Origin of the sequence: Nocardia arthritidis NBRC 100137 (assembly GCF_001612765.1) — a bacterium.
GTDB lineage: Bacteria > Actinomycetota > Actinomycetes > Mycobacteriales > Mycobacteriaceae > Nocardia > Nocardia arthritidis.
Genome location: NZ_BDBB01000006.1, coordinates 56,866 through 111,838 on the forward strand (window position 1 = coordinate 56,866; position 54,973 = coordinate 111,838).

Genomic DNA, 54,973 nt, shown 5'->3' on the forward strand with positions numbered 1-54,973 from the left:
TTCGCGGCTGGTCCGCCTGGAGGGCGCCAACGGCTTGCCCGCCTTCGGCCACTACAAGCCGGGCACGGAGCCGGGCGTATGGGTGCCGTGGTCGATCACCGTGCTGGAACTCGACGGCGACACCATCGCCGGACTGAACTTCTTCCTCGACACCGAGAAGTTGTTCCCGCTCTTCGGCCTCGCGCCCGAACTGCGCGAAGGTATCTGACCCCGAACGCGCGAATGCGCCCTTCGTGAAGGGCGCATTCGCTTTGGGCGTCGTCGCGCGGCCGGGCCGCAGCCCCAGCGGACCGGCTACACGGCCGCCACGTCTCGCCGGACTCGGGACAGACTTTTCTGCCCGAACTTGTCCGACGGCACCCCCTCAGGACGCGGGGATGTACCGTTCGCGCAGCTTGCGCTTGTAAAGCTTCCCGTTCGGGTCGCGCGGCAGTTCGGGCAGATAGTCGATCGACTTGGGCATCTTGTACTTCGCCAATTGCGTGGCGGCGAAGGCCAGCAGTTCCTCGGTGAGCGCGTCGTCTCCGTCGATACCGTCGGCGGGCTGGACGACGGCCTTCACCTCCTGACCCCAATCCGGATGCGGCACACCGAAAACCGCCACGTCGGCGACCTTCGGGTGGGTGATCAGGACGTTCTCCACCTCCGCCGGGTAGATGTTCACACCGCCGGACAGGATCAGATCCGAACGCCGGTCGTGCAGGTAGAGATAGCCGTCCTCGTCGAGGTGCCCGATATCCCCGACGGTGAACAGGTCACCGACGCGCGAGTCGTCGGTCTTGGCCTTGTCGTGGTGATACTCGAAACTCGAAGCGCCCATCCGCATGTACACCAGGCCGGTCTCGCCGGCAGGCACCTCGGAGCCGTCTTCCTCGCTGAGCACCTTGATCACCGACCACGGCCACGCCTTGCCGACCGAGCCCGGCTTGCGCAGCCACTCGGAGCCGTTGATCACCGTGCCGCCGCCTTCGGTGGCCGCGTAGTACTCGGTGACCGTCGGACCCCACCACTCGAGCATCTGCCGCTTGGTCTCCTGCGGGCAGGGCGCGGCGCCGTGCACCATGCTGCGCAGCGAGGACACGTCGTATTTGGCGCGCACCTCCTCCGGCAGCGCGAGCAGGCGGTGGAACTGGGTGGGCACCATGTGGCTGTGCGTCACCCGGTGCTTGTCGATCAGCCGCAGCATGTCCTCCGCGTCCCAGCGATCCATCAGAACGAGCTTGTGGCCCAGCTGGATCGAGATGGTGGCGAAGTTCAGCACCGCCGTGTGGTACAGCGGCGAGCCGCAGATATGCACGTGGTCGTCGTAGGGCGCGAGCTCGAACAGGCCGAAGAACGCGGTGGTGTGCGGCGGGACGACATCGGGGTCCGCGCCGGTGAGCGGCCGCCGTACTCCCTTGGGCCGCCCGGTGGTTCCGGAGGTGTAGAGCATGGGTGCGCCCGTGCTGCGGTCGGACGGACGCCCGGTGTCCGCGGCGCCGAGCCAGGCCACCGACTTGAAACCCTCGATCTCGCCCACCGCGAAGCGCGCCGTCGCGGGCAGCCCCGCCTCGTCGGCGGCGGCCTGGGCGGCGGCGGCGAAGCGATCGCTGGCGATGAACGCCTTCGCCTCGCTGTCGGACAGGATGTAGGCGACCTCCGGACCGGTGAGATGCCAGTTCACCGCGACGATGTACAACCCGGATTGGTAGGCCGCGAAATACGCCGCGATCGCCTCCACGCAGTTGTGCACCATGCTCACCAGCACGTCACCGGTTTGCAGGCCGAGCCCGCGCAGGCCGGTGGCGTAGCGATTGGCGAGCGTGGCCAATTCGCGATACGTCACCTCCCGGCCCCAGGGATCGACCATCGCGATCCGATCGGGCTCGGCTTCGGCGATGTTCCACAGACCGAGAATTTTCACTGACTCCTGCGTGGGGGAATGGTGAGGAGGCGGAGCCGACGGGGCGGGTGAGGCAGTCACCCCATTGAATTTAGAACGTGTTCTACTGTTCGACAAGGGGGGCGAGCCGATGCAATTGCGCGACATCGGGAACCGACACCAGCATCATCGTGACGCCCGCGGCCTCCCAGACCCGCAGCTGCTTGCGGACATGCTCCTCGTCGCCGATGATCGCGGTGTCCAGAATCAGCTCATCCGGCACCACCGCTGCCGCCTCGGCCTTCTTGCCGGACTGGAACAGCCGGCCGATCTCGTCGACCTCGCGCTCGTATCCCATCCGCCGGTACACCTGGGCGTGGAAATTCAGCTCGGGCGCGCCCATGCCGCCGATGTAGAGCGCCATGATCCAGCGCATCCGCTCCAGCTCGCTCGCGGGGTCGTCGGTGATCACCACCTGGCAACTGGCGGCGATCTCGAAATCGTCCCGGCTACGCCGCGCCCCGGCCCGTGCGAAGCCCTCGTCGAGCCACTCGTCGTACATCCCGGCCAGCCGTGGCGCGTAGTAGATGGCCAGCCAGCCGTCGGCGATCTCGGCGGTGAGCGCGACGTTCTTCGGTCCCTCAGCGCCCAGCCAGATCGGCAGATCCGCACGTAGCGGATGCACGATCGGCTTCAGCGGCTTACCGAGCCCGATCGAGCCCGGGCCCGTGTAGGGCAATGGGTAGTGCGGACCGTCGCTGGTGACCGGAGCCTGCCGGGCCAGCACCTGACGCACGATCCCGACGTACTCGCGGGTGCGCTGCAACGGCTTGGCGAACGGCTGGCCGTACCAGCCTTCCACCACCTGCGGACCCGAGACACCCAGACCCAGAATCGCACGGCCACCGCTGAGGTGATCGAGGGTGAGCGCGTGCATGGCCGTCGCGGCGGGCGTGCGCGCCGACATCTGCACCACCGACGTGCCGAGGCGCACCCGCCGCGTCGACGAGCCCCACCAGGTGAGGGGACCGAAGGCGTCCGACCCCCACGACTCGGCGGCGAAGACGGCGTCGAACCCGGCCTCCTCGGCCGCCGCCACCAACTCCCCCGCGTTCGCGGGCGGCTGGGCCATCCAGTACCCGAGTTGCAATCCGAACTTCACGCCGGACCCCTTTCCAGTCAACTGCTTGCCACCAGAGTTAGAACCTGTTCTACTCGATATCGTGACTCAGGGGAATACTGCATCCACGGCAATCGCTGGTGGTAGCGGCACGGCATTGAACACAGCGGCCGTGCCCGATGTACTCAGCGCGCCCCTACGGGTGCGTTTCGACTACACCCGCTCCGTCGGCTCCACCATCGGGACGTTTCTGACCCGGTTACGCGATCACAAGATCGTCGGCGCGCGCGGCTCGGACGGGCGGGTGATCGTGCCGCCGCCGGAATACGATCCGATCACCGCCGAACCGCTGACCGACTTCGTCGACGTCGCCGACACCGGCACCGTCGAATCCTGGACCTGGGTGCGCGAACCGCTGCCCGGCCAGCCGTTCGACCGCCCCTTCGCCTGGGCGTTGATCCGATTGGACGGCGCGGACACGACGCTGCTGCACGCGGTCGACGTGGCCGCGCCCGAGGACATTCGGAAAGGCTTGCGGGTGACCGCCCGATGGGCCGAGCAGACCGAGGGCAGCATTCGCGACATCGTCTGCTTCGAGCCGGGCGAGAAGTCCGCCGCGCCGGTGGCGTCCGCCGCGGCCGAGCCGGTCACCATGCTCATCACGCCGGTCGATCTGTCCTACAAGCACACCGCCTCGCCGCAGGAGACCGTCTACCTGCGCGGACTCGCCGAAGGCAAGTTGATCGGCGCGCGCACCGACGCCGAGGGCAAGGTCTACTTCCCGCCGCGCGGCGCGAACCCGACCGACGGCAGGCCGACCGACGAGTACATCGAGTTGTCCGACCGCGGCACGGTGACCACCTTCTGCATCGTCAACGTGCCGTTCCTCGGGCAGCGGATCAAGCCGCCGTACGTCGCGGCCTACGTGCTGCTGGACGGCGCGGACATCCCCGTGCTGCACCTGGTGCTCGGCTGCGACGCGAGCGAGGTGCGCATGGGTATGCGGGTGGAGGCGGTGTGGAAGCCGCGCGAGGAGTGGGGCTACGGCCTGGAGAACGTGGACCACTTCCGTCCCACCGGCGAGCCGGACGCCGATTACGAGACCTACTCCCATCACCTCTGAGAGAGGCGCACGTTGACTGACAACGCCACCGACATCGCGGTCGTGGGTTTCGCCCACGCGCCGCACGTGCCGGAGACCTTCGGCACCACCAATGGTGTCGAGATGCTGGTGCCCTGCTTCCAGCAGCTCTACGACCGGCTCGGCATCACCAAGTCCGATATCGACTTCTGGTGCTCGGGCTCGTCCGATTACCTCGCCGGGCGGGCCTTCTCGTTCATCTCCGCGATCGACGCCATCGGCGCGGTGCCGCCGATCAACGAATCGCACGTGGAGATGGACGCGGCCTGGGCGCTGTACGAGGCGTGGGTGAAACTGCGCTCGGGACAGGCGAAGACGGCGCTGGTGTACGGCTTCGGCAAGTCCTCGGCGGGCACGCTGCGCCAAGTGCTCACCATGCAGCTGGACCCGTACGTCGTCGCGCCGCTGTGGCCGGACGCCTGGTCCATCGCGGGCCTGCAGGCGCGCGCCGGCCTCGACGCCGGACGCTGGACCGAACGGGACATGGCGGCCGTGGCGGCCGGCGAGTCCGGCGACGCCGACAGCCTGCTCGACCAGCCCTATGTCGCCGATCCGCTGCGCGCGCACGACATCGCGCCGATCACCGACGGCGCGGCCGCGATCGTGCTCGCCGTCGGCGACCGCGCTCGCGAACTGTGCGAGCGCCCCGCGTGGATCACCGGCATGGCGCATCGAATCGATACTCCTGTGCTCGGTGCGCGCGACCTCACCGTCTCGCCATCGACGGCGGCCGCGGCCAAGGCGGTCACCGGCGGCGACGTCAGCGGTTTCGACATCGCCGAGTTGCACGCGCCGTTCAGTCATCAGCAGCTGATCCTCGCCGAGGCGATCGGGCTGAAGAACGGCACGAAGGTGAACCCGTCCGGCGGCGCGCTCGCAGCCCACCCGATGTTCGCCGCGGGCCTGGAGCGCATCGGCTTCGCGGCCGAGGCGATCATCGCGGGCTCGGCGAACCGCGCGTTGGCCCATGCCACCAGCGGCCCCGCGCTTCAGCAGAACCTTGTGACCGTCTTGGAATCGGAGAACCGATGAGCTTGCCAGCTGCGGTGCTCGGCACCGGACAAACCCATCACGTGACGAAACGGACCGACGTGTCCATGGCGGGGATGTGCCGCGAGGCCATCGATCGTGCGCTCGCCGACGCAGGTCTCACCATCGCCGATATCGACGCGGTCGTGGTCGGCAAAGCGCCGGACGGATTCGAGGGCGTCATGATGCCCGAGCTGTTCATGGCGGACGCGCTCGGCGCCACCGGAAAGCCGCTGCTGCGGGTGCACACCGCCGGTTCGGTGGGCGGCTCCACCGGCATCGTCGCGACCAATCTGGTACAGGCGGGCGTGCACAAGCGCGTGCTCGCGGTGGCGTGGGAAAAGCAGTCGGAATCGAATGCCATGTGGGCGTTGTCGATTCCGGTGCCGTTCACCATGCCGGTCGGCGCGGGTGCGGGCGGTTACTTCGCTCCGCACGTGCGCTCCTACATCCGGCGCTCCAACGCACCGGGCCATATCGGCGCCATGGTCGCGGCGAAGGATCGCCGCAACGGGGCCAAGAATCCGCTCGCGCATCTGAAGCAGCCCGACATCACGATGGAATCGGTGCTCGCCTCGCAGATGCTGTGGGATCCGATTCGCTTCGACGAGACCTGCCCCTCCTCCGACGGCGCATGCGCGATCGTGCTCGGCGACGCGGAGGCCGCCGAGGCGGTCGAGGCCACCGGCCGCAAGGTCGCCTGGGTGCACGCCACCGCGATGCGCACCGAGCCGACCACCTTCGCCGGGCGCGACCAGGTCAATCCCCAGGCGGGCCGGGACGCGGCCGCCGCACTGTGGGAGGCCGCGGGTATCACCAACCCGCTCGAAGAGATCGACGTGGCCGAGATCTACGTCCCGTTCTCCTGGTTCGAGCCGATGTGGCTGGAGAACCTCGGCTTCGCGCCGCAGGGCGACGGGTGGAAGCTCACCGACAAGGGCGAGACCGAGATCGGCGGCGCTCTTCCGGTCAATCCGTCCGGCGGCGTGCTCTCGTCCAACCCGATCGGCGCCTCCGGGCTGATCCGGTTCGCCGAGGCAGCCAAGCAGGTTATGCAGCGGGCCGGGGACTATCAGGTCGAGGGCGCGCGTAAAGCGCTCGGTCACGCCTACGGCGGCGGGTCGCAGTACTTCTCGATGTGGGTGGTCGGATCGGAGCGGCGGTGACGCCGCTGAAGTTCACCGTCGGCATCGCGCTGAGTCCGCTGGACCAGCTGACCGAACTCGCGAAGACCGCCGAGGAGTGCGGGTTCTCGTCGATCGCACTGCCGGACTCGCTGTTCTACATGAAATCGGCGGCGGCGAAGTATCCCTACACCGCCGACGGCAGCAGGTTCTGGGGCCCGGAGACGCCGTGGGTCGATCCGCTCATCGGCGCGACCGCCATGGCGGCCGTCACCAGCCGCATCCGCTTCTACACCAACGTGCTCAAGCTGGGTTCCCGCAATCCGCTGCTGCTGGCCCGGCAGGTCGGCTCGGTGGCCAACCTGTCGGGTAACCGCTTCGGCTTCGGTGTCGGAATCGGCTGGGCGCCGGAGGAATTCGAGTGGTGCGGGGTGCCCTTCGCGCGGCGCGGCGCCCGGGTGGACGAGATGATCGAGGTCATCAAACTGGTACTGGCCGGCGGCATGGTCGAGTACCACGGCGAGTTCTTCGACTTCGATCCGCTGCAGATCAGCCCGGCGCCGAGCGAGCCGGTGCCGTTCTACATCGGCGGGCACACCGACGCGGCCCTGCGGCGCGCGGCCCGGGTGGGCGACGGCTGGACCTCGGCGATGATGACCTACGACGAACTGCGCGGCACCATCGGCAAGCTCGACGCGCTGCGCGTCGAGTTCGGCCGATCCGGCCAGCCGTTCGAGATCCAGGCGGTGTGCGTCGACCGGTTCGGCCGGTCCGGCTATCAGGACCTCGCCGACGCGGGCGTCACCGACGCGATCGTGGTGCCCTGGCTGGCCGACGGCATCGGATTCGACGGCGAACTGTCCGCCAAGCAGGACTCGCTGCGCAAATTCGCCGAGCAGTACATCGCCGAACCCGTCCTCGCCGAACGATGACGACTCGCTGGCCAAGGGAGGCCGTATGACCACCGCAACCGAGCATCCGGCCAGGGCTGCCGGCCTGGCCTCGCAGGCCGCCGTGCGAGCACGGGACAAGCAGGCCTGGGTCGCGCTGTTCGCCGAGGACGGCATCGTGGAGGACCCGATCGGCCCGTCCGGCTTCGATCCGGAGGGCAAGGGCCACCGCGGCACGGACGCCATCGCCGCGTTCTGGGACATGGCGATCGCGAAGACCGAGCTGATCGAGTTCCTGTTCGGCGACTCGTTCGCCTGCGGCAACGAAGTCGCCTTCACCGGCACCATCCGCAGCACCATCGGCGGTCACCGGATCGACGCCGACGGCGTATTCACCTACCGGGTGGACGACGACGGCAAGATCACCGCGCTGCGCGCGTTCTGGGAGGTCGATCGCGCCATGAAGACCGCGCGTCCGGTCGACTGAGATCATCCGAAAGGGCCCTCGCACCGTGCTGGTGCGAGGGCCCTTTCTCGTGTCTCAGTGCGCGACCGGGCAGGTCTTGTAGTCGACCGGGAACTCCTTGATGCCGTTGAGCCAGCCCGAACGCAGCCGCTTCGCGTCGGCGATCTTGCTGATGTCGGGCAGGTGATCGGCGATGGCGTTGAAGATCAGGTCGATCTCCAGCCGGGCCAGGTTCGCCCCGATGCAGAAGTGCGCGCCGGTTCCGCCGAAGGCCAGGTGCGGGTTGTCCGTGCGCATGATGTCGAACTTCTCCGGGTGATCGAAGACGTCCTCGTCGAAGTTGGCCGAGCGGTACAGCATGACCACCCGCTGGCCCTTCTTGATCTGCACGCCGCCGAGCTCGGTGTCCTCCAGCGCGGTCCGCTGGAACGAGGTGACCGGCGTGGCCCACCGGATGATCTCGTCGGCGGCCGTGGCCGGGCGCTCCTTCTTGAACAGCTCCCACTGGTCCGGGTTCTCCAGGAACGCCATCATGCCGTGCGAGATGGCGTTGCGGGTGGTCTCGTTGCCCGCGACCGCGAGCATGATCACGAAGAAGCCGAACTCCTCCTCGCTGAGCTTGTCACCGTCGACATCGGCCTCGATCAGCGTGGTGACGAGGTCGTCGGCCGGGCACTGCTTGCGGGAGGCCGCCATCTGGTAGGCGTAACCCAGGATCTCGGCGGAAGCCGCGACCGGGTCGGCGGTGCTCTCCGGGTCGTCGTAGCCGGTCATGTCGTTGGACCAGGTGAAGACCTTCATCCGGTCTTCCTGCGGGACGCCGATCAGCTCGGCGATGGCTTGCAGGGGCAGTTCGCACGCGATCTGGGTGACGAAGTCACCGGAGCCCGCCTCGGCGGCCGCCTTCACGATGGATTCCGCGCGGGCCGACAACTCCGCGCGCAGGCCGTTGATGGCACGCGGGGTGAAGCCGCGCGAGATGATCTTGCGCAGCTTGGTGTGCTCGGGCGCGTCCATGTTCAGCAGGACGATCCGCTGTAGTTCGATCTGCTCCCGGGCGATGTCGTCGTTGAACCGCGGGATGGCGGTGTTCTCGTAGCTGGAGAACACGTCGCTGCGCCGCGAGACCTCCTTGACGTCGGCGTGCTTGCTCACCACCCAGAAGCCGTCGTCGTGGAAGCCGCTGACGTCCGGCGACTGCGGGTTCCACCAGATCGGCGCCGTCCGGCGCAGCTCGGCGAACTCTTGGACCGGAACACGCTCGGCGTAGATGTCCGGGTCCGTGACGTCGAACCCGTCCGGGAGATTCGGCCGGGCATTCCGAGTGTCTACCACCAGATGTCTCCTTCGACAAACTGAAACACGTTCTATAATCATTGAAGCACAGGCGCGGGAATGAGGAAAGAAACCGGACAGATCCGCCCCTGACAAGTGCTATGAACGCGTTTCAGTTTTCTGTCCCGAAAAGAGAGGTTGGACATGGGCACACCCGTGATCGTCGAGGCCGCACGCACCCCGATCGGCAAGCGCGGCGGCTGGCTGTCAGGGCTGCACGCGGCCGAACTGCTGGGCGCGGCCCAGCGCGGGCTGCTCGAGCGCGCGCATCTGGACCCGGCACAGGTCGAACAGGTCATCGGCGGCTGCGTCACCCAGGCGGGCGAGCAGTCCAACAACGTCACCCGGGTCGCCTGGCTGCACGCCGGCCTGCCGTGGCAGGTCGGCGCCACCACGATCGACACCCAGTGCGGATCGGCCCAGCAGGCCAACCATCTGATCGCGGGCCTGATCGCGGCCGACGCCATCGAGATCGGCATGGCCTGCGGCGTGGAGGCGATGAGCCGGGTTCCGCTGGGCGCCAACGTCGGCGAGAACGCCGGACCGCGCAGGCCCGCCTCGTGGAGCATCGACCTGCCCAACCAGTTCGAGGCGGCGGAACGAATCGCCAAGCGGCGCGGTATCACTCGCGCGGATGTGGACGCGTTCGGCGCGCGCTCGCAGCGCCTGGCCGGGCAGGCGTGGGCGGAAGGCCGGTTCGATCGCGAGGTACTCACCGTCACCGCGCCCGCCGTCGACAAGGAAGGCAACCCCACCGGCGAAAAGCTCGATGTGTCGCGAGATCAGGGCCTGCGCGAGACCACCGTCGAAAGCCTGGCGAAGCTGAAGCCGGTGCTGGAGGGCGGCGTGCACACCGCCGGATCGTCCTCGCAGATCTCCGACGGCGCCGCCGCGGTGCTGCTGATGGACGAAAAGGCCGCGCAGCGGGCCGGATTGCGGCCGCGCGCGCGAATCGTCACCCAAGCGGTGGTCGGCGCGGAGCCGGAGTTCCACCTCGACGGCCCGGTGCAGGCGTGCAGCAGGCTGCTGGAGCGGTCGGGCATGAGCATCGGCGACATCGACCTTTTCGAGATCAATGAGGCGTTCGCATCGGTCGCACTTTCGTGGGCATCTGTACACCAGCCGGACATGGACAGGGTTAATGTCAACGGCGGTGCCATCGCCCTCGGACATCCGGTCGGCTCCACCGGATCGCGTCTCATCACAACGGCTTTGCACGAACTGGAGCGCTCCGATCGCAGTACCGCAATGGTTCTCATGTGTGCCGGTGGCGCACTCGCGACAGGAACGATCATCGAACGTTTGTGACTTCAACCATTTCGCGTGCGTTGATTGAACGTTCATCTCCTACGGGCGCAAACGTGTCGTACGCCACACAAACCCATGTACCGCCCAGTTCATGAGATGTCAGCTATCTTGCGGCTATCAAGACCCCCTCTGCCGAGACCGCAGCGACGGGCCAGAACCGGTTCGTACCGCGGCTTCTCGAGAGCCCTTGGGGTGACCCGCAAACCCGACCGTCCCAGCCCCTTCGCCGCCATCCAACCTAGAAGCTTCAAGGAAATCCGGAATCAGGCGTAGGTTTTCAGTTACTGAGCCGCTAATATCAATGATACGTATCCGAGATAACGACTGTTAGTACAGCGAAGGGAATTGGGCGGCTCACAATGGCTGATTTCGCGGCGCGGCTGAACAAGCTGTTCGAAACCGTGCATCCCCCGGGGCGTAAGCCGCACACCAACGCGGAGGTTGCGGCGGCGCTGACGGCCTCCGGACATCCGATCTCGAAACCGTACCTGTCGCAGTTGCGGTCGGGACAACGGACGAACCCGTCGGATGAGACGGTGGCCGCCCTGGCGAAGTTCTTCAAAGTCAAGCCGGACTACTTCTTCAACGACATCTATGCCGCCAAGATCGATCACGATCTGGAGCTGCTGTCCCAGCTGCAGGGCTATGGACTGCGACGGCTGTCGAGTAGAGCGTTCGACTTGTCCGAAGAATCACAGAACCTGCTCACGTCTATGGCGGAGAAGTTGCGGGCAAGCGAGGGCTTGCCCGAAATTCCTCCGGACGGCACCGAATAGGTTCTCTTGCACGGCAGCACAGTGCGGCCCCAGGGTCGCACTGTGCTGTGTTATGTGCGCGTAAGCGGGCACAGCACACAACCGGCGCGCGTCCGTGCCCCGAGGAATTGGGGCACGAACGCGCGCCCGTGTGTGCTGCGGTTCGGATCCGGCGGCACATAAGTACATTCGGGGGGGCGTTCGTCGGCGCGCTTCGCCCTGAAGGAGATTCCCGATCCAACCGGTCTGTCCGAATAGTCCGATCAGTCGCGCCCATTTGCGTCAGATTGATCGGATTCGCGCGAAGTTGATCAATTTCGCGCGGGCGCGGATGCGGTCGTCCGATAGGCCCGTGCTACAGCCTGGACCCAGCCGCGAGGACTAATGCCTTCGGGCGGAGCAATCCACCGCGCGTCTACTAGGGACTCCCCCGCCGGGTCATGCGCCCACCGCGCCACCCGGGCGGCCCGGTCCGCCACCGAGGCAGGCGGCGGTGCCAGTTCCGCCAGCACGAGACCGCCGCCGGACTGCAGATACAACGCGTCGATGATCTGCGCCACCTGGTCGGAAGCCTCGAGCTGCGTGGAGAATCCGCTCTGTTGGTGTGCCACCACCTCGGGGAAGCGACCGACCATGGTCCGGTGCAGCGAGCGGATCCGGCGCAGCAGCATCCGCGCGCGCACCCAGAGTTCCACCACGATCCACACCGCGCCGAGCGCGATGAGCAGGCTCGCGAGCCCCCAGAGCGGCCATGCCCAGGCGGGAGTTCCGGGCGCCGCCGGGGGCGCGTGCTGGAACGCGCGCCGAACCTGACCTGCCGCGAGCAGCGCGACCACCGCCGTGCCCGCCGTGTAGAGCGCGATACCGCGGCCGAGCGCGGTCCAGTCCAGAGTGCGCAGACCGGTGACGACCACGAACACGCTCCCCGCGGTCACCGCCGACCACCCGAAGGTGAACGACCAGGTCAGCGTGACCATCGCCACGGAAAGGCCGACGCCGTAGACGACCAGGGCGACCTGCCGCAGGTTCCGCCGCGACACCACCGGCCAGGCGGCCGAGGCGACCACCGCAGTGGCCGTAGCGAAGGCGACCCAGCTCGCGGTGACCACGGCGTCGGACAGCCGGCCCGCCTGCACGCCGCCCGGGACGAGATTGTCCAGCGCGACCGCGATCTCGGGCACCGCGACGGTCGCGGCGAGCGCGACGGCGGCGACCGCGACGACAATGGCCACCCGGGTCGTGGTCGCCGGCTTGACCAGGACGCGCCCCACCCGAGCACCGGCGGCCATCCAGACCAGCAGAGCCGTCGACCACAGGGTCATCCGAGCGCCTCGTCGAATCGAAGAACCGAGACGCCCGCGCCCCGGCTGTTGAATACGCGCAATCGGGTCATCAGCATGGCGGCGAACGTCTCGGCCTCCCATTCGGCGAGCTCGTCGGCGCCGTCGTCGACGATCCGCTGATGCGCGCGCTGGCTGAGCATGTAGGCGATCAGGTCGTCGCTCGCCTCCAGCGTCACTTCCGGCGCGGGCGCGCCTTCGTGGTCGAAGACGATGTGGCCCAGTTCGTGCGCGAGGGTGTGCTCGCGGCTCGGCAGTGTCTCGGCGAGCACGATCACGTCGCGGTCGGGATAGAGACGGCGCTGCCCGCAGACACCCGGACCCAATCGCGCACTGGCGATTTCGATCTCACGACGCCGCTCGCCCCCGATCGCGTGAACGACCTCGTCGAGGGTGGTCGCGTCGAAGTCGGCCGCCACCGCGCACACCGCGTCGACGGCGGCGGCGACTCGGCGATAGGACCGCAGGTCACCGCGTATCCGGCTCACGCTCATCGGCTGCCCCCTCACGGCCTCGGGAAGAACTGGGCTCGGGCAGCGTCGATCCTGGCCTGCTCGGCCGCCGCGCTCCGGAAGCTGATCGCGCCGGATCCCGCTCCCGCGAGGCCGAGCGCGATCAGGCCGCCGATCACCGGCAGCAGTTCCGTCGCGGGAAGGGCGTCGGTGGAGCTGGTCGGGAGGAGCGCTGGAGTCGCGGGCTGCCGGGTCTGCGGCGGCGCGGGGGCGGCAAGGCCGGGCACTGGTGCGGAGAAGTCGGGCGCTGGTACGGCGAGCTGCGGAATCATCGGCTCGCCCAGCGGAATCGGTGAGATTTTCGGTGCGCCAGGGGGAGCCGCCGGAGGAACGGTCACCGGCGGCAGCGCGGGGGCGGGCGGAGCGGTCGCCTGTGGGAGTGGAATCAACAACAGCAGTAGGGGACTCGCGGAACCGACGGCCGCCGATCCCACGGCGGCGGAACCCGTTGCGGCGGAACCCGTTGCGGCCGAACCGGTCGCAGCGGATCCAACACCTGCGGATCCGACGGCTGCCGAACCGGTCGCAGCGGATCCGACACCTGCGGATCCGACGGCTGCCGAACCGGCTCCGAGCACTACGCCGAGACCGGCCGAACCGGAACCGAGGACGAGCGCGAGACCCGCGGAACCGGAACCGAGCACCACCCCGAGACCAGCCGAACCGGAACCCAGCACCGAACCCAACCCGGCGGATCCAGCCGCCGAACCCGCTGTGGCCGACCCGGTTCCGGCGGTCGGATGAGCCGGAGCCGCGCTGATCTCCGCCTCCTGCCCGGGCACGGTCAGCGAATACCAGGGATCGCCGCTGTCATAGGGCGGCGGGGTGGGGTCCGCGACGCACGAGGGGCAGGAAGGTTGCGCGCCGGCGAAAGCCGGGCTGCCGAGCAGCGCGCAACCCGCGACGGCGCAGGCTGCTGCCAGCGCACGGAATGCGCGACCTCCTGCCATGCGCCGAGCCTTCCCCTCATCAGTCGAAGCGCAGTTCTGTGCCCGATCGCCACTCTCACACGGGACTTTCCGAACGGATGGGTGCCCATAGTAGACCCCGTTCCGCGAACGCGCCCCGGAAGGGGCGAAGCCGATCAGGCCCCGTACACCGGCTCCGGCGGAGTCGCCTTGGCGATCAGATCGGCCACGACGGGGCCGAGCTCGGCCGGATCCCAGCGCGCGCCGCGGTCCACGGCCACCCCGTGCCGCCAGCCGTCGGCCAGCGCCACCTTGCCGCCCTCGACCTCGAACACCCGTCCCGTCACCGCCGCCGACTGGGTACTGCCCAGCCACACGACGAGCGGAGACACGTTCTCCGGCGCCATCGCGTCGAAGCCGTCTTCCGGCCTGGCCATCATGTCCGCGAACACCGTCTCGGTCATCCTGGTGCGCGCGGACGGAGCGATCGCGTTCACCGTCACGCCATAGCGCGCGAATTCGGCCGCCGCGGTCAGCGTCAGGCCCGCGATGCCCGCCTTGGCGGCGCCGTAGTTGCTCTGCCCCACGCTGCCTTGCAGACCCGCTCCGGAGCTGGTGTTGATGATCCGGCCGTCGACCGGACGGCCCGCCTTGGCCTCCGCGCGCCAGTACTCGATCGCGTGCCGCATGGTGGCGAAATGCCCCTTCAAGTGCACGCGGACCACCGCGTCCCACTCGTCCTCGCTGAGGTTGACCAACATCCGGTCGCGCACGAAACCGGCGTTGTTGACCAGCACGTCCAGCTTGCCGAAGGTGTCGACGGCCTGGCGGACGAGATTGCGGGCGCCTTCCCAGTCTGCGACGTCGTCTCCGTTGGCCACAGCCTGGCCGCCGAGCGCCTCGATCTCCGCGACCACCTGAGCGGCGGGCGTTTCCGCGGTGGCCGCGCCGTCCAGCGTCGAACCGATGTCGTTGACCACCACGCGGGCGCCCGCCGCGGCGAAGGCGAGAGCGTGCGCCCGGCCGATGCCCCGGCCGGCGCCGGTGACGATGACGACGCGCCCGGCGCAGATCTGCTCGGTGTCCATACTGTGTCCCTTTCCGATGTGAGCGGGGCCCTTGGGGGTCACGCTCCGCTGCCGCCTCCGGGCCTGACGTTCATGCCCGGTGTCCCTTTCCGATATGAGCGGGGCCTTGCCATGGTCGCCCGCCCGCACTGCTCCCCTCCGGTGTGTTCAGGACTGCTGGTCGGCGGTGGAGGCGGCGAGGAAGGCGGGCCGCTCACCCCCGCCGTGCACCAGCAGAGTCGCGCCGCTGACGTAGGCGGCCAGCGGCGAGGCCAGGAACACCGCGCAGCGGCCGACATCGTCGGGGCGGGCCATACGGCCCAGTGGGATGGTCCGGCCCACCGCGTCGACGCCGTCCTGATCGCCGTAGTGCAGTTGACTCAGTTCGGTGTCCACCGGGCCCACCACCAGCGAGTTCACCCGCACCTTCGGTGCCCACTCGACGGCGAGTGAGCCGGTGAGACTGTCCATGCCCGCCTTGGCCGCGCCGTAGGCCGCGGTGCCCGGCGACGGACGGTGCCCGCTGACGCTCGACACGTTCACGATCGAGCCGCCCTCATCCTGGCGCTGCATCACCGCGTTGGCGGCCTGCGCCATCAGCAGCGGAGCGAGCAGGTTCAGCTCGACGATCTTGGTGTGGAAGTTCTTGCTCGCGTCGGCGGCGAGCGCGAAGGGAGCGCCACCGGCGTTGTTGACCAGATGGTCGAGGCGGCCGTGGCGCTCGACGATCCCCTCGATCAGCGCGCGCACCGCGTCCGCGTCCCGCACATCGCAAGGCAGGTACTCGATCGCGCGCCCGTCGACTTCGACGGGCGTGTCCGCCGGTCGCCGCGCGCACGCCACGACGGTCGCGCCCGCGGTCAGGAACGCCTTGCTCACGCCCGCGCCGACGCCGCGCACGCCGCCCGTCACCAGAACGACGCGCTCGGCCAGATCGATTTCGAGTGCCACCGTGCTAACCTACCAAGCAACTGCTTGCTTTGCCAATGCGTTCACACACGATGGGAAGTGCCATGGGGATCAACCGCCACTCCGAATCGACCGGCATCAGCGTGGTCACGGTGGACTATCCGCCGGTCAACGCCATCCCTACCGACGGCTGGTTCGCCATCGCCGACGAAGTGCGCGCGGCGGGCCGAGATCCGGACACCAAAGTGGTGGTGCTGCGCGCGGAGAACCGTGGGTTCAACGCGGGCGTGGATATCAAGGAGATCCAGAGCAAGCCGGGCCACCAGGCGCTGATCGACGCGAACCACGGCTGCTTCGAGGCGTTCGCCGCGGTGTACGAGTGCCAGGTGCCGGTGATCGCGGTGGTCCAGGGCTTCTGCCTCGGCGGCGGCATCGGACTGGTGGGCAACGCGGATGTGGTGATCGCCTCCGACGACGCCACCTTCGGGCTTCCCGAGGTCGACCGCGGCGCCCTCGGCGCGGCAACCCACCTCGCACGGCTGGTACCCCAGCACCTGATGCGGGCGCTGTTCTACACCGCGAGCACCATCACCGCACAGCAGTTGCACCACTACGGCTCGGTCTACCAGGTGGTGCCGCGCGCCGAACTCGACGCCGCCGCCTTGGAACTGGCCAAGAACATCGCGGCCAAGGACGGCCGGGTGATCCGGGCGGCCAAGCGGGCCCTCAACGGCATCGACGTGCAGGACGTGCACCGCAGTTACCGGTACGAGCAGGGATTCACCTTCGAACTCAACCTCGCCGGCGTCGCCGACGAGATCCGCGCCCGGTTCGACGACGATCTCGCGGCGCGCAAGAGCGGGCAGTAGAGAGGAATTTCCATGCGAGACAAGCGGATGTCGCTCGACGAGGTCGTCGGCGAACTGCGCAGCGGGATGACCATCGGCATCGGCGGCTGGGGGTCACGGCGCAAGCCGATGGCGCTGGTGCGAGCCATCCTGCGTTCGGACATCACGGATCTGACCGTGGTCGGCTACGGCGGGCCCGACCTCGGGCTGCTGTGCTCGGCGGGGAAGGTGCGCAAGGCGTACTACGGCTTCGTGTCGCTGGATTCGCCGCCGTTCTACGATCCGTGGTTCGCCAAGGCGCGCACCTCCGGCGCGCTGGCCGCCCGCGAGATGGACGAGGGCATGCTCAAGTGCGGGCTGGAGGCGGCCGCGGCGCGACTGCCGTTCCTGCCGATCCGCGCCGGACTCGGCTCCGATGTGCCGAACTTCTGGGAGGGTGAGCTGAAGACGGTCGAATCGCCCTACCCCGTCGACGGCGCGCCCGAGACTCTGATCGCCATGCCCGCGCTGAATCTCGATGCCGCGCTGGTGCACCTGAACCTCGGCGACGCGCACGGCAACGCCGCCTACACCGGCGTCGACCCGTACTTCGACGATCTGTTCTGCCTGGCCGCGCAGCGCCGCTACGTCTCGGTCGAGCGCGTGGTGGAGACCGACGAACTGGTGAAAACCGTTCCGCTGCAAGCGCTGCTACTCAACCGCATGATGGTGGACGGCGTGGTCGAGGCGCCGGGCGGCGCGCACTTCACCCTGGCCGGAGACGACTACGGCCGGGACGAGAAGTTCCAGAAGCACTACGTCGAATCCGCGAAGACGCCGGAGGCGTGGCAGCGGTTCGTCGACAACTACCTGGCCGGCTCCGAGGAGCAGTACCAGGCCGCCGTCCGCCGATTCGCCGAGGAGGCGTGATGACCAGCACCGAAACCGTCACCCGCGCCGAGATCTGCGCCGTCGCCTGCGCCGAGATCTTCAGCGGCGCCGGGGAGATCATGGCCAGCCCGATGTCGCCGATGTCGATCATCGGCGCGCGCCTGGCCAAACTCACCACCGAACCGGATCTGCTGCTGTCCGACGGCGAGGCGCTGCTGTTCGCCGACACGCCACCGCTGGGCGGAAAAGCACCGATCGAAGGCTGGATTCCGTTCCGCAGGGTGTTCGACGTGGTGGCCTCCGGGCGGCGGCACGTGGTGATGGGGGCCAACCAGATCGACCGGTTCGGCAACCAGAACCTCTCGGCGTTCGGCTCGCTCCAGCAGCCGACCCGGCAGATGTTCGGCGTGCGCGGCGCGCCGGGCAACACGATCAATCACGCCACCAGCTACTGGGTCGCGCGGCACACGAATCGCGTCTTCACAGACAGTGTCGACATCGTCTCCGGTGTGGGCTACGACAAGGTCGACGCCGCGAACCCGGCCTACCGCTTTCACCACCTGCACCGCGTGGTGACCAATCTGGGCGTCTTCGATTTCGAGGGCCCCGGCCACACCATGCGCGCCCGCAGCCTGCATCCCGGCGTCACCGCCGACGAAGTCGCCGAGAACACCTCGTTCGAGATCGCCGGTCTCGCCGAGGCGGGCGAGACCCGGCAGCCCACCGCCGAGGAGCTGCGGCTGATCCGGGAGGTGCTCGACCCCAAGAAGATTCGCGAAACCGAGGTCCCGTCATGAGCCCGCGCCTGCGTACCGCGCTGACCGATCTGGTCGGCATCGAACATCCGATCGTGCAGACCGGCATGGGCTGGGTCGCGGGCCCGAGCCTGGTGTCGGCTACCGCCGAAGCGGGCGGGCTCGGCATCCTCGCCTCCGCCACCATGACTTTCGCCGAGCTCGAAGCGGCCATCGCGAAGACCAAGTCGCACACCGCGAAGCCGTTCGGTGTGAACATCCGCGCCGACGCGGCGGACGCGCCCGAGCGGATCGATCTGCTGATCCGGGAGAAGGTGGCCGTCGCGTCGTTCGCGCTCGCGCCCAAACAGGACCTGATCGCGAAGTTGAAAGACGCGGGCGTGGTGGTCATCCCGTCCATCGGCGCGGCCAAGCACGCGGTCAAAGTGGCGTCCTGGGGCGCGGACGCGGTGATCGTGCAGGGCGGAGAGGGCGGCGGACACACCGGCCCGGTCGCCACCACCCTGCTGCTGCCCTCCGTGCTGGACGCGGTGGACATCCCCGTGGTCGCGGCGGGCGGATTCTTCGACGGGCGCGGACTGGCCGCCGCGCTGGCCTACGGCGCGGCGGGTGTCGCGATGGGCACCCGGTTCCTGCTCACCCAGGAGAGCACCGTTCCCGACGCGGTCAAGCAGGAGTACCTGCGGCGACAGCTCCAGGACACGGTGGTGTCACTCAAGGTCGACGGCATGCCGCACCGCGTACTGAACACCGAATTGGTGCAGCGGCTGGAACATTCGGGCCGCTGGCGCGGGCTCACCGCCGCGGTGGGCAACGCGGCCCGGTTCAAGAGCATGACCGGCATGAAGTGGTCGACCATGATCCGCGACGGCCTGGCCATGCGAAAGACCAAAGACCTCAGCTGGTCCCAGGTCGTGATGGCCGCGAACACGCCGATGCTGCTGCGCGCCGGATTGGTCGAGGGCAACACCCAGGCGGGCGTGCTCGCCGCGGGTCAGGTCACAGGGATCATCGACGACCTGCCGACGTGCAAGGAGTTGATCGACAGGATCGTCACCGACGCGGTGGGGCGGATCGAGACGATCGCGGCGCTCGCCGGAACGAAACAAGCGGCGGCGGCGGGGGCCGACTGAGGGCCAGTAGTGCTGGAACAGGCGACGGCCCGCAATCTTGCCCCTAGCCCGAGTAGGCCGATTCGGCACGATGACCGTGGAAAAGGGCTTCGATGGAAGCCCGCCAGTGACGGCGTGTTTGCGGCCGAGCCTGGCCGGTCGGGCCTCGTCGGCTTACGCTGGACTGATAACGACATACCGGGTTCGCCTGGTATCCGCCGCCGTCGCGCGCCGGGCTCGTCCGCACGGACAGGGACAGGCGAATCGCAGGACTCGACTCCCATCCTCGACCCGAGCGGAGGCCGCGATGCCCGCCACGACTGAGATCTCGGTGCGTAGTACCGCTTTCAACCATGGCGATCCGATCCCGGCGGTCTACACCTGTGAGGGCAGAAACGAGTCGCCCCCACTGGCCTGGACAGTTCCCCCGCAGGCCGCCGGTCTCGCCCTCATCGTGGACGATCCCGACGCCCCCAGCGGCCTGTTCACCCACTGGGTGGTCAGCAATATCCCACCGGCCACCACGTCCACAGCGGAGGGGCAGACTCCCGCAGGCGGGATGGTCAGCCTGAACAGCGCCAACCGAGCCGAATACTTCGGCCCGTGCCCACCCGCGGGAACCGGCACCCACCACTACCGCTTCATCGTGTACGCCCTCTCCCACCCCGTGCGGGTCGACTCCCAGACGTCACCGGCCGATGCCAGATCCGCCATCGTCGACGCCAGCATGGGAGACGGCCGACTCATCGGTACCTACGCCGTCGACGGGTAGCAGCCCGAATCCCGGTTCCACCCCCATCGGCGTCGACAACACCTGACACGGAGCGCTTTCGAAGCAGGTCGTGCCAGGCGCTGCTCCGGAGCTCGGATTCGGCCGCTTTCCGGCCACTATCGCCGTAGGTCAGATCGGACGCGGTGGCCAGATCGACATCAGCAGGGGCAGCCAGCTGCCCGTGGGCGGCAACCAGTGGAGCATGCGCAACTCTCCAGTCGGTCGAACGTCGTGATGAATCCGTCCGCTACTGCGCCGGGCAGGGCGGCTGGTCGGGGCCCTGCGGTTGCCCCGGCGGGGGGCAACGCGGATCCTGCGGTCGGGCGGGAGCGGGCGGCCGCTGCTCCGGGGCCGGATCTGCGCTCGCCATACCCGCGCCGATGCCTACCAGGCCGACCACAACGCCGACGGCGACAACGGTCTTGGCCAGCATCGACTTGATGCTCGATTCGTATCCTCTCTTCGGTGGATGCCGGTCCGACGCGCGGCTTCCGGACCGGCGAGAGAATCCTCGAAGAGAAACTTGTGTGCGCGCTGGGCCGCATCTGGTTGTGCGCTGTGAACCGGAGCATCAGATCCGGGTACTCAGCCACGAGTTGTTCACCGCCGTGCGGTGAGCGAACTCGTGCGTCACTTACGGTGGGGCGCCACGCCGTACGCGGGCCGGGTGGCGTTCACAGACCGAAGGTTTCGCGTGCGCGGTTTTTCCATTCCTCGATGAGTCGGCGTGCTTGCCGGTCGAATTCCTCCCGGTCGGCCGCGGGCCAGGTATCGGGGTCGGTGTCGAGGCCGCGTTCGGTGACGAACCGCATGAAGTGGGTGGAGGTCGCTTTGCCGCGGGCCTCGATGAACTCACGTTCTTCCGGGGTGGGAGTCACAGTTTCTTCATCGCGTGCCATGATGATCCTTTCATCAGTTCCTCGCCGAGTTTCAGGTTGTCACCGGTGAGCATGACCAGTTCCCGGGGTGAGGGGAATCCCACCGGCGGTCCGTCGAATCGTGTGCGCATGTCCTGAAGTAGCGCTGTGTCGGCGGGGCTCAGCGTGCCAATTTCCCCGTCGAGCAGAGAATCGATCCTGGATCTCATGCTGTTGACGGACTTCGCCAGTTTCCCGGGATCCGGATTCCAGTCGTAGCCGGCCTTGGCCCAGGCGACCGCGCCGTCGAGTGAGTCGTCTTGCCGAAGTCTCGTGGCGGTCAGCTCTATTCTGTCCACGCCCGATCGGCGGAAGTAGTCCTCTGTGGATGCGGCGAAGGCAGTGGAGAATCCTTTGCCGGTGAAGCCTTCGTTCAGTTCGGTGAGATCATGGGTGACTACGAGCCTCCCGTCGTTGTCGCGCGTGAAGCTGTAGAGCAGCGATCCGGCGTCTTCTCCGCCGGGGCCGGAGATCTGCGCGGTGAACCCCACGTTGTCGGGGTGAATGCTTCCGTCCTCGTCTTCCCAAGACCGTTCGTACCAGGCGCCGAGATCCTCGAGGTGATAGGGGCCGTACCTGCGCTGTAATCCTCCCAGCTCCCGGGTCAGGTCGTAGTCGTCGAGATCGCCGCGCCGAGCGCCGTCGAAGAGGTCACCCAGGGGCCGCATATGCGACAGATCGGTGAGCGGTGTCCGCCCGGAGCGTGCGGCGACAGGAGCCGAACCGCCCGCGGCATCGCTTGGTTTTCGGGTGGCCGCGATCCGGTCGTATCCGTCCTGGTCGCTTCTCCGGATGACGCGGTCGGTTTCTCTGACGCCTTCGGCCTTGCCGTGTATCCAGGCACTGTGGCCCTCGGCCTGGCGACGCAGCATTCCGCGCAAATCGTCACGGAGTCGCCTGAACAACTCCCTGACAGCATTGGCCCCCGGACCCCTCACCGGATCAGCGCTCCACCGCCACCGATCGGATCCAGGGCAGCACCATCGAGCCGAAGCAGTTCGAGCGCAACGATGTTCGCCACACCCGAACTGTACAGAAAAGGATGATCACTAATATTCGAACAGTCGAACGTTACGAATATTTTCGAATACGTTGGACTTCGAATTCTGCGTCATCGAGCTCCCTGCGTTTCTCGAGCAAGCAGTCGAATCTGCCCAGGATGTAGGCAGGGTCGGTGTCGAGGGCGGGGTGGTACTTCGCGATCACCGTGACAACTCATGAAGGTCAGCGCTTCCCAGGTGCCGTCCGCGGCCGAAGTCCCTCGCACGATCGTCATTGTCATCGGCCGGAGAGAGCGGTAGTGGTCGAATCCGTCGCCGCACATCCGATCTGCGACTGCGAGCAGTGGATGAAACCATTCTCGGACACTGTCGCCGGCCGTTGAGACCGCATCCGTCCGGTGGGGGGCCACGCGATCAAGCGGTTGGTTCGGTAGGGGTTTCGGACAATCGTGAGCGAGCCAGGTCTGTAGCGCTGCGTTCGAGGGCCATCCAGAGGGCGGTGATGTCATCGATGAGGCGATCACGGGTAATAGGCAGGTGTCCGTTCGCCCAGGACAGGATCGCTTGGGCGGTGCCGCCGATGACGAAGGCGGGGGCGGTGGCGGCGAGGGAGTCCCGTTCGAGCGACACGTCGTGGGTGGTGCGCGCGTGTGCGATCAGGGCGGCGGTGAGACCGGCGATGACAGCGGTGCGTTTCTCGTGTGCCACCGGCGTGGTGGGCACGCCCCCGAGAAGGACCAGCGCTTTGCGTGGGTCGTCGCCGAGGACGTCGACGACGGCGGCGATAGCTCCGCGAGCCTGTTCTTCCACGGGTCGGTCCAGCAGCGGCAGATAGCCGCGGACGCCCGCCTCGGCGACCTCTTCTGCGATCGCTTCGATGACCGCGTCGGCGAGGGTGTCGAGACTGTCGAAGCTTTCGTAGAAGTAGCGCTTGTTCAGCTTGGCCGACCGGCACAGCGCGTCCACCGTCGCCGTACGCCAGCGGTTCTCGGCCATAGCCGTGAGCGCGGCATCGATCAGGGCCGTGCGCCGTCGCAGGATCCGCGCGCTGGCGGAATCCCCTGCGTACTTGCGCTCGGCGGTCGACATGCAGTCATCCTTCCACCTCCACCGCCAGGCGTTGACAGCCCGGCCCGCATTCTGGCACAGTTCCGTACCAGATAACTGGTACGGAATCGTGCCAGATTGGAGAAGGTGATGACTGCACAACTGGAACACCACACCTCGACACCGCGCGCGATGCTGGACGAACTGCGCGACCGAGCGGCGACACATCCGGTCTCCGCCCGCGATGCCGCCTGGAGATATCTCGCCGATCTCGGAGCGCGTGCCGACCACGCCGCCCTGGCGGAGGTGTTCGCCGCGGGGACGGCGCCCGATGGGCCGGACGGGAAGATGGAGGGCCTGATCGTGGGCAAGCTGTTCGGAATTCCCGAAGCGCGGTTGGCGAATCCGCTGATGCGGATCGATCCGACCTGGCGGGGCAAGACCTTCGACCTGGCGGGAGGGGTCGGCTGGAACCGGCTTTCCCCGCTCTCCCGTTACATGATGCCGATCGTGACAGCCGGTTACCTCGGCCTGCGCCGGGTCGGTGCGGAGATGGAAGGTTTCGACTTCGCGCACGCTCTCGCCCCGAGCTGGATCGAACCGGAAAAGACGGTGCGCGCTCTGGACTATTCGGTACCCGAGTACCGCAACCCCAGCGTCCGGACGTTCCCGATCGCGCGGACACGCGACGAGATCGTGGAAGTGATACCCGGCGTCTACCTCGGGCGAGCACTGCTGCGGATGCATGACGGCGCGATCCGGCTGATCGCCTACTTCGCGCTGCGGGAGCCGATCGGAAGCCCACTGTGATCGACCTACACGGCGCACGCGTATGTGTCACCGGTGGGGCGCGCGGGATCGGGCGAGCCACCGCGGCGGAACTGGTCGCCCGCGGTGCCCGGGTATGGATCGGCGACCTCGATCTACCGGTGGCCGAGCGCACCGCCGCCGAGATCGGCGCCAGCGCACACCCTCTCGATGTCACCGACGAGAACAGCTTCCGCGCATTCATCGCCGCCGCGGAAGCCGACGGCCCGATCGACATGCTCGTCAACAACGCCGGTATTCAGCTCATGGGCGGTTTCGCCGACCAAGATCTGGCCGCGATGCAGCGAGAACTCGCCGTCAACCTCGGTGCCGTGCTCACCGGTGTGCACCTGGTGCTGCCAGGAATGCGCCTGCGGCGTCGCGGGCATATCGTCAACGTCGCGTCCATGGCAGGCAAGATCACCACACCGGGGATCGCGACCTACTGCGCGTCCAAGTTCGGCGTCGTGGCCTTCTCTCGTGCCCTCCGGGCCGAACTCGCGGGTTCGGGCATCACCGTGACCGCGGTGCTGCCGGCCGCGACCCGAACCGATCTCACCTCCGGCGTGAAGTTGCGGCTCCAGCCCACATTGACACCGCAGCAGGTCGCCACCGCTATCGCCGACAGCGTCGGACACGGCCGTGGTGAGGTCACCGTGCCGCGCTGGCTCGCGCCGGTGGGCCTGGTAGAGGAACTCACTCCCGCACCGGTCCTGTGGTGGCTCAAACGCTTCGTCGGAGGCGCCGAGTACGGCGGTTACGACCCAGCGAGGCGAAAGAACTACCTGGACCGCCTCAGGCAACAATGACCTCATTCGTCGCACAGCCCTGACCACACCCACCGCGGAGTGATCTCGGCAGGCGGGCGCAGTCCGTACCGGCTGTCGCCCGCCGCCGAGGGCAGCGCGATCCGGGTGATGCGAGCCTGCTCATCACTTACAGGTCAAGACCCCCGCCACCGGATGTCGGAAAACCGATCTCTGGTTCAACCGGTCGACGTATCTGCGCCTCGGCGCAGCAGGTCGAGGAGTCTATGTGCGCGATCCCAACGGGCACAGCTATGAGCTGTTCACCGATGTGCCGTGAACCCCTGTGGTGCCCCAGAAATGCCGATGCCCCGGATCCGACTGGAATCCGGGGCATCATTGACCAGCATCCGGCCTTGGCCCTACCCGTTCAGGCAAGCTCTGGAGCGAACTCCCCGGACTGCACTGCTGCCGTGAAGGCGTCCCACTCGCTCGGCGCGAAGACGAGCGTGGAGCCGCTCGGATTCTTGGAATCCCGAACGCCGACAGTACCGCTCCCGATGAAGGCGACTTCGACACAGTCGGAATGGGTAGCACTGTGGCTGCTTTTGAACCAGTCGGCCTTGGATAGATCCGCAGTCATGCTGAGAACTCCTTCGCTATCTGGCGGAGCAGACTCCTGCTGTCCGCTTCATCCAGCGCCGCCCGCCGGAGGCGGTCATGCACTCGATCGTACCGCTGCACGTCATCTGGTTTTTCCAAGTACATGCAGCCCGTGAAGGTCTCCAAATAGATGACCGGAGGTGACACCGACACCTCCTTCGGGTTCCTATCGAACTCCAGAATCGCGAACTGGCCTACCGGATCACCAACTGGCGCTCCAGCCATGAACGGCAGGATTCGAATCGTCACATTGGGCAGTTTTCCGACCTCAGCCAAGTGATGCAGTTGAGGAGTCATGACTTCTCGTCCTCCCACCGCACTTCGCAGCACTGACTCGTGCAGCACCACATCGAGCGTAAGAGGCCGATACTTTCTGGTGATCAGCGTTTGGCGCTTCGTCCGCAGCTCAACACGGCGGTCGTGCTCGACGCCGCTCTCCGTCGGTCTCCCTACTCGGATGAGAGCGCGGGCATAGTCGGGAGTCTGAAGTAGACCATGCACCAGCGACGGCTGGTAGACGGCCATCCTCCGTGCCGCCGTCTCCAACCCGACGTACACGTCGAAATCCGCAGGTATCACTGTTCCGTACTCGTGCCACCAACTCGTCGCGGCACCTTGCTGGTGTAAGCCGATCATGGCCGCCGTCATCTCCCGAGACATCCCAAGCACATCGCAAAGCGCCTCGATATCACGCACTTTCAGCCGAGTTGCCGACCCCTTTTCCAGTCGTTGCAGAACCGACGAACTCGAGTCGGTCAACTCCGCAAGCCTTTCCAGCGACAGATTCAGCGCTATCCGTGCGTCACGCAGGTAGTACCCGAGCTGACGCCTCGGCAGGGTCGAGCCGGTGTCGTGCTCGTCCATGGATCCCCTCTCCTAGTGCGGATTCGACCCGTGCCGGGTGACGGCTACGACCCGGCACGGGATTTGCTCTGGACCTTCGGCCGAGTTCGTCCGGGAAACCCAGACTTCTGACTCCACGCAGGTCACAAGTGTTTTCCTGACTCCGCGCCCAGGAGGGGGCCACCCCGATTTCCCACCACGCCCCCCACCCCTGAGTTCTGCCGACTTCCAGGGCTGGGCGCACCCTAGCTCACCGACTCGTGCAGAGGTCTGGAAATGAACCAATCGGAGTTCGGGGACACGCCTGTGTCCCGCTGCCGGTACTACCGGCTGGTGTGCGGTCTGCCCGCGATCGTCGACCCACCTGAGTTGGGCCGCATCGTTATTCGGGCCGGAATCGTCTGGGCTGTGATGATGCCCGCCCACCTAGGGCAACTCGTGAAGAGCGACCTACAGCGCCGTGGGCACGATATCGGCCCGATCATGTCTCACCCGCGTTCACAACGGTGGAGCTACCTGATGCGTCCCGACCTGCCCAACGATGACAGCCTTTTCGCGGAGATGTTCCGGCTCGACGTCTCCATAGTTCGCGCGGGCGGAGAAATCGCGCTCCCGTCCCCCACCGACCGAGGTGCCCTGTTCCGCCACTGGGTCGAACCTCCGCGCTGCGGGTACCGTCCGTCCGGCCAGTTGATCCTCGAGTCGATCCGGCACCTGACGCGCGGAACGTCCGCACGACATCCGCGAAATCGGCTCGCGCAATCGATCGGCGAATCCGGAAAGGGTTCGAGCGCGTGACCTTCCCGCTTGGCCATATCGCCCATCCACAGATAGACCGGCCCACCCCCGGCGGCGCGCGATGACCGTCATGGAACCTCTACCCCCTAAACACCGCCTGCTTGCCGCCTGCCGTGGCGACGCCCACGACGACCATCCCCTCCTGACCGCGGCCCGCGATCTCGCCGCACTGCACGAAAGCCGCCTCTCCGCAGGACTGGCGCAGGCCGAATCGATCGATCAATGCCGTACCCGCCTGGTCCGCGATATCGACCGCTGGGTCACCGCCCAGCTACGACCATCCCTCGGCGCGGCCCGGGTCCACACCGAGACGATCGGCTCGGTGGTAGACCGCCTCGCCGAATACACCGCTCTCGCCTACGCGGCATTGGCAAGCAGTTCGAATTGGGTCCTCGGCGACGCATGGGAACGCCTGGCGGAACTGGCCGTCGGCTACGAGGACTTGAAGGACGAGGTGGGGACGGGACAACGCCGCCTGCCGGGCGGGCCGTAGGTCGAGTTCGGTACGGCCCTAGCGGGTCTGCCGGGTTCGGACGCAAACACCGAACTCACGCGGAGCCGTATCGGGGAGCGCGCCTATCGCCCAGGTTTAACCTGATGCCGTCTGACCGGATGTCCGCACCGAAGACGGATGTCCAGCCGAGTCGTAGACCGCGCTGAGGGCGTGAGCCGCTCACAGTTGCACACGATCGCGGCTGGTGAGGTGTGTTGCACAACTTCACAAGTGTGATGGCGTGATTCAGCACCGACCTGGTTGCACCCGTGGGGACCGGCCAGTAGCGTCGATCCCAGCTTGCAGGGGGCGGATAAGCCGGTCCGGCCCCGTCGATGCGGTACGGCACCGGCGGTGAGGAACCGATGACGAGCTGGGGGAATTTTCTGCGTGGTGCCGTGCTCGCGATGGGTGCGGTGGTGGTGCTGTCTGGGTGTGAGGACTCCGCTGGCGGCACTTCGAATTCGACTGCGCCCGTCTCGGTGACCACCTCCGCCGCTACGAAATCGGCAGATCCCGACGCGGCTCTGTGGGACCCATGTGGCCTGCCGGAGGGTGCCATCTCTGGGACCGGTTTGGACGCCGCAACCAAGACGAAAGATGTCGCGGGAGTGGATTTCACCGGCTGGAAGGTCTGTAGCTGGCGGGCCACAGCCCGTTGGTACAGCCTCGGCGTCCTTTCCGGAACGCCGACCATGGACGACATCCGGAGACGCTCCGATTTCGAGGCGTTCTCGACGCTCACGGTCGGCACGCACCAGGCGGTCCAATTCCTGGACATCGGAGACGCTCAACGACTCAATTGCACTGTCGCGATGGAGGTTCCGCGCGGCACTGTGATGTTCTACGTGACGACTCGATACTCCGTGGGCAAGCAAGGGGATCCGTGCGTCCAAGCGCGCAGCCATGCGCAAGATCTGGTCAGTTACTTGCCGGGTAGTTGAGGAGGGGATGTGAATCTCGGCGTAGATCCGATCGAGTGGCGGGGACTGCTGGACTCAGCCAATGCCGGTGAACTCACTTTGCACCCGGAAGTCGGCAAGGGTCTGGACAAGGCCTGCGACGACTATCTCGACAAGCTCGATGGGATTTTGGAGTCGTCCGCCTACGTCCAGCGGATATCCGGATTCGGTACGTTTCCGTCAGGTCAGGCACTGGAAGACAAGTTCAAGCTGAAGGCAACCGGCACAGCTGCGTCCTTGGACGCCGTCCTCATGCAGCACATCGACGCGGTGAAGATCGCGAAAGAGGTTGTGGCCAAGGCTATCGCGAACTTCGTGGAGCTGGATCAGTCCAGGACCGACCAGTTCACCGGTCTGGACGCCCAACCATGACCTACGACGATTACCGCACCCGGATCATCGCCGCGCAGGAGCAGTGGAATCGGGAGCGCGACACGATCTACGACTTCACCGGTCGGTTGGGCACGTCGTTTCAGGGGGAATACGAGCCGCCACGGATTCCCGGGCCGGACAACTACGACAGTATGACGTTGGCGCAGATGGTCGATGCCGTGAACGCGATGCGGCCGGGGACGGTGCGGGAGGCGTCCGAGGCGTGGCTGAACATCGGGATGAACCTGACCGGGGCGATTCAGGCGTTCAACGAGCAGTTCGGCCGCACCGTGACCGGTGACGGCGCGAATCCGGGGTGGACGGGGCAATCCGGTAAGGCGGCGGCCGAGGCGGTCACGAATTACCGGAACCAGTCGGGGAATCTGGCCGATGCCGCTTGTCTGGTGAGTTTCAAGCTATCCGAGATGCATACCGGTCTCGAGCAGACGCAGGCGTTGATGCCGCAGGTCACCGAACGCCCTGACCTGATGGGTAAGACGTTGCCGCAGGACGGCGTCATGAAGGCGGGTGATTACACCGAGGAGGAGGCCACGCAGGAAGCACGGCGGATCCTTCGCACGGTCTACGGGCAAGTCGCCACTCAGACCGACCACGGGGTACCCGTCCTGCCGACGGCCCCGCAGATCGTGGCGGATAGCGGGCAGCCGGGTCCGTCGTCTCCTGGTATCTCCAATCCCGCCGCGCCACAGGAATTTTCCGACTCGGACGATCCCGCAGGCGCGGAACCGGAATCCACCGAACCGTCCGACGGTGACCCGCAGGAATCGCCCCGGACCGACCCCGCAGCCACCACACCCCAGTCGGTCACCCCGGCTGGGGTGAACCAGCCGACCAGCGTGCAACCGACCACTTCGACCACCCCGTCGACGACGCCGAGCAGCACCACCACACCGAGCCCGAACATCACTACCGCCGCACCGGGTCGACCCGATACCACGAGCCCGAGCACTCCCCGGCGATCCGGCAGCCCGAGCAGTCCCGGTACGCCGAATTCCACCACCACGCCGGTGCCGGGCCGCAACGTTCCCGCCGGTCCACAGCAGCCGAACGCCCTTCCGGCCGCCACGGCAACCGGCAGCCAGGCGGCTCGATCCGGCGCGGCCGGCACGACCGGCATGGCCCCCGGAATGGGGGCTCGCGGCAAGGACGACGAGCGGGAAACCTCCGACGTCAAGGGCTACCTGATCAACCAGCACAACGGCGAGGAACTCACCGGTTTGGACGCCTTGCCGAAGTCCGTCCCTCCGGTCATCGGAGACGACCCGAATGGCTGACTGGCGCTTCACCGGGCAGGAATTCGAAATCCTCTGGGCAGCCTATGGTCGCGACCGCCTGCCCTACCCGCTGCAATACCGGCCGGAGGAGATGGATTTCGCCGACCTGAAGCGTCAGCGCGAGGCAGCGGTGGACGCGCTACTCGGGCGATACGCCGTCGAACTGGAACGGGCGCTCGATGTGTTGCTGGAACCGGAGGCGCGCGTCGAGTCCAAAGGGATGGGCGGCCCGGACATGTCGATCGTCTTCCGTTTCCACGGGGCCGTACGCGGGCAGATCGGCGCCACCCTGGTCCAGCTTCCCGGCACCGCGCCGGACACCGGCGGTGACGTGATCGTGAGTTTCTGCGCCGCGCAACGAGTGGCCGCGAAAGCGGTCGCCGCGCTGCCCAAGATGCCTGCGGGCACGCATCCGCCGATCGAAGCGCGGCGGGAAGAAGTGAGCGCCGACCGGGATCGGCCGGTGCGCAGGCCCTATGAGGTCGGCGTCGTCGCACAACTGGACCGAATCTTCAAACGCGAACGCCTCGGCCTCGGTGAGATCATGGTGCTCGCCGGTCCGGCCGTCGATGCGCGCCCGAGCTTCGGACGCGGCTTCTGGTGGATGGATTACGCGGACGGCCGCTACTACGTGAAGACCGGCGATCCCATCGTCGCCAAGCCGCTGGAACCTTCCGCCATGGCAGCCGAGATCAACCGGCTCACCGCTTTGACCCAGCGCTACTACCGCGAAGATCGCGAACACGACGAGTACCTGCGGTCGCAGCGATAACGGACTATCCGGGCATCCCGGGACTACGTCACAGCGGGATGTCGGCCTCGTCACGAGGACATTCGGGCGCGGCGAGCCCGGATGCGCGGCTCGTTCCCGATGCTAACTTCGCGCTGCTCCACCGACGAAACCGATCACCAGGGAGGTTTGGTAGTGGGAAAGACAACCGTTCGGGCCATCGTGACGGCAGCGGCGGTCGCCGCGGGCACGTTGACGATGGGTCTCGTCGCACAGCCCGCGACGAGCGAGACGATCGACGGTGATCCGGTCGCCTACCTGGCGCAGGACGAAGAGCAGGGTCAACCCTCCGACCCGAGTGACGCCGACCAAGGCGAAGGCAAGGGAAAGGGCAAAGGAAAAGGCAAGTCCGAGGGGAAGGGCAAGGGAAAAGGCAAGGGTAAGGGCAGCGAGGGCGGTTCTACGAGCCGAGCGTCATGAACGACGTTTCTGCACAAGGACAGTCGGATCACGAGGTGCAATCCGACTGAGCCCCCCGGCACCCACGATGCGCATGCCGAGCGGCACGTCGGGCGACCCGAATTCGCCGACGTGCCGCTCGGTGCCGGTCAGCGGGGCAGGCGCTCGATGATCGTCGCGTTGGCGGTGCCGCCGCCCTCGCAGATGGTGAGCAGGCCATAGCGGCCCTCGATCCGTTCGAGTTCGTTGAGCAGCGTGGCGAACAGTTTCGCACCGGTCGCGCCGAGCGGGTGACCAAGCGCGATGGCGCCGCCGTTGACGTTCACCTTCTCGGGGTCCGCGCCGGTCTCCTTCAGCCAGGACAGCACCACCGGCGCGAACGCCTCGTTGATCTCGACCACGTCGATGTCGTCGATGGTGAGGCCGGTCTTCTCCAGCGCCCACTTGGTCGCCGGAATCGGCGCGGTGAGCATGAAGATCGGGTCCGCGCCGCGCGCGCTCACATGGTGGATGCGCGCTCGCGCGGTCAAGCCGTACTCCTGCACCGCCCACTCCGAGGCCAGCAGGGTGGCACTGGCGCCGTCGGAGATCTGGCTGGCCACCGCGGCGGTGAGCGGGCTACCCTCGACCAGGGGCGGCAGCGAAGCCATCTTCTCCAGGCTGGTCTCGCGCGGACCCTGGTCGATCCAGAAGTCGCCGACCGGCACGATCTCGTTGTCGAAGCGGCCGTTCTTGATCGCGTCGCGGGCCCGCTCGTGGCTGCGCAGCGCCCAGCGCTCCATCTCTTCCCTGGTGATGCCCCACTTCTCGGCGATCAGCTGGGCGGCGCGGAACTGCGTCACCTCACCGGTGCCGTAGCGGTGGTCCCAACCCTGCGCGCCGACGAACGGGGTGTCGAAACCGTACTCCTTGCCCGCCAGCATGGCCGCGGAGATCGGAATCGCGCTCATGTTCTGCACGCCGCCCGCGACGATCACCTCGGCGGTACCGCTCATGATGGCCTGCGCGCCGAAATTGATGGCCTGCTGGCTGGATCCGCACTGCCGATCCACGGTGACGCCGGGAACCTCTTCGGGATATCCGGCGGCCAACCACATGGTGCGGCCGATGTTGCCCGCCTGCGGGCCGACGTTGTCGACGCAACCGACGATGACGTCGTCCACGGCGCCCGGGTCGATCGGGGTGCGGTCCAGCAGGCCGCGCAGCGCGGCCGCGCCCAGATCGGCCGGATGCACGCTCGCCAATGCGCCGCCGCGCTTGCCGACCGGGGTGCGTACCGCATCGATCACGTAGGCGTCCCGCAGCGGGGCATACGGACGACGGGACGCGGAAGGTGCTGACATGTAAGGACTCCTACGTGGTGCGCTCGGGGACGGTGAGCCCGTCGAGCACGATGGTCAGGTACTGCTTTGCGAGGTTCTCGACAGTGATCGGCCCACCCGGCCGGTACCACCGCACCGCGACCCAGACCGTGTCACGCAGGAAGCGGTAGGCCAGTTCGACGTCGAGTTCCGGCCGGAAGCTGCCGTCCTGCACGCCGTTGGTGAGCACCCGGTGCCACAGCTCGCGGAATTCGCGGTTGTACTCGGCGATGTAGGTGAACCGCTCCGAGTCGCGCAGTCGCTTCGCCTCGGTCTGGTAGATCGCCACCGCGGCGTGCCAGCGGTCGAACGACTCGTAGGAGGCGAGCACCAAGGCTTCCAAGGTGTCTCGCGCGCTCAGTCCGGAGGCGACGATCTCGCGGTAGCGGCCGAACAGCTCGTCCAGGAACCCGCGCAGGATCTCGTCCACCATCGATTCCTTGGAATCGAAGTGGTGATAGAGACTCCCCGAGAGGATTCCGGCCGCGTCGGCGATGTCGCGCACGGTGGTGGCGCGCAATCCCCGCTCGGCGAACAATTCGGCCGCCAAGGCGAGCAACTCACTGCGCCGAGCTGATTTAGAGGCGTCTGGTGCGGGCACACGGCCATCATACAACCAAGCATTTGCTTGGTCGAGAGGTACTCAGCGCTCCGAGTAGCGCAGCGGCGAGGAGACCGACAGATCGGCCAGCAGGCGATCGCAGATGATCACGGGCGAGACGCCCGCCCGCGCCATTCGCGCGACGAGCGCCAGACGACGTTCACAACTGTCCCATTCCACGGTGAGCTGACCGCGATCCGGACCGGCGTCCACCGTGGCCATCACCCGTGGCGGGCCGCCGCGCACGGGTTCCTCGCTCAACTTGAGCACCATGCCGCGCTGCCAGGCGTGGTAGGCATCCATATCCGCCTCGACCACCAGCTTGTCGGTGGCCGCGCACAGGCCCTGCGCGATCTCGTCGGCGAAAGTCACCTGGTCGAAGCGGAATTTCCGGCATTTCGCGACCACCGCGAGCAGATCCGAGCGCACCTCGCACAGCAGGGCGGTCTGGCGCTGCCTGCGCCGCTCCTGCTCGGTCTCCGTACCGTCGGCGCTGAGGCCGATGCGCCGGGCACGCTCGCGGTCGCGCGCCAGATCGGCGCGCAGCGCGCGGCGCGGGTCGCGGGCGACCTCCCCCTCGTCGACGGCGTGCTGCGCGAGAATCCGCATGGCGGCCGTGGCGAGGGCGCTTGCGGAAGTGTGCTCGATGAGTTCGGCGCCGAGGGTGAGCGCCGAGAGGACGAGGCTGTCGAGCCGCCGCCTGGCCAGCACGACTTCGCGCACCACATCGAGTTCCAGTTGTTCGCGGGCAGGTGGGCGATCGAGGCCCATAGCCATCGCCCCCTTGTCGAGCGTGGATCCGATCTCATCCAGCATGGCACACCCCGCCCCCTCGCGGCTCGCCCTTTTCTACCTGATCAGCCGCTCATTTCGGGTGGCGTGCGCGATGCGAGAAGGCGATCGCAATACGGCGCGCGAGGACTCGCCCGCGACGGCGGGCAACCGGCTGCTCGGTGGTCGCCGGGTCGGCTCGTCCGCCCGGCGCGGCGCGGACGAGCCCGGGATCCGCTGCGACTCAGGCGCGTTGGCTGCTGATCGAGACCACCTCGCCGGTCAGGTAGGTGGTGTAGTCGCTGGCCAGCATGGCGATCGTCGCGGCGACCTCCCACGGCTCGGCGGCGCGGCCGAACGCCTCCCGCTCCGACAGGTGGTCGAGCAACTCGGTCGAGCTGACCTTGTCCAGAAAAGCGTGCCTGGCGATGCTCGGGGCCACCGCGTTGATCCGCACGCCGAGTTCGGCGGCCTCGATCGCGCTGCATCGGGTCAACGCCATGACGCCCGCCTTCGCGGCGGCGTAGTGCGCCTGACCGTGCTGCGCGCGCCAGCCCAGCACGCTGGCGTTGTTCACGACGACGCCGCCGTGGCCCGCGGCGCGGAAGTAGCCGAGCGCGGCGCGGGTGCAGCGAAAGGTGCCGTTGAGGGTGATGTCGAGCACTCGGTCCCACTGCTCGTCGGTCATGTCGACCACGGGCGTCTCACCGCCGAGCCCGGCGTTGTTGACCATGATGTCGATCCGGCCGAGCGCTTCGGCGGCACCGCGGACCAGCGCGTCCACCTGTTCGGTGCTCTGCACGTCGCACGGGATCGAGGCGACCCGCCGGTCCGGGAACTCGCCGGCCAGCTCGGTCGCGGTCTCTGTCAGACGCCGCTCGTGCCAGTCGGAGACCACCACGTCCGCGCCCTCGGCCAGCAGCCTGCGCGCGGTGGCCGAGCCGATGCCGGTGCCCGCGGCCGCGGTGATCACGGCGGCGCGCCCGGTCAGCAGGCCATGCCCGGCGACGGGCGCGGGGGCGACCGACAGCGGGCCGGTCACGGGCGCGCCTCGCGGGGTAGGCCGAGCACGCGCTCGGCGATGATGTTGCGCTGCACTTCGTTCGAACCTCCGTAGATGGTGTCGGCGCGGGTGAAAAGATACAGCCGCTGCCATTCGTTGAGATCGTCCTCGCCCGCCACCAGGCCGCGGGCGCCGAGCACGGCCATCGCCAGCTCGCCGAGCCCGCGATGCCAATTGGCCCAGAGCAGTTTCGCCACCGAGGCCTGGCCGGCGCCGTCGTCCACGCCCGCGCCTTCCATCGTGCGCATGGCGTGCGCGCGCAGCACCCGCAGCCCGACCCAGGCCCGGTCGATCCGGTCGGCGATCAGCGGGTCGTCGGCCGCGCCGGTGCGGCGCGCCAATGCCTCGATGTCGGCCAGCTCCCGGGCGAATCGGATCTGCTGACCCAAGGTGGAGATGCCGCGCTCGAAGGTGAGCGTGCCCATGGCGATGCGCCACCCGTCGCCCGGCTCGCCGACCACCAGGTCGGCCGCGGTGCGGGCGTTGTCGAAGAAGGCTTCGTTGAATTCCGACGTGCCGGTCAGCTGGATGATCGGGCGCACGTCGATGCCCGGCTGCTTCATCGGGACCAGCAGGTAGGACAGGCCCTTGTGCCTGGCGGACCCGCGCTCGGTGCGGGCGACGACGAAGCACCAGTCCGCGACGTGCGCGAGCGAGGTCCAGATCTTCTGCCCGTTGATCGACCACTCGTCGCCGTCCAGGTGCGCGGCGGTCGTGATCGCGGCCAGGTCGGAGCCCGCACCCGGCTCCGAATAGCCCTGGCACCACAGTTCGCTGACGTTGCGGATGCCCGGCAGGAACCGGTCCTTCTGCGCCTGGGTGCCGAACGCGAGCAGGGTCGGACCGAGCAGTTCCTCGCCGACGTGCGACACCCGCGCGGGCGCGTTCGCCTTGGCGTACTCCTCGTGGAAGATCACCTGCTGGCGCACCGTGGCCTCGCGGCCGCCGTACTCCTTCGGCCAGCCCAGGCAGGTCCACCCGGCCGCGGCCAGGTGCCGGTCCCAGGCGAGGCGTTCGTCGAACGCCTCGTGTTCGCGGCCTGGACCGCCGAGGCCGCGCAGCTCGCGGAAGTCTCCGTTGAGGTTCTCCTCCAGCCACTCGCGCACTTCGGCGGCGAATCGCTCGTCCTGCGCAGCGGAAAACCGCCCGTCCGGAGCGGCGGTGTCGGATTCTGAGGTCTGGATCGCACCCACGCCGGTAGGATAACCTACCAAGCACTTGCTTTGTAGAGCACTCGCATAAGTGACTCGCGGACGGTGAGGACAACCGTGACAACCCCTGCACAGACGACACCGATGGCACTGCGTCACGCCGCTCGGACCTTCGGCGACGCCCCGGCGATCGCCGACGGCGAGGTCCGGCTGGACTGGACCCAATTGTTCGAGGCGGTCCAGGAAGTGGCGCGGGCGCTGATCGCGCGTGGCGTGCGGGTGGGCGACCGCGTGGCCATGTGGGCGCCCAATACGCACCACTGGGTGGTCGCCGCGCTGGCAGCGCACTACGCCGGAGCGGCACTGGTACCGCTGAACACCCGCTACGTGGCCGACGAGGCCGCCGACGTGCTCGGACGGGTGAACGCGAAGGCGCTGTTCATCGCGGGGCCGTTCCTCGGCCGCGACCGGCTCGCCGAATTGCGCACGACCGCGCCGGACCTGGCCATCGATACCGTGGTGGTGATCCCGGTCGAGCCGGGCACCGAGAACACCGACATCGCCGCGCTGGACTGGTCGGAACTCGCGACCGTCGCCGCGCCGGTGACCGTGGCCGAAGCCGAGAAGCGCGCCGAGTCGGTGTGTCCCGACGACATCTCCGACATCCTGTTCACCTCCGGCACCACCGGCCGCAGCAAGGGCACCCTGGTCGCCCACCGGCAAGCGCTGTCGGTGGTGCGGGCCTGGGCCGAGTGCGCCACGTTGCGCGGCGACGACCGGTATCTGGTGGTGAACCCGTTCTTCCACAACTTCGGTTACAAGGCGGGCATTCTCGCCTGCTTGGTCACCGGGGCCGCGATCATCCCGCAGGCCACCTTCGACGTGCCGGAGACGATGCGGCTGATCGGCGCGGAGCGGGTCACCGTGCTGCCCGGTCCGCCGACGATCTACCAGACGATCCTGGATTTCCCGCGCCGCGCCGAATTCGACCTGAGCTCGCTGCGGGTGGCCGTCACCGGCGCGGCGACGGTGCCGGTGGTGCTGATCGAGCGGATGCGCTCGGAGCTGGCCTTCGACGTCGTCATCACCGCCTACGGCCTGTCCGAGAGCGCCGGCTTCGGCACCATGTGCCGGGTCGATGACGACGCCGAGACCATCGCCAACACCTGCGGCAGGCCGATCGCGGATTTCGAGCTGCGTCTCGGCGAGGCGGGTGAGGTCCTGCTGCGCGGGCCGAACGTGATGCTCGGCTACCTGGACGACCCGGACAGCACCGCGCAGACGATCGACGCCGACGGCTGGCTGCACACCGGCGACATCGGCACGATCGACGAGCGCGGGTACCTGAAGATCACCGACCGGCTCAAGGACATGTACATCTCCGGCGGCTTCAATGTCTATCCCGCCGAGGTCGAACAGGCGCTGGCCCGGCTGGACGGCGTGGCCGAGTCGGCGGTCGTTGGCGTGCCCGACACCAGGATGGGCGAGGTGGGCAAGGCGTACGTGGTGCGCAAACCCGGGTCGGCGCTCACCGAGGACCAGGTGCGCGCCCACGCGGCGACCGTGCTGGCCAACTTCAAGGTGCCGCGGTTCGTGGAATTCCGCGGCCGGCTGCCCTACAGCGCCGCCGGGAAAGTGCTCAAGCGTCAACTACGTGAGGAGAAGTCGTAATGTCGCAACCGGCAACCCCGAACGAGGGTCCGGCGATCCCGGACGAAGGTGAAGTCGTCACCTACGAGCGGCGCGGTCGCGTCGCGGTCGTCACGCTGAACCGGCCGGACTACCGCAACGCGCAGAACTCGGTGATGACCTACGCCATCGACGCCGCCTTCGAGCGCGCCGTGGAGGACCCCGAGGTCGGCGTGATCGTGCTGGCGGGCAACGGGAAACACTTCAGCGCCGGGCACGACATCGGCACGCCGGGCCGCGATCACCATGTGCGGTACCAGAACAAAGCGGCGCTGTGGTGGGACCACGTGGACCGGGCCGGTGGCGATCAGCGCTTCGCCCGGGAGCTCGAGGTCTACCTCGGCATGTGCAGGCGCTGGCGGGAGATTCCGAAGCCGACCATCGCCATGGTGCAGGGCGCCTGCATCGCGGGCGGGCTCATGCTGGCCTGGGTGTGTGATCTGATCATCGCCTCCGACGACGCGTTCTTCTCCGATCCCGTGGTCCGCATGGGCATTCCGGGCGTCGAGTACTTCGCGCACCCGTGGGTGATGGGTCCGCGCGCGGCCAAGGAGTTCCTGTTCACCGGCGACCGGTTCGGCGCCGCGCAGGCCAAGGAATGGGGCATGGTCAACCGGGTGGTGCCCCGCGCCGAGCTGGAGAACGAGACGTTGGCGCTGGCCGAGAAGATCGCCACCATGCCGCAGTTCGGTCTCGCGCTGACGAAGAAGGCGGTCAACCAGGCCGAGGACCTGATGGGTATGCGGTCGGGCATGGACTCGGTCTTCGGGCTGCACCACTTCGCGCACGCGCACAACGCCGAAGTCGGCGCCGACTCCCTCGGCGGCATGAACGCCAAGTCGATGAAGGCGTCGGCAGGCACCGCAGAACAGAACGGAACGACGTAGTGGATCTGGATCTCGACCAGGCGGCCCAGGAATTCCAGCGGGAGGTCCGCGAATTCCTGGCCGCGAACAAACCCGCGAAACCGCTGGCCTCGATGGACACGAAGGCCGGATTCGAGGCGCACCGCGCCTGGGAGCGCACCCTCGCCGACGCCCGGCTCTCGGTGGTCGCCTGGCCGGAGGAGTTCGGCGGGCGCGACGCCTCGCTGCTGGAATGGGTGCTGTTCGAGCAGGAGTACTACGCGGCGGGCGCGCCGGGGCGGGTCAGCCAGAACGGCATATTCCTGCTGGCTCCGACGCTGTTCGAACACGGCACGCCCGAACAGCTGGAGCGGATCATGCCGCGGATGGCGCGCGGCGACGACATCTGGGCGCAGGCCTGGTCGGAGCCGGAAGCAGGCAGCGACTTGGCCGGTATCCGCTCGACGGCCCGGCGCACCAGCGGCGGCTGGCTGTTGAGCGGCCAGAAGACCTGGAGTTCGCGCGCCGCCTTCGCGGACTGGGCGTTCGGCCTGTTCCGCAGTGATCCCGAGGCCGAACGGCACAAGGGACTCACCTACGTCATGTTCCCACTGACCGCCGACGGGGTCTCGGTGCGCCCGATCCCGCAGCTGGACGGCGAACCCGGCTTCGCGGAGATCTTCCTCGACGACGTGTTCGTGCCCGACCGCGACGTGATCGGCGCACCCGGCGAGGGCTGGCGGGTGGCGATGAGCACCTCCAGCAACGAACGCGGCCTCTCGCTGCGCAGCCCCGGCCGGTTCAGCGCCACCGCCCAGCGGCTGATCGATCTGTGGCGCGAGGAGGGCGACGAGGACAACACCGCACAACGCGATGCCGTGGTGGACGCCTGGATCGGCAGCGAGGCCTACCGGCTGCACACGTTCGGCACGGTCACCCGCCTCGACGAGGGCGGCAAGCTGGGCGCGGAATCCTCGATCACGAAGGTCTTCTGGTCCGAGCTGGACATCGCCATGCACGAGACCGCGCTCGACGTGCTCGGCGCGTCCGCGGAACGTTCCGGGCCGTGGACCGACGGATACCTGTTCGCGCTGTCCGGCCCGATCTACGCGGGCACCAACGAGATCCAGCGCAACATCATCGCCGAGCGGCTGCTCGGACTACCGAGAGGAAGCAGCCGATGAGATTCGCGCTCAGCCCCGAACAACTCGATTTCGGCGCCAGCCTGCGCAAACTGCTGGAGGCGGGCCGCGCGCCCGCCGCCGTGCGCGCGTGGGCCTCGGGCGACAGCGGGCCGGGTCGCGCTCTGATCCGGCAGCTCGCCGACGCCGGTGTGCTCGGACTGGCCGTCGCGGAGCGGCACGGCGGCATCGGCGCCGAGCCGATTGATCTGGTCGTGGCGTTCCAGGAACTCGGTCGGGCAGCCGTGCCCGGACCGCTGGTGGAGACCGCCGCGGCGATTCCGGCCCTGCTGCAAGCGCTTCCGGACCAGGATCTGGCGGCACGGTGGTTGCCCGGCTTCGCGGAGGGCGCGGCGCTGGGCACTGTCGCCTTCGCGCCGCCCGGCCCCGGCGTCGCCCTGGACGCCGACACCGCCGAGGTGGTCCTGCTGGCCGGTGAGAATCAGCTGTCCACCGGGAACCGCACCGGCCTGGTGCGATCGGTCGATCCCGCGCGCCGCTTGTTCACGGTCGCCGCGGCCGAGACCGTCGCCGAGGGCGATCAGGTCCGCGCGGCCGCCGCCGCGGGCTTCGACACCGGCGCGCTGGCCTGCGCGGCTCAGCTGCTCGGCGCCGGAAAGGCGCTGCTGCACGCGTCGACCGAATATGCCAAGCAACGCAAGCAATTCGGCAAGCCCATCGGCGAGTTCCAGGCCGTGAAGCAGAAGCTCGCGGACGTGCTGATCGCACTGGACTTGGCCGAACCACTGCTCTACCGGGCCGCGCTGACCACGGCCGAAACCACCCGGAGCCGGGATGTGTCGGCCGCCGCGGTCGCCTGCGGCGATGCCGCCTACCGCGCGGCTCGCGCCGCCCTCCAGGTACACGGCGCGATCGGCTACACCGCCGAGTACGACCTGTCCCTGTGGCTGACCAAGGTGACGGCACTGCGTTCGGCGTGGGGCACACCGGATCTGCACCGTGCGCGAATCGCACGAGCGCTGCGGGAGGACACCGACCCCGATCGCGCCGCGCGAGGCATCGCATGAGCGGTCAGGCCCGGAGGCGGCGGCGAAACGTGACCACACAGGGTCCCGCTCATGCCGGAAAGGCCCCGAGAAAGCAGCGAAGCCTCACCACGCAGCGCTCCCGCTCATGCGCGAAAGGACACCGATGAGCACCGCCGAACACCAGGAATTCCTCGCCTCGGTGCGCGCGCTGCTGACCAAGCACGCAGGCTCGGCGGCGGTGCGCGCCGCGATGGACACCGAACTCGGCTACGACCCCGCCCTGTGGCGGCTGCTGTGCGAGCAGATCGGCGTCGCCGCACTGGCGATTCCCGAGGAGTTCGGCGGCTTCGGCGCAGGCTTGGTCGAATCCTCGCTGGTGGTAGGCGAATTGGGCCGCACCCTCGCTGGAGTGCCGATGCTCGGCTCGGCCGTGCTCGGCGCCCAGGCAGTGCTGCTGTCGGGCGACGCCGAAGCTTGCGCGCGGTTACTGCCGGAGGCGGCGGAGGGCACGCGCACGATCGCGGTCTGCTGGGCGGACGAGCGCGGCTGGGACGAACCGGGCGTGCACGAGACGGACAGCGCCCTCACCGGGACCGCGCACTACGTGCTCGACGGGATGTCGGCGGACACCCTCGTCGTCGTCACCCGGACGGGCCTGTTCGAGGTCGAGCCCGCCGCGCCGGGTGTCACCCGGCGATCCGCGCCCACCATGGACCCCACCCGCAAGCTGGCCGAAGTCGATTTCGCCGACGTGCGCGCCCGACGGCTCGGCTCGGGCGGCCAGGCGGCGGCCGTCGCCCGGCTGCGCCGCATCGCGTGGGCTGCGCTGGCCGCCGAGCAGGTCGGGGCCGCCGACCGCTGCCTCGAGATGACGGTGGACTACACCAAGTCACGTGTGCAGTTCGGCCGGGTGATCGGCAGCTTCCAGGCGCTCAAGCACCGGATGGCGGACATGTACGTGCTGCTGGAATCGGCCCGGTCCGCGTCCATCGCCGCGACCGCGGCGGTGGCGGCGGACAGCCCGTCGGCCGCCGAAGACGTCTGGGCCGCCCGCGTGCACTGCTCGGAGGCGCTCACCGCGATCGCGGCCGAGACCGTTCAGCTGCACGGCGGCATCGCGATCACCTGGGAACACGACGCGCATCTGTTCTTCAAGCGTGCCCATGGCGACGCGCAACTGTTCGGCGCCGCGCACCGTCCGGTGACGCAGCCGGCCTGAGCCGGGGCAGGGGCGCGCCGGGGCGACGGCGCGCCATGTCCCGAATGGCTGTCGGCGGCTGAGCCGATGAATTAAGATGTGACACGCGCCACATGCGTATAGGCGGGGATGCGTTTTCCAGTGGCACCGCAGGTCGGATCGGTGCCGTCACGAGTCGAGATGCCGACTCGTCACCCAACAAGTCGCCGGGGCCCACCAGCTGGGAGGATGCCATGACGCGAACAGTGAATTCCGATCTCGAGATACTGCGTTCCACAATGGACGGGCCGGTGCTCGGCCCTGGCGATGCCGGATACGACCGAGCCCGCGCCATCTGGAACGCCGACATCGACCGGCGCCCCGCGGTGATAGCCCAGTGCGTGTCGCCCGGTGACGTGGCCGCGGCTCTGGCCTTCGGCCGGGACCGCGGGCTGGAGATATCCGTTCGCGGCGGCGCCCACTCCTACAGCGGGACCGCGGTCGGCGAAGGCGGCCTGATGATCAACCTCAGCGCGCTGAAGGGCGTCGCGGTGAATCCGGAGGCCGAGCGAGCCCGGGTAGGCGGCGGAGCGACGATGGCGGATCTGGACGCCGCGACCCAGGCATACGGGCTGGCGGTGACCGGCGGCGTGGTCAGCGACACCGGCGTCGGCGGCCTCACCCTCGGCGGCGGCATGGGCTGGCTGACGCGCATGGCCGGCCTGGCCATCGACAGCCTCGTCTCGGCGCAGGTGATTCTCGCCGACGGCCAGGTGGTGCGGGCGTCCGAGAACGAGAACGCGGATTTGTTCTGGGCATTGCGCGGGGGCGGCGGCAATTTCGGCGTCGTCACCGAATTCGAATACCGCCTGCACCACGTCGGGCCGGAAGTGCACCTCGGCCTGTTCTTCTGGGACATGCCGGACGGGACGGATGCCCTGCGCCTGATCCGGGAGTTCATTCCCACTCTGCCGCGCCGGTCGGGCGCGTTGATAGCGCTGGCGATGTCGGCGCCGCCGGCGCCTTTCGTTCCGGAGCGATACCGCGGCCGAGCGGGGCACGCCCTGCTCGTCGCGGGGTTCGGGACAGCCGAGGAACACACCGCCGCGGTGGCGCCGATCCGCGAAGCGCTGCCGCCGCTGTTCGAATTCCTCAGGCCCATCCCCTACGCCCGGCTGCAGCGGATGCTCGACGGCGCGGCGCCGTGGGGCTTGCGCGGGTACGAAAAGGCGCTCGACCTCGGCGATTTCTCGAACGACGTGATCGCGGTCCTGACCGCGAACGCCGCCGAGAAGACCGCGCCGCTGTCGTTCATGCCGATTTTTCCGCTCAGCGGCGCGTTCAGCACCGTCGGCGAGGACGACACGGCATTCGGCGGCGCGCGCACCCCGCATTACGGATGCAATATCACCGCGATGGCTCCTGACGCCGAAACGCTCGCCCTCGACCGGGATTGGGTGCGCAGGACGTGGGAAGCGCTGCGCCCCATGGCTTCCAACCGCGGCGGGTATGTGAACTTCATGGCGGACACGGACCGCGACCGGGTCCGCGAATCCTACGGGAGCGCCAAATACGCGAAGTTGGCCCGTATCAAGGCCGCCTACGACCCGGGCAACGTCTTCCACCGCAACGCCAACATAGCCCCCGGCTGACTCACTCGTTCGAGCGTCTACCGGCCGCGCCGAGGCGCAGGCCATCCAGAACGATCTCCACGAGCCGCCGCCGATCACCGCTACCGCTGCCGATGGTCGCGGACATCGCGCCGGGTGCCGTTGCCGCCCGCCTTCGCGGTGAATGCCACCACCGCCGACACCGAAGGCAGGTTCTCCCTGCTGGAGGTGACCTCGCGCGCCATCCCCCGGCATACCCATCACGTCGCCGACGAGGCATCTACATACTCGAAGGCACACTCGACGTCGAATTCGACGATCGGACGCTCTCTGATGGAGCGCTGGACCCGGTGAAGATCAATCCGATCGCGGCGAAGTACGCATCCGCTACGAGATGACTTGATCTGGCCGATTCAGCCTGTCAGGCGGCAGCTTTGACGCCGGTCCGGTGCACGTTCGATAGCCCCCGTGGAGCCGGTCGCTCCACGGCGCGCCTCGCTCGGGTCATGTGGCCGGCTTCACCGGCCAATAGATAGTTAGCCTATGTAATAATATTTCCGTGCAGCAAGCTCAGGTGAACGCAGCGGATGACATCGTCGTCGACCTTCTCGTCACCGCGGGCAGGCTCACTCGGCTGGCCGGGGTGATCAGCGGCGACGACCTGCCGCGCGCGATGTTGCGGGCACTGGCGGTGCTCGACGAACACGGAGCGCTGCGGGTCAGCGAATTCGCCAGGATCGACCGATGCTCACAGCCGGCGGCAACGGCGCTGATCGGCAAGCTGGTCGCGGAAGGCTTCGCGACCCGGCGCAAGGACCCGGAGGACTTCCGGGCCGTGATCATCGAACTCACCCCGGCCGGGCGGGCCCGGCTGGCCGAGTTCCGCCGAGCATTCGCCGCCGTGATCGGCGGACATCTTCCCGGCTTCGACGCCGAACGCCTGGCGCGCCTGGACACCGAATTACACGACCTGCTGGAGGCCTTGAAAACGGCTACGCGACAGCACGATCCGATCTCGAGGGGACATCGATGAGCACTTCGGCTCCCACCCGCGCCGCGGCCCCTGTCGCGGATGACACGAAGCAACCGAAAGCCGTCTGGGCGGTCGCGTTCGCGAGCGTGATCGCGTTCATGGGTATCGGCCTGGTCGATCCCATTCTCAAACCGATCGGCGAACAACTGCACGCCTCACCTTCCCAGGTGTCGCTGCTGTTCACCAGCTACATGCTGGTCACGGGCGTGGCCATGCTGATCACCGGCGTGGTATCCAGTCGCTTCGGCGCCAAGAAGACCCTGCTGGCGGGCTTGGCGATCATCATCGTGTTCGCCGCGCTGGCCGGCATGTCCGACACCGTGGCGCAGATCGTCGGCTTCCGCGCGGGCTGGGGTCTGGGCAACGCGCTGTTCATCGCCACCGCACTGGCCACCATCGTCGGCGCGTCCAGCGGCGGTGTGGCCCGCGCGATCATCCTGTACGAGGCGGCGCTGGGCATCGGCATCGCGACCGGACCCCTGGTCGGCGGCGTGCTCGGCGGAATCAGCTGGCGCGGACCGTTCTTCGGTGTCTCGGCGCTGATGGCCGTCGCGCTGGTCAGCATCGTCGTCCTGCTGCCGGAAGGCCCCGAACCGGCCCACCGCACCTCGATCGCCGCGCCGTTCCGCGCGTTGCGCCACCGCGGTCTGCTGATCGTGAGCATCACCGCCCTGCTGTACAACTTCGGCTTCTTCACGCTGCTCGCCTACACCCCGTTCCCGCTGGACATGGGCACCTACGCGATCGGCTTCATCTTCTGCGGCTGGGGAGTCCTGCTGGCGATCGCGTCGGTGTTCCTGGCTCCCCGGTTGCAGCGCCGGTTCGGTTCGCTGCCGATGATGGGACTGTCCCTCGGGCTGTTCGCTGCGGATCTGGCGATGATGGCCGTCTTCGCCGAGCACAAGCCGGTGCTGATCATCGGCACCGTGCTGGCGGGCCTGTTCCTCGGCGTGAACAACACGCTGATCACCGAGGCCGTGATGATCTCGGCGCCGGTCGAGCGGTCCACCGCTTCAGCGGCCTACAGCTTCGTCCGCTTCGCGGGCGGCGCCGCGGCCCCCTACCTCGCGGGCAAGCTCGGCGAGCACAGCATCGCACTGCCGTTCTGGGTTGGCGCGGCATGTACCGCCGCCGCGGTGGTCGTGCTGATAGCCGGGCGCGCCGCTCTGGCCCACCTCGACGACCACGATCCCGCACCGCACAGCGTCGAGGAAGCCCAGGCCATCACGGTCGGCGACGACTGACCCGATACCCGCCGGAGGCAGCCACCACCGTGGCCGCCTCCGGCGTTTCCGCCCCTGCGCCTGCCGGTGCGAGGAGTACGGTCGAGAGATATGACCGAAGCGAAGCGGGGCCGCGTCAGCGTCGAGACCAGCCAGAAGCGGGTGCGCGTCTACCTGGGCGGGCACCTCGTGGCCGACAGCGCGCGGCCGGTGCTCGTGTGGGAGAACCCGCACTACCCCGCCTACTATCTGCCGGTCGCGGATCTGCGCGCGAAGCTGGAACCGAACGGACACACCCAGCACTCCACCAGCCGCGGCGACGCGACCGTCTACGACGTCATGGTCGACGGCACGACGGCAGGCGGCGCCGCGCTGCGATATCACGACTCGCCGCTCACCGAATTGCGCGATCTGGTGCGGTTGGAGTGGAACGCGATGGACGAGTGGTTCGAGGAGGACGAGCCGATCTACGTCCATCCGCGCAACCCGTACTCGCGCGTCGACATCCTGGCCAGCTCACGGCATGTGCGGGTGGAGATCAACGGCGTCACCGTCGCGGACTCCCGATCGCCGCGCATCCTCTTCGAAACCGGTTTGCCCGCGCGGTATTACCTGCCGATGACCGATGTCCGCATGGACCGGCTGTACCCGTCGGCCACCCACACCAGCTGCCCGTACAAGGGCACCGCCGACTACTGGACCGTCCGCGTCGAGGGCGAGGAGTATCCCGACTACGTGTGGGGCTACCGCACGCCGCTTCCGGAGAGCCAGAAGGTCGCCGGACTGGTCTGCTTCTACAACGAGAAGGTCGACATCTATGTGGACGGTGAGCTCCAGGAACGCCCCCGCTCGCCGTTCAGCTGAGTTCAGTGACAGCCCGCCGGCCCGTTCTCGCCCGAAGGGGCATGCGTGCGCGGGCGGCTTCGGTCCGCCCCGGCCAGACCACATGGTCCGGTCGGGCACGACGGCGCCCCTCACACACCTGAGTGCGGACAGGTCGGTCACACCGCGACCAGGGGCGTGTCCCCGCCCACGCGGCGGTATTGCCCCGGCGCCAAGCCGTATTCGCGCTTGAAGGCTTTCGCGAAGGCGAATTCGGAGGTGTAACCGACCCGGCGGGCCACGGCGCCGAGACTGCTGTCGGTGTCGCGGAGCAGGCGGGCGGCGGTGAGCATGCGCCAGCGGGTCACGTAGGCCAGTGGCGGTTCGCCGACCGTCGCGGTGAAGCGGCGGGCGAGGGTCGCGCGGGAGACGCCCGCGATGTCACCCAGATCCGTCACGGTCCATGCTCGCGCGGGCTGCTCGTGTACGGCGCGCAGCACCGCAGCCACCGCGGGGTCGGCGAAAGCGCCTGCCCAGCCGGAGGATTGCACGTCGGCCTGCTCGTCGAACCAGGCGCGCAGGATGAACAGCAGCAACGTCTCGAGGATCGCGGGCACGGCCGCATCGCTGCCCGCACGCGGCTCGGCGATCTCCGCGGCCAGCAGGTCGACGGCGCCGCGCAGCGCCGGATGACGCCCCGGACGCGCGGGCAGATGGATGAACTCGGGCAGCTCGTCGAGGATGGGGTGGCTGCGCCCGCGTCCGAGCTCATACGCGCCGCACAGCAGCGCGGTCCGTACGCCGGGCCCCACGATTTCCCTGGGCTCGCCGGGCAGCGCGATCTCGGTGACCGGGCTGTCCAAGCTGTCCACCAGGTCGTGGTCGGCCCCGCGCGGCATGAACAACACGTCCCCCGCACCGAGCGCCATCGGCTCGCCGTTGGGCGGCACCACCCAGCAGGAGCCCTGTAAGACCACGTGGAAGCCCGCGCCGGGCACCACGGGATATCGGCGGCCCCACGGCGCATGCCGGATGAACAAGCCGGAGGTGGGGCTGCCGGTGCGGATGGCCGCGATGGCCTCGCTGAGGATGTCCACTCGTATACCGTAACACTCCTGATGTGAGCGTTTCAGACAAAGTTTTGCGCTGCATAAGCATTGGTGTACTCAATTGATGGCAATAGGTTCGTTCTCATGACATCAACCGAAGCCTCCCCCACCATCGCCGTCTACGGCGCCACCGGACATACCGGCGGCTACCTGCTCGAGGAACTGCGCCGCCGCGATCTCGCCCCGATCCTGGTGGGCCGCGATGCCGATCGCATCCGTGCCGCCGCCGATGCGGTAAACCTGCCCGACACCGATGTCCGGATGTCCGATCTGACCGACCACGCGGCCCTCGTGACCGCGTTCGCCGGAGCCGACGTGGTGATCAGCAGCCTGCCCGCCTACGTGGAGCACGGCTCGGCGGTGCTCGCCGCGGCGATCGACGCCGGCGCCCACTACACGGACATGTCCGGCGAGCAACTGTTCCTGAAGCGGGTCTTCGAAGAGTTCGGCCCGCGCGCGGCGGCGGCGGGCGTCACCGTGGTGTCCGGCATCACCGACAGCAATCTCCCTGGCGACCTGCTCGCTCACCTCACCACGCGCCGGGTCACCGGCCCGGCCGAGGTGGTGCTGAGCCACCTGAGCAACAGCGGCGGCAACGGTTCGAAAGGCAGCGCCAAGACGGTCTTCGCCAGCTTGGACTGGTTCCGCGGCGGCGGCTGGCACTACGCCGACGGCGAACTGCGCACCGGCGCTACCGCACGCCACGACAAAATGACCTTTCCCGGCCACACCGAGCCGACCGCGGTCGCGAAATTTCCCCAGCCTCCGGTCCTGACCATCCCCCGACACTCCGAGGTCTCCTATGTCGAGGGCGTCCTCGCCACCTCGATCCTCGACACGCTCAGCGGATTCACCGCCGAACTCATCGACGCGCTACCCGACGCGCCCAGCGCCGACCTGCGCTACGAGCTCGTCGTCGACGCGTTCGGCGCGGACGGACATCGCGTCCGGGGCGTGCTCAGCGGCGTCGACTCCTACCGCGATTCGGCGCTGATGGCGGTGGAGACAGCCGTCCGGCTGAGCGAGGGCGCCGCCGCACCGGGTGCGCTCGCGGCCGCCGAGGCGTTCGACGCGACCGATTTCCTCGACGCGCTAGCTCCTTTCGGCATCACCTGGCGTATCGAAGAGAACCGATCGCGACGGTGATCGGGCATAGTCGAACGATGACCGACAACCGGCCGCCGCTCGCCGCCGCACTCGATCTCGCGCCGCACCCCGAGGGCGGCTGGTATCGCGAAACCTGGCGCAGCCCGGTGGAATTCACACCGGAGGGCTACCCGGGCGCGCGTGCCGCCGCCACGGCCATCCATTTCCTGCTGTTGCCCGGCGAGCAGTCGGCCCCGCACACCGTGCGCTCCGACGAGCTGTGGCTCTGGCACCGCGGCGGGCCGCTGGCGCTGGACATCGGCGGCGAGGTGGTGATCCTCGGCTCCGACCTGGAGCGTGGTCAGGCGCTCCAGGCCGTGGTGCCGGGTGGCGTCAGCCAGTCGGCGCGACCGGCCGGCGCGGAATACGTGCTGGTCAGCTGCATCGTCGCGCCGGGATTCGACTTCGCGGACTTCCGGCTGGACTGAGCGGGTTCAGCGCACCGGCACGGTGGCGAATTGAGCGAGTTCGTGCGGGTCGTGGGCACTGAACATCCGCACCCGGTCACCGTGGTCGGCGCGCAGCGTGCGCAACCGCTCCAGATTCTCCACCCGCGCTCGGCCCAGCGTGCCCGCGAGGATTTCGAAGACGCCGAGTCCGACCGGCGGGCGCGCCCTTCCCGCCGCCAGCTGCCGGTGGTGGAAATAGGCGTCACCGCAGTGCAGCAGCCACCCGTCGCTCTGCCGGACCGCGACGCCGCTGTGCCCGCGGGTGTGTCCGACCAGGGGAATCAACATGATGTCCTCGAGCACCGGGACGGCGGTGAAGCCGAACCAGGTGTCCGCGCCGGTTTCGTGGGCAAGCCAGCGCGGGCCGTGCTCCCACTGGCGCGGCTGGTAACGCAGTTTCTCCCCGAGGGTGGGACGCTGGATCGCCGCGTCGAGTTCGTCGGCGAAGACGTGCACCGTCGCGTCGGGGAAGTCGGACAGCCCGCCGGCGTGATCGATATCGAGATGGGTCAGCACGATGTGCCGGACATCCTCGCGCCGATAGCCGAGCCCGCGGATCTGGTGTAGCGCGGTGAGTTCCGGACGCAGCCGAGGGCGCAGCAATCGCGCGGTGCCTGCACCGAGCCGGCCGCGGTCGAGCACGTCGGCCATACCGAATCCGGTGTCCACCAGCACCAGCCCGTCATCGGATTCGATGAGCAGGCAATGGCCGACCAGCCCGCCGGTCAGCAGCCCACCGCTGCCCAGCAGCGCGCGCCCGCCGACCGGGCACATGGTCGCGCAGTCCAGATGCCGCACCAGCATCACGGAAACTCCCTCCTGAGGCGCCGGATCGGACGCGGTCCGTTCCGGCACGAAGGTCCTTTTTGTTCCCGTCAACGTAGCCCGAGCACGACTCGTCCGCGACAGCACGGTCACCGCCGCGGCGATCGGCGGGCAACCGATCCGCGCCGACCGCCCCGCAATACCCCGCCTAGTCAGGGATTTCGAGCACGCCCTCGTCCACGGCCCAGGCGATGGTGCGCTCGAGGTTCGGGCACGAGTCGGGGCGGCCCGGCCCGTGACCGCTGGCACTGAGTTCGGCGAAAACCGGGCAGCGCTCGGCCGGATCGCCGGTCCACTGCACCGAGGTCTGGTGTGGGCTGCTCTTGCGCACCAGCACCCGACTCTGGCAGGCCTGACACCGCAGCGGGGTCAGGCCCTCCTCCAGATAGCGCTGCTGGTCGACCACCGTTTGGGCGCGCACTTCGGCTCGCCGAGCGGGCTGGTCGGCGAAATCGGGAGCCTTCGCCCAGGTGGCCGACATCAGACGCTTGCCTCGGCTTCCTCGGACTCGCGCTTGCGCCGCAGGTTCTCGGCGACCTCGGCCTCCCACGCCTCGTTCGCCTTGGTGGTGTCCACCTCGAACTCGAAACGCTGGGTCATCTTCTCGGTGACGTCGGCCAGGTCGACGTAGAACTGGTCGTACCAGCGACGCAGCTGGTACACCGGCCCGTCCTCCTCGCACAGCAGCGGATTCTCGACCTTGGACTTGTGCTTCCAGATCTCGACGTCCTGTAGGAAGCCGACGCTGATGCCCTCGGTCATCTTCTCCGCCAGCTTGGTCGCCATCTCGCCCTCGACGCCCTTGGGCTTCTCCAGCGTGATGCCCCATTGCAGGACGAAGGAGTCCTGGGTGACCGGGTAGTGGCAGTTGATCAGGACGCTTTTGACCTCGTAACCGCTGTAGATGTTGATCAGCGGGTTGATCATGTACGAGGGTCCGAAGTAGGAAGCCTCGGACTTGAGCAGCGTGTCGCCTCCGTACTTGGAGGCCATGCCGATGTCGGGCCTGCCTTTGGTCTCCAGGAACTGGGTGGCGATGTGCCCCTCGAAGACGTTCTTGAAGTACGTCGGGAAGGCGAAATGGATGTAGAAGAAGTGGGCCATGTCGACCACGTTGTCGATGATCTCGCGGCAGTTGGCGCCCTCGATCAGCATCGAGTTCCAGGTCCAGTCGGTCCACCCGCTGTCGAGCTGCTCGGTGGGGTTGCCGTCCGCGTCGGTGTAAGGCCCCTCGATGTGCGGAATGGTGATCTCCGGCGGCGGCTGGCTGCCCTCGTGGTCGTGCCAGACGAACAGCTGGCCGTTGCGCTCCAGCGTCGTCCACTTCCTGGTGCGCGCCAACGGCGGCACCCGGCGCGCGTACGGAATCGCGGTGCACTTGCCGTTGGTGCCCGACCAGCGCCAGTCGTGGAACGGACAGGCGATGTCGTCGCCCTTGACCTCGCCCATGCTCAGGTCGCCGCCCATGTGCCTGCAGTAGGCGTCGAGCACCCGCAGTTCACCGTTGCTGTCGGCCCAGACGACGAGCTTGGTGCCGAAGACGTTCACCGCGTGCGGCTTGCCGTCCCGGTACGTCTTGGCCAGACCCAGGCAATGCCATCCCCGCGCATACCGGGTCGGTGCGGTGCCGACATCCAGCTCCCGGACCTTCGCACCGCTCCCCTGTGGGGTAACTGCCATCGCGATTCCTCCTCCTTCTGTACTAGAACACGTTACAAAACTGGCGCCCTTGACGCCAGCGATTCACCTCACTTCCTGCATGAGCGCATGTCCGGGCGGGGGTGAACACGGGTTCTCGACAGAAATAGGAACCTGTTCTAGTCTCAGAGGCAAATGAGATTTCGGACATCAACCGACCAGGCAGGAGCAGGTCCCGAGATGACGCAAGAAGTGACCGAACGGGTCGAAGCGCTGTTGCCGACGTTGCGCGAACGCGCACAGGAGGCCGAGGACCTGCGGCGCATCCCCGACGAAAGCATGAAGGCGTTGCAGGAGACCGGCTTCTTCCGGTTGCTCCAGCCCAAGCAGTGGGGCGGTCACGCCGCCGATCCGGTGGTCTTCTACGACACCGTGCGCAAGATCGCCAGTGCGTGCGGGTCCACCGGCTGGGTGGCGGGCATTGTGGGCGTGCACAACTGGCACCTCGCGCTGTTCGCGCAGCAGGCGCAGGAAGACGTCTGGGGCGAGGACACCGAAGTGCGGATCTCCTCCTCCTACGCACCGATGGGCGCGGGCACGGTCGTCGACGGCGGCTACCTGGTCAACGGCGCGTGGGCCTGGTCGTCCGGCTGCGATCACGCCACCTGGGCGGTGCTCGGCGGCCCGGTGATCAAGGACGGCAAGCCGGTGGATTTCGGCAGCTTCCTCATCCCGCGCGACGACTACCGCATCGATGACGTGTGGAACGTCGTCGGCCTGCGCGGCACCGGTTCCAACACCGTCGTGGTGAAGGACGTCTTCGTGCCGTCGCACCGTTTCCTCAGCTTCCGCGCCATGAGCGAGCTGAAGTCGCCCGGCCTGGAACAGAATCCGGACCCGGTCTACAAGATGCCGTGGGGCACCATCCATCCCACCACCATCTCCACCCCGATCGTCGGCATGGCCTACGGGGCCTACGCGGCGCACGTCGAGCACCAGGGCAAGCGGGTGCGCGCGGCCTACGCGGGCGAGAAGGCCAAGGAGGATCCGTTCGCCAAGGTGCGCATCGCGGAGGCGGCCAGCGACATCGACGCCGCATGGCGGCAGCTGTCGGGCAACGTCGCCGACGAGTACGCGCTGCTGGTGGCCGGCGAGGAGATCCCGTTCGACCTGCGCGTGCGGGCCAGGCGCGACCAGGTGCGCGCGACCGGCCGTTCGATCGCGGCGATCGACAAGCTGTTCGAGAGCTCCGGGGCCACCGCGCTGGCGAACGGCACGCCGTTGCAACGCTTCTGGCGCGACGCGCACGCAGGCCGGGTGCACGCGGCCAACGATCCCGAGCGCGCGTACCTGATGTACGGCACGCACGAGTTCGGCCTGCCCGTCACCGACGGCATGGTTTAGGAGGACGGCGTGACCTCTACCGCGGAACTCACCGCCGAATCGACCTCGCGCTACGCGCAGGTCCGGTCCGATCTGCGGCTGCACTATCACGAAGCAGGCGTGGGCAACGGGCCGACGATCGTCCTGCTGCACGGCGGCGGGCCTGGCGCGTCCTCGTGGTCGAACTTCGCGCGCAACATCCCGGTGCTGGCCGAGCACTTCCATGTGCTCGCAGTGGACCAGCCGGGCTACGGCCGCTCGGACAAGCCGACCGAGCATCCGCAGTACTTCGTGCACAGCGCCTCGGCGCTGAAGGATCTGCTCGACCACCTGGAGATCACCACGCGGGTGCACCTGCTGGGCAACTCGCTCGGCGGCGGAGCGGCGGTCCGGTTCGCGCTGGACTACCCCGATCGGGCCGGCAAGCTGATCCTGATGGGTCCGGGCGGGCTGAGCACCAATTTGTTCGCGCCCGACCCGACCGAGGGCGTGAAGCTGCTTTCCAAGTTCAATTACGAGCCGACCAGGCAGAACCTGGAGGCGTTCCTGCGCATCATGGTCTTCGACCAGTCGCTGATCACCGAAGAGTTGATCGACGAGCGGTTCGCCTCGGCGAGCACGCCCGAGGCGCTGGCCGCCACCCGGGCGATGGGCAAGTCGTTCGCGGGCGCGGACTTCGAGAAGGGCATGCTCTGGCGCGACGCCTACAAGCTGCGCCAGCCGGTGCTGCTGATCTGGGGTCGCGAGGATCGGGTCAACCCGCTCGACGGCGCGCTGGTGGCGACCAAGGTGATCCCCCGGGCGCAGTTGCACGTTTTCGGCGGCTGCGGACACTGGGCACAGCTGGAGAAGTTCCACGAATTCAACCGGCTCGCGATCGATTTCCTCGCGGGCGTCAAGGAGAAGTGATGGGCATCCGTTCACTGGGATATCTGCGCATCGAGGCGACCGACATGGCCGCCTGGCGGGAGTACGGCCTGAAGGTCCTCGGCATGGTCGAGGGCAAAGGCGCCGACCCCGGCGCGCTGTACTTGCGCATGGACGAGTTCCCGGCCCGGCTGGTGATCGTCCCCGGCGAGAAGGACCGGTTGCAGATCTCGGGCTGGGAAACCGCCAATGCCGAAGAGTTGCAGGACATCCGCAACCGGCTGGACGCGGCTGGCGTACCCTTCAAGGAGGGCACGGCCGCCGAACTGGCCGATCGCCGGGTGTACGAGCTGATCCGGTTCGACGACCCTTCCGGCAACACGCTGGAGGCGTTCCACGGCGCGGCGCTGGAGCATCGCCGGGTGGTCAGTCCCTACGGGCACAAGTTCGTCACCGAGGAACAGGGGCTCGGCCACGTGGTGCTCAGCACCAAGGACGACAAGGCGGCGCTGGAGTTCTACCGCGACGTGCTCGGCTTCCGGCTGCGCGACTCGATGCGCCTGCCACCGCAGATGGTCGGGCGCCCGGCCGACGGCGAACCGGCCTGGCTGCGTTTCTTCGGCTGCAACCCACGCCACCACTCGCTGGCTTTCCTGCCCATGCCGACGCCGAGCGGCATCGTGCACCTGATGATCGAGGTGGAGAACGCCGACGACGTGGGGCTGGCCCTGGACCGCGCGCTGCGCAAGAAGGTCAAGATGTCGGCGACGCTCGGACGGCACGTC

General features: G+C 68.0%; 59 protein-coding genes (2 of these 59 running past the window's edge). 35 read left to right on the forward strand and 24 right to left on the reverse strand.

Annotation, left to right across the window (positions count from 1 at the left end; genetic code table 11):
• Positions 1-208: the final stretch of a sigma-70 family RNA polymerase sigma factor gene (locus NA8_RS05700; RefSeq protein WP_063049301.1), read on the forward strand. It extends 791 nt beyond the left edge of the window; the window shows 208 of its 999 coding nt (coding positions 792-999); its start codon lies off the left edge, out of view; the stop codon is at positions 206-208.
• 156 nt (positions 209-364) lie between these two features.
• Here the strand turns inward: NA8_RS05700 and NA8_RS05705 are convergent, their stop codons facing one another.
• Complete coding sequence (locus NA8_RS05705) at positions 365-1,903, reverse strand: acyl-CoA synthetase (protein WP_063049302.1); 1,539 nt, start codon at positions 1,901-1,903, stop codon at positions 365-367.
• An 82-nt stretch (positions 1,904-1,985) separates the two neighbouring features.
• Complete coding sequence (locus tag NA8_RS05710) at positions 1,986-3,023, reverse strand: LLM class F420-dependent oxidoreductase (protein WP_063049303.1); 1,038 nt, start codon at positions 3,021-3,023, stop codon at positions 1,986-1,988.
• A gap of 130 nt (positions 3,024-3,153) precedes the next feature.
• On the opposite strand from NA8_RS05710, the gene NA8_RS05715 reads away from it, so the two are divergent.
• From NA8_RS05715 to NA8_RS05735, 5 genes are read left to right on the forward strand one after another with little or no spacing between them, the layout of a single operon-like run.
• The gene (locus NA8_RS05715; protein WP_245663683.1) at positions 3,154-4,104 is read left to right on the forward strand and encodes a Zn-ribbon domain-containing OB-fold protein; all 951 of its coding nucleotides are present in this window, start codon (positions 3,154-3,156) and stop codon (positions 4,102-4,104) included.
• A 12-nt stretch (positions 4,105-4,116) separates the two neighbouring features.
• Positions 4,117-5,154, forward strand: a complete 1,038-nt coding sequence (locus NA8_RS05720; RefSeq protein WP_063049305.1) for a thiolase family protein — start codon at positions 4,117-4,119, stop codon at positions 5,152-5,154.
• Complete coding sequence (locus tag NA8_RS05725) at positions 5,151-6,317, forward strand: thiolase family protein (RefSeq protein WP_063049306.1); 1,167 nt, start codon at positions 5,151-5,153, stop codon at positions 6,315-6,317. Before NA8_RS05720 ends, NA8_RS05725 begins: the two co-directional genes overlap by 4 nt.
• A 5-nt stretch (positions 6,318-6,322) precedes the next feature.
• The gene (locus tag NA8_RS05730) at positions 6,323-7,207 is read left to right on the forward strand and encodes a TIGR03619 family F420-dependent LLM class oxidoreductase (RefSeq protein WP_063049449.1); all 885 of its coding nucleotides are present in this window, start codon (positions 6,323-6,325) and stop codon (positions 7,205-7,207) included.
• Between the two features lie 25 nt (positions 7,208-7,232).
• Entirely contained in the window at positions 7,233-7,652 is a 420-nt protein-coding gene (locus tag NA8_RS05735; protein WP_063049307.1) for a nuclear transport factor 2 family protein, read from the forward strand.
• Positions 7,653-7,706: 54 nt separating this feature from the next.
• Here NA8_RS05735 and NA8_RS05740 read toward each other — a convergent pair whose 3' ends face one another.
• On the reverse strand, positions 7,707-9,008 hold the full coding sequence (locus NA8_RS05740; RefSeq protein WP_063049308.1) for a cytochrome P450: 1,302 nt from the start codon (positions 9,006-9,008) through the stop codon (positions 7,707-7,709).
• 102 nt (positions 9,009-9,110) lie between these two features.
• Here NA8_RS05740 and NA8_RS05745 point away from each other — a divergent pair, with 102 nt between their 5' ends.
• Both NA8_RS05745 and NA8_RS05750 read left to right on the forward strand, forming a co-directional pair.
• Positions 9,111-10,274: a steroid 3-ketoacyl-CoA thiolase gene (locus NA8_RS05745; protein WP_063049309.1), complete on the forward strand. Its 1,164-nt coding sequence runs from the start codon at positions 9,111-9,113 to the stop codon at positions 10,272-10,274.
• Positions 10,275-10,633: 359 nt separating this feature from the next.
• Positions 10,634-11,050, forward strand: coding sequence for a helix-turn-helix domain-containing protein (locus NA8_RS05750; RefSeq protein WP_011207048.1), 417 nt, complete (start codon positions 10,634-10,636; stop codon positions 11,048-11,050).
• Between the two features lie 290 nt (positions 11,051-11,340).
• Here the strand turns inward: NA8_RS05750 and NA8_RS05755 are convergent, their stop codons facing one another.
• The 5 genes from NA8_RS05755 to NA8_RS05775 all read right to left on the reverse strand — a co-directional run bounded on the left by NA8_RS05755 (position 11,341) and on the right by NA8_RS05775 (position 15,807).
• Entirely contained in the window at positions 11,341-12,351 is a 1,011-nt protein-coding gene (locus NA8_RS05755; RefSeq protein WP_063049310.1) for a hypothetical protein, read from the reverse strand.
• A complete protein-coding gene (locus NA8_RS05760) occupies positions 12,348-12,863 on the reverse strand; it encodes an ImmA/IrrE family metallo-endopeptidase (protein WP_063049450.1) in 516 nt (171 codons plus the stop codon). The genes NA8_RS05755 and NA8_RS05760 overlap by 4 nt, the downstream gene beginning before the upstream one ends.
• Positions 12,864-12,874: 11 nt before the next feature.
• A complete protein-coding gene (locus tag NA8_RS05765) occupies positions 12,875-13,831 on the reverse strand; it encodes a hypothetical protein (protein WP_063049311.1) in 957 nt (318 codons plus the stop codon).
• A gap of 134 nt (positions 13,832-13,965) precedes the next feature.
• Positions 13,966-14,877, reverse strand: coding sequence for an SDR family oxidoreductase (locus NA8_RS05770; protein WP_063049312.1), 912 nt, complete (start codon positions 14,875-14,877; stop codon positions 13,966-13,968).
• 147 nt (positions 14,878-15,024) lie between these two features.
• Positions 15,025-15,807, reverse strand: coding sequence for an SDR family oxidoreductase (locus NA8_RS05775; RefSeq protein WP_063049313.1), 783 nt, complete (start codon positions 15,805-15,807; stop codon positions 15,025-15,027).
• Positions 15,808-15,869: 62 nt separating this feature from the next.
• Between NA8_RS05775 and NA8_RS05780 the strand changes: the two genes are divergently transcribed.
• The 5 genes from NA8_RS05780 (at position 15,870) to NA8_RS05800 (ending at position 20,122) form a co-directional block, all read left to right on the forward strand.
• Entirely contained in the window at positions 15,870-16,634 is a 765-nt protein-coding gene (locus NA8_RS05780) for an enoyl-CoA hydratase family protein (protein WP_039794869.1), read from the forward strand.
• A 12-nt stretch (positions 16,635-16,646) separates the two neighbouring features.
• A complete protein-coding gene (locus tag NA8_RS05785; RefSeq protein WP_218019408.1) occupies positions 16,647-17,522 on the forward strand; it encodes a CoA transferase subunit A in 876 nt (291 codons plus the stop codon).
• Positions 17,522-18,280: a CoA-transferase subunit beta gene (locus NA8_RS05790; protein WP_063049315.1), complete on the forward strand. Its 759-nt coding sequence runs from the start codon at positions 17,522-17,524 to the stop codon at positions 18,278-18,280. Before NA8_RS05785 ends, NA8_RS05790 begins: the two co-directional genes overlap by 1 nt.
• The gene (locus NA8_RS05795; protein ID WP_063049316.1) at positions 18,277-19,371 is read left to right on the forward strand and encodes an NAD(P)H-dependent flavin oxidoreductase; all 1,095 of its coding nucleotides are present in this window, start codon (positions 18,277-18,279) and stop codon (positions 19,369-19,371) included. The genes NA8_RS05790 and NA8_RS05795 overlap by 4 nt, the downstream gene beginning before the upstream one ends.
• Positions 19,372-19,657: 286 nt before the next feature.
• Positions 19,658-20,122: a YbhB/YbcL family Raf kinase inhibitor-like protein gene (locus NA8_RS05800; protein WP_063049317.1), complete on the forward strand. Its 465-nt coding sequence runs from the start codon at positions 19,658-19,660 to the stop codon at positions 20,120-20,122.
• A 247-nt stretch (positions 20,123-20,369) separates the two neighbouring features.
• Here NA8_RS05800 and NA8_RS33505 read toward each other — a convergent pair whose 3' ends face one another.
• The 4 genes from NA8_RS33505 to NA8_RS05815 form a co-directional block, all read right to left on the reverse strand.
• Entirely contained in the window at positions 20,370-20,555 is a 186-nt protein-coding gene (locus tag NA8_RS33505; RefSeq protein ID WP_157106554.1) for a hypothetical protein, read from the reverse strand.
• 241 nt (positions 20,556-20,796) lie between these two features.
• Positions 20,797-21,021 (reverse strand): hypothetical protein, encoded by a 225-nt coding sequence (locus NA8_RS05805; RefSeq protein ID WP_157106555.1) that lies wholly within the window; start codon positions 21,019-21,021, stop codon positions 20,797-20,799.
• Positions 20,997-21,911: a hypothetical protein gene (locus NA8_RS05810; RefSeq protein WP_063049318.1), complete on the reverse strand. Its 915-nt coding sequence runs from the start codon at positions 21,909-21,911 to the stop codon at positions 20,997-20,999. Before NA8_RS05810 ends, NA8_RS05805 begins: the two co-directional genes overlap by 25 nt.
• Positions 21,912-22,454: 543 nt before the next feature.
• Positions 22,455-23,129: a TetR/AcrR family transcriptional regulator gene (locus NA8_RS05815; RefSeq protein WP_063049319.1), complete on the reverse strand. Its 675-nt coding sequence runs from the start codon at positions 23,127-23,129 to the stop codon at positions 22,455-22,457.
• A gap of 108 nt (positions 23,130-23,237) precedes the next feature.
• Here NA8_RS05815 and NA8_RS05820 point away from each other — a divergent pair, with 108 nt between their 5' ends.
• Positions 23,238-23,897, forward strand: coding sequence for a hypothetical protein (locus tag NA8_RS05820; protein ID WP_063049320.1), 660 nt, complete (start codon positions 23,238-23,240; stop codon positions 23,895-23,897).
• Positions 23,894-24,703 carry an SDR family oxidoreductase gene (locus NA8_RS05825; RefSeq protein WP_063049321.1) on the forward strand — a complete coding sequence of 270 codons (810 nt, stop codon included), beginning with the start codon at positions 23,894-23,896 and terminating at the stop codon, positions 24,701-24,703. Before NA8_RS05820 ends, NA8_RS05825 begins: the two co-directional genes overlap by 4 nt.
• Positions 24,704-25,070: 367 nt before the next feature.
• On the opposite strand, the gene NA8_RS05830 is transcribed toward NA8_RS05825, so the two are convergent.
• Positions 25,071-25,283 carry a DUF397 domain-containing protein gene (locus NA8_RS05830; protein WP_063049322.1) on the reverse strand — a complete coding sequence of 71 codons (213 nt, stop codon included), beginning with the start codon at positions 25,281-25,283 and terminating at the stop codon, positions 25,071-25,073.
• On the reverse strand, positions 25,280-26,167 hold the full coding sequence (locus tag NA8_RS05835) for a helix-turn-helix domain-containing protein (protein ID WP_063049323.1): 888 nt from the start codon (positions 26,165-26,167) through the stop codon (positions 25,280-25,282). Before NA8_RS05835 ends, NA8_RS05830 begins: the two co-directional genes overlap by 4 nt.
• An 847-nt stretch (positions 26,168-27,014) precedes the next feature.
• Between NA8_RS05835 and NA8_RS05845 the strand changes: the two genes are divergently transcribed.
• From NA8_RS05845 to NA8_RS05870, 6 genes are all read left to right on the forward strand, one after another.
• On the forward strand, positions 27,015-27,437 hold the full coding sequence (locus NA8_RS05845) for a DUF4254 domain-containing protein (RefSeq protein ID WP_063049451.1): 423 nt from the start codon (positions 27,015-27,017) through the stop codon (positions 27,435-27,437).
• Positions 27,438-27,802: 365 nt separating this feature from the next.
• Positions 27,803-28,381 carry a DUF3558 domain-containing protein gene (locus tag NA8_RS05850; protein ID WP_063049324.1) on the forward strand — a complete coding sequence of 193 codons (579 nt, stop codon included), beginning with the start codon at positions 27,803-27,805 and terminating at the stop codon, positions 28,379-28,381.
• Positions 28,382-28,390: 9 nt separating this feature from the next.
• Positions 28,391-28,771 (forward strand): hypothetical protein, encoded by a 381-nt coding sequence (locus NA8_RS05855; RefSeq protein WP_063049325.1) that lies wholly within the window; start codon positions 28,391-28,393, stop codon positions 28,769-28,771.
• Positions 28,768-30,066: a hypothetical protein gene (locus NA8_RS05860; protein WP_063049326.1), complete on the forward strand. Its 1,299-nt coding sequence runs from the start codon at positions 28,768-28,770 to the stop codon at positions 30,064-30,066. The genes NA8_RS05855 and NA8_RS05860 overlap by 4 nt, the downstream gene beginning before the upstream one ends.
• A complete protein-coding gene (locus NA8_RS05865; RefSeq protein ID WP_063049327.1) occupies positions 30,059-30,838 on the forward strand; it encodes an ESX secretion-associated protein EspG in 780 nt (259 codons plus the stop codon). The genes NA8_RS05860 and NA8_RS05865 overlap by 8 nt, the downstream gene beginning before the upstream one ends.
• 153 nt (positions 30,839-30,991) lie before the next feature.
• A complete protein-coding gene (locus tag NA8_RS05870; RefSeq protein WP_063049328.1) occupies positions 30,992-31,276 on the forward strand; it encodes a hypothetical protein in 285 nt (94 codons plus the stop codon).
• Between the two features lie 128 nt (positions 31,277-31,404).
• Here the strand turns inward: NA8_RS05870 and NA8_RS05875 are convergent, their stop codons facing one another.
• The 5 genes from NA8_RS05875 to NA8_RS05895 form a co-directional block, all read right to left on the reverse strand.
• Positions 31,405-32,598: an acetyl-CoA C-acetyltransferase gene (locus NA8_RS05875; RefSeq protein WP_439957365.1), complete on the reverse strand. Its 1,194-nt coding sequence runs from the start codon at positions 32,596-32,598 to the stop codon at positions 31,405-31,407.
• A 10-nt stretch (positions 32,599-32,608) separates the two neighbouring features.
• Positions 32,609-33,217: a TetR/AcrR family transcriptional regulator gene (locus NA8_RS05880; protein WP_063049329.1), complete on the reverse strand. Its 609-nt coding sequence runs from the start codon at positions 33,215-33,217 to the stop codon at positions 32,609-32,611.
• A gap of 42 nt (positions 33,218-33,259) precedes the next feature.
• Positions 33,260-34,033, reverse strand: coding sequence for a hypothetical protein (locus NA8_RS05885; RefSeq protein WP_245663684.1), 774 nt, complete (start codon positions 34,031-34,033; stop codon positions 33,260-33,262).
• Positions 34,034-34,232: 199 nt separating this feature from the next.
• Positions 34,233-35,030 (reverse strand): SDR family oxidoreductase, encoded by a 798-nt coding sequence (locus NA8_RS05890; RefSeq protein ID WP_063049330.1) that lies wholly within the window; start codon positions 35,028-35,030, stop codon positions 34,233-34,235.
• Complete coding sequence (locus tag NA8_RS05895) at positions 35,027-36,244, reverse strand: acyl-CoA dehydrogenase family protein (protein ID WP_063049331.1); 1,218 nt, start codon at positions 36,242-36,244, stop codon at positions 35,027-35,029. Before NA8_RS05895 ends, NA8_RS05890 begins: the two co-directional genes overlap by 4 nt.
• Before the next feature lie 75 nt (positions 36,245-36,319).
• Between NA8_RS05895 and NA8_RS05900 the strand changes: the two genes are divergently transcribed.
• The 6 genes from NA8_RS05900 (at position 36,320) to NA8_RS05925 (ending at position 43,735) form a co-directional block, all read left to right on the forward strand.
• Positions 36,320-37,873 (forward strand): FadD3 family acyl-CoA ligase, encoded by a 1,554-nt coding sequence (locus NA8_RS05900; RefSeq protein WP_281198958.1) that lies wholly within the window; start codon positions 36,320-36,322, stop codon positions 37,871-37,873.
• A complete protein-coding gene (locus NA8_RS05905) occupies positions 37,873-38,778 on the forward strand; it encodes an enoyl-CoA hydratase (protein WP_063049333.1) in 906 nt (301 codons plus the stop codon). The genes NA8_RS05900 and NA8_RS05905 overlap by 1 nt, the downstream gene beginning before the upstream one ends.
• On the forward strand, positions 38,778-39,920 hold the full coding sequence (locus tag NA8_RS05910; RefSeq protein ID WP_063049334.1) for an acyl-CoA dehydrogenase family protein: 1,143 nt from the start codon (positions 38,778-38,780) through the stop codon (positions 39,918-39,920). Before NA8_RS05905 ends, NA8_RS05910 begins: the two co-directional genes overlap by 1 nt.
• Complete coding sequence (locus NA8_RS05915) at positions 39,917-40,945, forward strand: acyl-CoA dehydrogenase family protein (RefSeq protein WP_063049335.1); 1,029 nt, start codon at positions 39,917-39,919, stop codon at positions 40,943-40,945. Before NA8_RS05910 ends, NA8_RS05915 begins: the two co-directional genes overlap by 4 nt.
• A 124-nt stretch (positions 40,946-41,069) precedes the next feature.
• Complete coding sequence (locus NA8_RS05920; protein WP_063049454.1) at positions 41,070-42,125, forward strand: acyl-CoA dehydrogenase family protein; 1,056 nt, start codon at positions 41,070-41,072, stop codon at positions 42,123-42,125.
• 212 nt (positions 42,126-42,337) lie between these two features.
• Complete coding sequence (locus NA8_RS05925; protein WP_063049336.1) at positions 42,338-43,735, forward strand: FAD-binding oxidoreductase; 1,398 nt, start codon at positions 42,338-42,340, stop codon at positions 43,733-43,735.
• An 80-nt stretch (positions 43,736-43,815) separates the two neighbouring features.
• On the opposite strand, the gene NA8_RS35480 is transcribed toward NA8_RS05925, so the two are convergent.
• Positions 43,816-43,938: a hypothetical protein gene (locus NA8_RS35480; protein WP_281198959.1), complete on the reverse strand. Its 123-nt coding sequence runs from the start codon at positions 43,936-43,938 to the stop codon at positions 43,816-43,818.
• Between the two features lie 314 nt (positions 43,939-44,252).
• Between NA8_RS35480 and NA8_RS05935 the strand changes: the two genes are divergently transcribed.
• The 3 genes from NA8_RS05935 to NA8_RS05945 all read left to right on the forward strand — a co-directional run bounded on the left by NA8_RS05935 (position 44,253) and on the right by NA8_RS05945 (position 46,813).
• Positions 44,253-44,726, forward strand: a complete 474-nt coding sequence (locus NA8_RS05935; RefSeq protein ID WP_063049337.1) for a MarR family winged helix-turn-helix transcriptional regulator — start codon at positions 44,253-44,255, stop codon at positions 44,724-44,726.
• Positions 44,723-45,970, forward strand: coding sequence for an MFS transporter (locus tag NA8_RS05940; protein ID WP_063049338.1), 1,248 nt, complete (start codon positions 44,723-44,725; stop codon positions 45,968-45,970). The genes NA8_RS05935 and NA8_RS05940 overlap by 4 nt, the downstream gene beginning before the upstream one ends.
• A gap of 90 nt (positions 45,971-46,060) precedes the next feature.
• Positions 46,061-46,813 carry a DUF427 domain-containing protein gene (locus NA8_RS05945; RefSeq protein ID WP_063049339.1) on the forward strand — a complete coding sequence of 251 codons (753 nt, stop codon included), beginning with the start codon at positions 46,061-46,063 and terminating at the stop codon, positions 46,811-46,813.
• Between the two features lie 137 nt (positions 46,814-46,950).
• Here the strand turns inward: NA8_RS05945 and NA8_RS05950 are convergent, their stop codons facing one another.
• A complete protein-coding gene (locus NA8_RS05950) occupies positions 46,951-47,868 on the reverse strand; it encodes an AraC family transcriptional regulator (RefSeq protein WP_063049340.1) in 918 nt (305 codons plus the stop codon).
• 96 nt (positions 47,869-47,964) lie between these two features.
• Here NA8_RS05950 and NA8_RS05955 point away from each other — a divergent pair, with 96 nt between their 5' ends.
• Entirely contained in the window at positions 47,965-49,026 is a 1,062-nt protein-coding gene (locus NA8_RS05955; protein ID WP_063049341.1) for a saccharopine dehydrogenase NADP-binding domain-containing protein, read from the forward strand.
• A 17-nt stretch (positions 49,027-49,043) separates the two neighbouring features.
• Positions 49,044-49,454 (forward strand): cupin domain-containing protein, encoded by a 411-nt coding sequence (locus NA8_RS05960; RefSeq protein ID WP_063049342.1) that lies wholly within the window; start codon positions 49,044-49,046, stop codon positions 49,452-49,454.
• Between the two features lie 6 nt (positions 49,455-49,460).
• On the opposite strand, the gene NA8_RS05965 is transcribed toward NA8_RS05960, so the two are convergent.
• The 3 genes from NA8_RS05965 to NA8_RS05975 all read right to left on the reverse strand — a co-directional run bounded on the left by NA8_RS05965 (position 49,461) and on the right by NA8_RS05975 (position 51,980).
• On the reverse strand, positions 49,461-50,279 hold the full coding sequence (locus NA8_RS05965; protein ID WP_063049343.1) for an MBL fold metallo-hydrolase: 819 nt from the start codon (positions 50,277-50,279) through the stop codon (positions 49,461-49,463).
• Positions 50,280-50,448: 169 nt separating this feature from the next.
• Positions 50,449-50,781 carry a hypothetical protein gene (locus NA8_RS05970; protein ID WP_063049344.1) on the reverse strand — a complete coding sequence of 111 codons (333 nt, stop codon included), beginning with the start codon at positions 50,779-50,781 and terminating at the stop codon, positions 50,449-50,451.
• Complete coding sequence (locus tag NA8_RS05975; RefSeq protein WP_063049345.1) at positions 50,781-51,980, reverse strand: 3-ketosteroid-9-alpha-monooxygenase, oxygenase component; 1,200 nt, start codon at positions 51,978-51,980, stop codon at positions 50,781-50,783. Before NA8_RS05975 ends, NA8_RS05970 begins: the two co-directional genes overlap by 1 nt.
• Positions 51,981-52,178: 198 nt before the next feature.
• On the opposite strand from NA8_RS05975, the gene hsaA reads away from it, so the two are divergent.
• The 3 genes in view from hsaA to hsaC are tightly spaced (at most 9 nt apart) and all read left to right on the forward strand, a layout consistent with a single transcriptional unit that may run on beyond the window.
• Positions 52,179-53,342, forward strand: coding sequence for a 3-hydroxy-9,10-secoandrosta-1,3,5(10)-triene-9,17-dione monooxygenase oxygenase subunit (gene hsaA, locus NA8_RS05980; RefSeq protein WP_063049346.1), 1,164 nt, complete (start codon positions 52,179-52,181; stop codon positions 53,340-53,342).
• A gap of 9 nt (positions 53,343-53,351) precedes the next feature.
• Positions 53,352-54,230, forward strand: a complete 879-nt coding sequence (hsaD, locus tag NA8_RS05985; RefSeq protein ID WP_063049347.1) for a 4,5:9,10-diseco-3-hydroxy-5,9,17-trioxoandrosta-1(10),2-diene-4-oate hydrolase — start codon at positions 53,352-53,354, stop codon at positions 54,228-54,230.
• On the forward strand, positions 54,230-54,973 hold the 5' portion of the coding sequence (gene hsaC, locus NA8_RS05990; protein ID WP_063049348.1) for an iron-dependent extradiol dioxygenase HsaC. Its footprint extends 162 nt past the window's final position; the window shows 744 of its 906 coding nt (coding positions 1-744); it begins with the start codon at positions 54,230-54,232; its stop codon lies off the right edge, out of view. Before hsaD ends, hsaC begins: the two co-directional genes overlap by 1 nt.

What these genes read in the sequence shown, in the direction of transcription:
- NA8_RS05920 (WP_063049454.1), top strand. Translation starts at nt 41,070, where the DNA reads ATGAGCACCGCCGAACACCAGGAATTCCTCGCCTCGGTGCGCGCGCTG.
- NA8_RS05755 (WP_063049310.1), bottom strand. Translation starts at nt 12,351, where the DNA reads ATGACCCTGTGGTCGACGGCTCTGCTGGTCTGGATGGCCGCCGGTGCT.
- hsaA (WP_063049346.1), top strand. Translation starts at nt 52,179, where the DNA reads ATGACGCAAGAAGTGACCGAACGGGTCGAAGCGCTGTTGCCGACGTTG.
- NA8_RS05815 (WP_063049319.1), bottom strand. Translation starts at nt 23,129, where the DNA reads ATGTCGACCGCCGAGCGCAAGTACGCAGGGGATTCCGCCAGCGCGCGG.
- NA8_RS05770 (WP_063049312.1), bottom strand. Translation starts at nt 14,877, where the DNA reads ATGGACACCGAGCAGATCTGCGCCGGGCGCGTCGTCATCGTCACCGGC.
- NA8_RS05845 (WP_063049451.1), top strand. Translation starts at nt 27,015, where the DNA reads ATGGAACCTCTACCCCCTAAACACCGCCTGCTTGCCGCCTGCCGTGGC.
- NA8_RS05850 (WP_063049324.1), top strand. Translation starts at nt 27,803, where the DNA reads ATGACGAGCTGGGGGAATTTTCTGCGTGGTGCCGTGCTCGCGATGGGT.
- NA8_RS05970 (WP_063049344.1), bottom strand. Translation starts at nt 50,781, where the DNA reads ATGTCGGCCACCTGGGCGAAGGCTCCCGATTTCGCCGACCAGCCCGCT.
- NA8_RS05960 (WP_063049342.1), top strand. Translation starts at nt 49,044, where the DNA reads ATGACCGACAACCGGCCGCCGCTCGCCGCCGCACTCGATCTCGCGCCG.
- NA8_RS05740 (WP_063049308.1), bottom strand. Translation starts at nt 9,008, where the DNA reads ATGATTATAGAACGTGTTTCAGTTTGTCGAAGGAGACATCTGGTGGTA.
- NA8_RS05805 (WP_157106555.1), bottom strand. Translation starts at nt 21,021, where the DNA reads ATGGCACGCGATGAAGAAACTGTGACTCCCACCCCGGAAGAACGTGAG.
- NA8_RS05745 (WP_063049309.1), top strand. Translation starts at nt 9,111, where the DNA reads ATGGGCACACCCGTGATCGTCGAGGCCGCACGCACCCCGATCGGCAAG.
- NA8_RS05735 (WP_063049307.1), top strand. Translation starts at nt 7,233, where the DNA reads ATGACCACCGCAACCGAGCATCCGGCCAGGGCTGCCGGCCTGGCCTCG.
- NA8_RS05860 (WP_063049326.1), top strand. Translation starts at nt 28,768, where the DNA reads ATGACCTACGACGATTACCGCACCCGGATCATCGCCGCGCAGGAGCAG.
- NA8_RS05905 (WP_063049333.1), top strand. Translation starts at nt 37,873, where the DNA reads ATGTCGCAACCGGCAACCCCGAACGAGGGTCCGGCGATCCCGGACGAA.
- NA8_RS05780 (WP_039794869.1), top strand. Translation starts at nt 15,870, where the DNA reads ATGGGGATCAACCGCCACTCCGAATCGACCGGCATCAGCGTGGTCACG.
- NA8_RS05835 (WP_063049323.1), bottom strand. Translation starts at nt 26,167, where the DNA reads ATGGACGAGCACGACACCGGCTCGACCCTGCCGAGGCGTCAGCTCGGG.
- NA8_RS05795 (WP_063049316.1), top strand. Translation starts at nt 18,277, where the DNA reads ATGAGCCCGCGCCTGCGTACCGCGCTGACCGATCTGGTCGGCATCGAA.
- NA8_RS05820 (WP_063049320.1), top strand. Translation starts at nt 23,238, where the DNA reads ATGACTGCACAACTGGAACACCACACCTCGACACCGCGCGCGATGCTG.
- NA8_RS05800 (WP_063049317.1), top strand. Translation starts at nt 19,658, where the DNA reads ATGCCCGCCACGACTGAGATCTCGGTGCGTAGTACCGCTTTCAACCAT.
- NA8_RS05790 (WP_063049315.1), top strand. Translation starts at nt 17,522, where the DNA reads ATGACCAGCACCGAAACCGTCACCCGCGCCGAGATCTGCGCCGTCGCC.
- NA8_RS05830 (WP_063049322.1), bottom strand. Translation starts at nt 25,283, where the DNA reads ATGACTGCGGATCTATCCAAGGCCGACTGGTTCAAAAGCAGCCACAGT.
- NA8_RS05810 (WP_063049318.1), bottom strand. Translation starts at nt 21,911, where the DNA reads ATGCTGCGTCGCCAGGCCGAGGGCCACAGTGCCTGGATACACGGCAAG.
- NA8_RS05975 (WP_063049345.1), bottom strand. Translation starts at nt 51,980, where the DNA reads ATGGCAGTTACCCCACAGGGGAGCGGTGCGAAGGTCCGGGAGCTGGAT.
- NA8_RS05760 (WP_063049450.1), bottom strand. Translation starts at nt 12,863, where the DNA reads ATGAGCGTGAGCCGGATACGCGGTGACCTGCGGTCCTATCGCCGAGTC.
- NA8_RS05785 (WP_218019408.1), top strand. Translation starts at nt 16,647, where the DNA reads ATGCGAGACAAGCGGATGTCGCTCGACGAGGTCGTCGGCGAACTGCGC.
- NA8_RS05725 (WP_063049306.1), top strand. Translation starts at nt 5,151, where the DNA reads ATGAGCTTGCCAGCTGCGGTGCTCGGCACCGGACAAACCCATCACGTG.
- NA8_RS35480 (WP_281198959.1), bottom strand. Translation starts at nt 43,938, where the DNA reads ATGGCGCGCGAGGTCACCTCCAGCAGGGAGAACCTGCCTTCGGTGTCG.
- NA8_RS05915 (WP_063049335.1), top strand. Translation starts at nt 39,917, where the DNA reads ATGAGATTCGCGCTCAGCCCCGAACAACTCGATTTCGGCGCCAGCCTG.
- NA8_RS05965 (WP_063049343.1), bottom strand. Translation starts at nt 50,279, where the DNA reads ATGCTGGTGCGGCATCTGGACTGCGCGACCATGTGCCCGGTCGGCGGG.
- NA8_RS05945 (WP_063049339.1), top strand. Translation starts at nt 46,061, where the DNA reads ATGACCGAAGCGAAGCGGGGCCGCGTCAGCGTCGAGACCAGCCAGAAG.
- NA8_RS05925 (WP_063049336.1), top strand. Translation starts at nt 42,338, where the DNA reads ATGACGCGAACAGTGAATTCCGATCTCGAGATACTGCGTTCCACAATG.
- NA8_RS05940 (WP_063049338.1), top strand. Translation starts at nt 44,723, where the DNA reads ATGAGCACTTCGGCTCCCACCCGCGCCGCGGCCCCTGTCGCGGATGAC.
- NA8_RS05750 (WP_011207048.1), top strand. Translation starts at nt 10,634, where the DNA reads ATGGCTGATTTCGCGGCGCGGCTGAACAAGCTGTTCGAAACCGTGCAT.
- NA8_RS33505 (WP_157106554.1), bottom strand. Translation starts at nt 20,555, where the DNA reads ATGCTGGCCAAGACCGTTGTCGCCGTCGGCGTTGTGGTCGGCCTGGTA.
- NA8_RS05865 (WP_063049327.1), top strand. Translation starts at nt 30,059, where the DNA reads ATGGCTGACTGGCGCTTCACCGGGCAGGAATTCGAAATCCTCTGGGCA.
- NA8_RS05885 (WP_245663684.1), bottom strand. Translation starts at nt 34,033, where the DNA reads ATGCTGGATGAGATCGGATCCACGCTCGACAAGGGGGCGATGGCTATG.
- NA8_RS05955 (WP_063049341.1), top strand. Translation starts at nt 47,965, where the DNA reads ATGACATCAACCGAAGCCTCCCCCACCATCGCCGTCTACGGCGCCACC.
- NA8_RS05875 (WP_439957365.1), bottom strand. Translation starts at nt 32,598, where the DNA reads ATGTCAGCACCTTCCGCGTCCCGTCGTCCGTATGCCCCGCTGCGGGAC.
- NA8_RS05765 (WP_063049311.1), bottom strand. Translation starts at nt 13,831, where the DNA reads ATGGCAGGAGGTCGCGCATTCCGTGCGCTGGCAGCAGCCTGCGCCGTC.